Annotated in this window: 58 protein-coding genes and 1 pseudogene; 31 read left to right on the plus strand and 28 right to left on the minus strand. The window is 53.8% G+C overall.

Going from position 1 to position 56,701, the window contains the following annotated elements; genetic code table 11:
* Positions 1–371 precede the first annotated feature (371 nt).
* Positions 372–620, plus strand: coding sequence for a GlsB/YeaQ/YmgE family stress response membrane protein (locus WB371_RS21385; RefSeq protein WP_336222005.1), 249 nt, complete (start codon positions 372–374; stop codon positions 618–620).
* A gap of 140 nt (positions 621–760) precedes the next feature.
* On the opposite strand, the gene WB371_RS21390 is transcribed toward WB371_RS21385, so the two are convergent.
* Positions 761–859, minus strand: a complete 99-nt coding sequence (locus WB371_RS21390; RefSeq protein ID WP_024132625.1) for a YoaK family small membrane protein — start codon at positions 857–859, stop codon at positions 761–763.
* Positions 860–1,034: 175 nt separating this feature from the next.
* Here WB371_RS21390 and WB371_RS21395 point away from each other — a divergent pair, with 175 nt between their 5' ends.
* The gene (locus tag WB371_RS21395; protein WP_336222006.1) at positions 1,035–1,346 is read left to right on the plus strand and encodes a hypothetical protein; all 312 of its coding nucleotides are present in this window, start codon (positions 1,035–1,037) and stop codon (positions 1,344–1,346) included.
* Here the strand turns inward: WB371_RS21395 and WB371_RS21400 are convergent.
* Entirely contained in the window at positions 1,332–1,679 is a 348-nt protein-coding gene (locus tag WB371_RS21400) for a DUF488 domain-containing protein (RefSeq protein WP_336222007.1), read from the minus strand. The genes WB371_RS21395 and WB371_RS21400 overlap by 15 nt on opposite strands.
* A gap of 222 nt (positions 1,680–1,901) precedes the next feature.
* Here WB371_RS21400 and WB371_RS21405 point away from each other — a divergent pair, with 222 nt between their 5' ends.
* Positions 1,902–2,609 carry a CTP synthase gene (locus WB371_RS21405; RefSeq protein WP_336222008.1) on the plus strand — a complete coding sequence of 236 codons (708 nt, stop codon included), beginning with the start codon at positions 1,902–1,904 and terminating at the stop codon, positions 2,607–2,609.
* Between the two features lie 37 nt (positions 2,610–2,646).
* Here the strand turns inward: WB371_RS21405 and WB371_RS21410 are convergent, their stop codons facing one another.
* On the minus strand, positions 2,647–3,828 hold the full coding sequence (locus WB371_RS21410) for a CynX/NimT family MFS transporter (RefSeq protein WP_336222009.1): 1,182 nt from the start codon (positions 3,826–3,828) through the stop codon (positions 2,647–2,649).
* A 99-nt stretch (positions 3,829–3,927) separates the two neighbouring features.
* Here WB371_RS21410 and WB371_RS21415 point away from each other — a divergent pair.
* A pseudogene (locus tag WB371_RS21415) lies at positions 3,928–4,726 on the plus strand (AraC family transcriptional regulator).
* On the opposite strand, the gene WB371_RS21420 reads toward WB371_RS21415, so the two are convergent.
* Positions 4,703–5,149, minus strand: a complete 447-nt coding sequence (locus WB371_RS21420) for a DUF441 domain-containing protein (protein ID WP_043000929.1) — start codon at positions 5,147–5,149, stop codon at positions 4,703–4,705. The pseudogene WB371_RS21415 and the gene WB371_RS21420 overlap by 24 nt on opposite strands.
* Positions 5,150–5,355: 206 nt before the next feature.
* Between WB371_RS21420 and yoaI the strand changes: the two genes are divergently transcribed.
* A complete protein-coding gene (gene yoaI / locus WB371_RS21425; RefSeq protein WP_336222010.1) occupies positions 5,356–5,460 on the plus strand; it encodes a small membrane protein YoaI in 105 nt (34 codons plus the stop codon).
* Between the two features lie 4 nt (positions 5,461–5,464).
* Here the strand turns inward: yoaI and WB371_RS21430 are convergent, their stop codons facing one another.
* From WB371_RS21430 to yeaG, 4 genes are all read right to left on the minus strand, one after another.
* Positions 5,465–5,968 carry a YbaK/prolyl-tRNA synthetase associated domain-containing protein gene (locus WB371_RS21430; protein ID WP_336222011.1) on the minus strand — a complete coding sequence of 168 codons (504 nt, stop codon included), beginning with the start codon at positions 5,966–5,968 and terminating at the stop codon, positions 5,465–5,467.
* A 40-nt stretch (positions 5,969–6,008) separates the two neighbouring features.
* Positions 6,009–7,499: a diguanylate cyclase DgcJ gene (dgcJ, locus tag WB371_RS21435; RefSeq protein WP_336222012.1), complete on the minus strand. Its 1,491-nt coding sequence runs from the start codon at positions 7,497–7,499 to the stop codon at positions 6,009–6,011.
* A gap of 135 nt (positions 7,500–7,634) precedes the next feature.
* Entirely contained in the window at positions 7,635–8,918 is a 1,284-nt protein-coding gene (locus WB371_RS21440; RefSeq protein ID WP_336222013.1) for a YeaH/YhbH family protein, read from the minus strand.
* A gap of 205 nt (positions 8,919–9,123) precedes the next feature.
* A complete protein-coding gene (gene yeaG, locus WB371_RS21445; protein WP_336222014.1) occupies positions 9,124–11,058 on the minus strand; it encodes a protein kinase YeaG in 1,935 nt (644 codons plus the stop codon).
* Between the two features lie 444 nt (positions 11,059–11,502).
* On the opposite strand from yeaG, the gene WB371_RS21450 reads away from it, so the two are divergent.
* Both WB371_RS21450 and WB371_RS21455 read left to right on the plus strand, forming a co-directional pair.
* Complete coding sequence (locus WB371_RS21450) at positions 11,503–12,249, plus strand: MipA/OmpV family protein (RefSeq protein ID WP_336222015.1); 747 nt, start codon at positions 11,503–11,505, stop codon at positions 12,247–12,249.
* Between the two features lie 90 nt (positions 12,250–12,339).
* Entirely contained in the window at positions 12,340–13,194 is an 855-nt protein-coding gene (locus WB371_RS21455) for an aldo/keto reductase (RefSeq protein WP_336222051.1), read from the plus strand.
* A gap of 97 nt (positions 13,195–13,291) precedes the next feature.
* Here the strand turns inward: WB371_RS21455 and WB371_RS21460 are convergent, their stop codons facing one another.
* Both WB371_RS21460 and gapA read right to left on the minus strand, forming a co-directional pair.
* On the minus strand, positions 13,292–14,176 hold the full coding sequence (locus tag WB371_RS21460) for a D-hexose-6-phosphate mutarotase (protein WP_336222016.1): 885 nt from the start codon (positions 14,174–14,176) through the stop codon (positions 13,292–13,294).
* A 74-nt stretch (positions 14,177–14,250) separates the two neighbouring features.
* Positions 14,251–15,246 (minus strand): glyceraldehyde-3-phosphate dehydrogenase, encoded by a 996-nt coding sequence (gapA, locus tag WB371_RS21465; protein WP_049850341.1) that lies wholly within the window; start codon positions 15,244–15,246, stop codon positions 14,251–14,253.
* 342 nt (positions 15,247–15,588) lie between these two features.
* On the opposite strand from gapA, the gene msrB reads away from it, so the two are divergent.
* Positions 15,589–16,002: a peptide-methionine (R)-S-oxide reductase MsrB gene (msrB, locus tag WB371_RS21470; RefSeq protein WP_336222017.1), complete on the plus strand. Its 414-nt coding sequence runs from the start codon at positions 15,589–15,591 to the stop codon at positions 16,000–16,002.
* 41 nt (positions 16,003–16,043) lie between these two features.
* On the plus strand, positions 16,044–16,319 hold the full coding sequence (locus WB371_RS21475) for a YeaC family protein (RefSeq protein WP_336222018.1): 276 nt from the start codon (positions 16,044–16,046) through the stop codon (positions 16,317–16,319).
* Positions 16,320–16,371: 52 nt separating this feature from the next.
* On the opposite strand, the gene yajD is transcribed toward WB371_RS21475, so the two are convergent.
* From yajD to sppA, 4 genes are all read right to left on the minus strand, one after another.
* Positions 16,372–16,716 (minus strand): HNH nuclease YajD, encoded by a 345-nt coding sequence (gene yajD / locus WB371_RS21480; protein WP_336222019.1) that lies wholly within the window; start codon positions 16,714–16,716, stop codon positions 16,372–16,374.
* Positions 16,717–16,855: 139 nt separating this feature from the next.
* A complete protein-coding gene (pncA, locus tag WB371_RS21485; RefSeq protein WP_336222020.1) occupies positions 16,856–17,497 on the minus strand; it encodes a bifunctional nicotinamidase/pyrazinamidase in 642 nt (213 codons plus the stop codon).
* Between the two features lie 10 nt (positions 17,498–17,507).
* Positions 17,508–18,524, minus strand: a complete 1,017-nt coding sequence (gene ansA / locus WB371_RS21490; protein ID WP_336222052.1) for an asparaginase — start codon at positions 18,522–18,524, stop codon at positions 17,508–17,510.
* A 57-nt stretch (positions 18,525–18,581) separates the two neighbouring features.
* Positions 18,582–20,438 carry a signal peptide peptidase SppA gene (sppA, locus tag WB371_RS21495; RefSeq protein WP_336222021.1) on the minus strand — a complete coding sequence of 619 codons (1,857 nt, stop codon included), beginning with the start codon at positions 20,436–20,438 and terminating at the stop codon, positions 18,582–18,584.
* Positions 20,439–20,603: 165 nt separating this feature from the next.
* On the opposite strand from sppA, the gene WB371_RS21500 reads away from it, so the two are divergent.
* The 3 genes from WB371_RS21500 (at position 20,604) to topB (ending at position 24,260) form a co-directional block, all read left to right on the plus strand.
* Positions 20,604–21,155, plus strand: coding sequence for an NAD(P)H nitroreductase (locus WB371_RS21500; RefSeq protein WP_336222022.1), 552 nt, complete (start codon positions 20,604–20,606; stop codon positions 21,153–21,155).
* 116 nt (positions 21,156–21,271) lie between these two features.
* On the plus strand, positions 21,272–22,315 hold the full coding sequence (gene selD, locus WB371_RS21505) for a selenide, water dikinase SelD (RefSeq protein ID WP_336222023.1): 1,044 nt from the start codon (positions 21,272–21,274) through the stop codon (positions 22,313–22,315).
* A gap of 4 nt (positions 22,316–22,319) precedes the next feature.
* On the plus strand, positions 22,320–24,260 hold the full coding sequence (gene topB / locus WB371_RS21510; protein WP_336222053.1) for a DNA topoisomerase III: 1,941 nt from the start codon (positions 22,320–22,322) through the stop codon (positions 24,258–24,260).
* A 21-nt stretch (positions 24,261–24,281) separates the two neighbouring features.
* Here the strand turns inward: topB and gdhA are convergent, their stop codons facing one another.
* A complete protein-coding gene (gene gdhA, locus WB371_RS21515) occupies positions 24,282–25,625 on the minus strand; it encodes an NADP-specific glutamate dehydrogenase (RefSeq protein WP_336222024.1) in 1,344 nt (447 codons plus the stop codon).
* A 252-nt stretch (positions 25,626–25,877) separates the two neighbouring features.
* Here gdhA and WB371_RS21520 point away from each other — a divergent pair, with 252 nt between their 5' ends.
* Positions 25,878–26,138, plus strand: a complete 261-nt coding sequence (locus tag WB371_RS21520; protein WP_336222054.1) for a YnjH family protein — start codon at positions 25,878–25,880, stop codon at positions 26,136–26,138.
* Here the strand turns inward: WB371_RS21520 and WB371_RS21525 are convergent.
* The gene (locus WB371_RS21525; protein ID WP_336222055.1) at positions 26,098–26,511 is read right to left on the minus strand and encodes a pyrimidine (deoxy)nucleoside triphosphate diphosphatase; all 414 of its coding nucleotides are present in this window, start codon (positions 26,509–26,511) and stop codon (positions 26,098–26,100) included. The two genes, WB371_RS21520 and WB371_RS21525, sit on opposite strands and share 41 nt — an antisense overlap.
* A 78-nt stretch (positions 26,512–26,589) precedes the next feature.
* On the opposite strand from WB371_RS21525, the gene WB371_RS21530 reads away from it, so the two are divergent.
* Both WB371_RS21530 and WB371_RS21535 read left to right on the plus strand, forming a co-directional pair.
* A complete protein-coding gene (locus tag WB371_RS21530; RefSeq protein WP_336222025.1) occupies positions 26,590–27,159 on the plus strand; it encodes a carboxymuconolactone decarboxylase family protein in 570 nt (189 codons plus the stop codon).
* Entirely contained in the window at positions 27,152–27,778 is a 627-nt protein-coding gene (locus WB371_RS21535; RefSeq protein WP_336222026.1) for a CDP-alcohol phosphatidyltransferase family protein, read from the plus strand. The genes WB371_RS21530 and WB371_RS21535 overlap by 8 nt, the downstream gene beginning before the upstream one ends.
* A gap of 2 nt (positions 27,779–27,780) precedes the next feature.
* Here WB371_RS21535 and WB371_RS21540 read toward each other — a convergent pair whose 3' ends face one another.
* The 6 genes from WB371_RS21540 to xthA all read right to left on the minus strand — a co-directional run bounded on the left by WB371_RS21540 (position 27,781) and on the right by xthA (position 33,971).
* The gene (locus WB371_RS21540) at positions 27,781–29,088 is read right to left on the minus strand and encodes a sulfurtransferase (protein ID WP_336222027.1); all 1,308 of its coding nucleotides are present in this window, start codon (positions 29,086–29,088) and stop codon (positions 27,781–27,783) included.
* Between the two features lie 65 nt (positions 29,089–29,153).
* Positions 29,154–29,807 (minus strand): ATP-binding cassette domain-containing protein, encoded by a 654-nt coding sequence (locus WB371_RS21545; RefSeq protein WP_336222028.1) that lies wholly within the window; start codon positions 29,805–29,807, stop codon positions 29,154–29,156.
* Entirely contained in the window at positions 29,807–31,342 is a 1,536-nt protein-coding gene (locus WB371_RS21550; RefSeq protein ID WP_336222029.1) for a thiamine ABC transporter permease, read from the minus strand. Before WB371_RS21550 ends, WB371_RS21545 begins: the two co-directional genes overlap by 1 nt.
* Positions 31,315–32,478 carry an ABC transporter substrate-binding protein gene (locus WB371_RS21555; protein WP_336222030.1) on the minus strand — a complete coding sequence of 388 codons (1,164 nt, stop codon included), beginning with the start codon at positions 32,476–32,478 and terminating at the stop codon, positions 31,315–31,317. Before WB371_RS21555 ends, WB371_RS21550 begins: the two co-directional genes overlap by 28 nt.
* Positions 32,479–32,480: 2 nt before the next feature.
* A complete protein-coding gene (locus tag WB371_RS21560; RefSeq protein ID WP_420704072.1) occupies positions 32,481–33,155 on the minus strand; it encodes a TVP38/TMEM64 family protein in 675 nt (224 codons plus the stop codon).
* Positions 33,156–33,164: 9 nt separating this feature from the next.
* Entirely contained in the window at positions 33,165–33,971 is an 807-nt protein-coding gene (gene xthA / locus WB371_RS21565; protein ID WP_336222031.1) for an exodeoxyribonuclease III, read from the minus strand.
* Positions 33,972–34,416: 445 nt separating this feature from the next.
* On the opposite strand from xthA, the gene WB371_RS21570 reads away from it, so the two are divergent.
* From WB371_RS21570 to ves, 7 genes are all read left to right on the plus strand, one after another.
* A complete protein-coding gene (locus tag WB371_RS21570) occupies positions 34,417–35,637 on the plus strand; it encodes an aspartate aminotransferase family protein (RefSeq protein ID WP_336222032.1) in 1,221 nt (406 codons plus the stop codon).
* Positions 35,634–36,668 (plus strand): arginine N-succinyltransferase, encoded by a 1,035-nt coding sequence (gene astA / locus WB371_RS21575; protein ID WP_336222033.1) that lies wholly within the window; start codon positions 35,634–35,636, stop codon positions 36,666–36,668. Before WB371_RS21570 ends, astA begins: the two co-directional genes overlap by 4 nt.
* The gene (gene astD / locus WB371_RS21580) at positions 36,665–38,143 is read left to right on the plus strand and encodes a succinylglutamate-semialdehyde dehydrogenase (protein ID WP_336222034.1); all 1,479 of its coding nucleotides are present in this window, start codon (positions 36,665–36,667) and stop codon (positions 38,141–38,143) included. The genes astA and astD overlap by 4 nt, the downstream gene beginning before the upstream one ends.
* The gene (astB, locus tag WB371_RS21585; RefSeq protein ID WP_336222035.1) at positions 38,140–39,483 is read left to right on the plus strand and encodes an N-succinylarginine dihydrolase; all 1,344 of its coding nucleotides are present in this window, start codon (positions 38,140–38,142) and stop codon (positions 39,481–39,483) included. The genes astD and astB overlap by 4 nt, the downstream gene beginning before the upstream one ends.
* Entirely contained in the window at positions 39,476–40,444 is a 969-nt protein-coding gene (gene astE, locus WB371_RS21590) for a succinylglutamate desuccinylase (protein WP_336222036.1), read from the plus strand. The genes astB and astE overlap by 8 nt, the downstream gene beginning before the upstream one ends.
* Positions 40,445–40,790: 346 nt before the next feature.
* Positions 40,791–41,276, plus strand: coding sequence for an ATP-independent periplasmic protein-refolding chaperone Spy (gene spy / locus WB371_RS21595; RefSeq protein WP_336222037.1), 486 nt, complete (start codon positions 40,791–40,793; stop codon positions 41,274–41,276).
* A gap of 167 nt (positions 41,277–41,443) precedes the next feature.
* A complete protein-coding gene (gene ves / locus WB371_RS21600) occupies positions 41,444–42,019 on the plus strand; it encodes an environmental stress-induced protein Ves (protein WP_336222038.1) in 576 nt (191 codons plus the stop codon).
* Here the strand turns inward: ves and cho are convergent.
* Positions 41,979–42,866, minus strand: a complete 888-nt coding sequence (gene cho / locus WB371_RS21605; protein WP_336222039.1) for an excinuclease Cho — start codon at positions 42,864–42,866, stop codon at positions 41,979–41,981. The two genes, ves and cho, sit on opposite strands and share 41 nt — an antisense overlap.
* Positions 42,867–42,981: 115 nt before the next feature.
* Complete coding sequence (nadE, locus tag WB371_RS21610) at positions 42,982–43,809, minus strand: ammonia-dependent NAD(+) synthetase (protein ID WP_336222040.1); 828 nt, start codon at positions 43,807–43,809, stop codon at positions 42,982–42,984.
* Between the two features lie 217 nt (positions 43,810–44,026).
* Here nadE and osmE point away from each other — a divergent pair, with 217 nt between their 5' ends.
* From osmE to chbG, 7 genes are all read left to right on the plus strand, one after another.
* Positions 44,027–44,368 (plus strand): osmotically-inducible lipoprotein OsmE, encoded by a 342-nt coding sequence (gene osmE, locus WB371_RS21615; RefSeq protein ID WP_336222041.1) that lies wholly within the window; start codon positions 44,027–44,029, stop codon positions 44,366–44,368.
* A gap of 299 nt (positions 44,369–44,667) precedes the next feature.
* Complete coding sequence (gene chbB / locus WB371_RS21620; protein ID WP_000412160.1) at positions 44,668–44,988, plus strand: PTS N,N'-diacetylchitobiose transporter subunit IIB; 321 nt, start codon at positions 44,668–44,670, stop codon at positions 44,986–44,988.
* An 80-nt stretch (positions 44,989–45,068) separates the two neighbouring features.
* Positions 45,069–46,427 (plus strand): PTS N,N'-diacetylchitobiose transporter subunit IIC, encoded by a 1,359-nt coding sequence (gene chbC / locus WB371_RS21625; protein WP_336222042.1) that lies wholly within the window; start codon positions 45,069–45,071, stop codon positions 46,425–46,427.
* 52 nt (positions 46,428–46,479) lie between these two features.
* Positions 46,480–46,830 (plus strand): PTS N,N'-diacetylchitobiose transporter subunit IIA, encoded by a 351-nt coding sequence (gene chbA / locus WB371_RS21630; RefSeq protein ID WP_336222043.1) that lies wholly within the window; start codon positions 46,480–46,482, stop codon positions 46,828–46,830.
* A gap of 7 nt (positions 46,831–46,837) precedes the next feature.
* Positions 46,838–47,680: a transcriptional regulator ChbR gene (gene chbR, locus WB371_RS21635; RefSeq protein WP_420704073.1), complete on the plus strand. Its 843-nt coding sequence runs from the start codon at positions 46,838–46,840 to the stop codon at positions 47,678–47,680.
* A gap of 122 nt (positions 47,681–47,802) precedes the next feature.
* Positions 47,803–49,158, plus strand: coding sequence for a 6-phospho-beta-glucosidase (locus tag WB371_RS21640; protein WP_336222044.1), 1,356 nt, complete (start codon positions 47,803–47,805; stop codon positions 49,156–49,158).
* Between the two features lie 11 nt (positions 49,159–49,169).
* A complete protein-coding gene (gene chbG / locus WB371_RS21645; protein WP_336222045.1) occupies positions 49,170–49,928 on the plus strand; it encodes a chitin disaccharide deacetylase in 759 nt (252 codons plus the stop codon).
* A 50-nt stretch (positions 49,929–49,978) separates the two neighbouring features.
* On the opposite strand, the gene katE is transcribed toward chbG, so the two are convergent.
* Entirely contained in the window at positions 49,979–52,237 is a 2,259-nt protein-coding gene (gene katE / locus WB371_RS21650) for a catalase HPII (RefSeq protein ID WP_336222046.1), read from the minus strand.
* Between the two features lie 182 nt (positions 52,238–52,419).
* On the opposite strand from katE, the gene cedA reads away from it, so the two are divergent.
* Positions 52,420–52,692, plus strand: coding sequence for a cell division activator CedA (gene cedA, locus WB371_RS21655; protein WP_336222058.1), 273 nt, complete (start codon positions 52,420–52,422; stop codon positions 52,690–52,692).
* A 61-nt stretch (positions 52,693–52,753) separates the two neighbouring features.
* On the opposite strand, the gene tcyP is transcribed toward cedA, so the two are convergent.
* The 3 genes from tcyP to hxpB form a co-directional block, all read right to left on the minus strand.
* Entirely contained in the window at positions 52,754–54,145 is a 1,392-nt protein-coding gene (gene tcyP / locus WB371_RS21660; protein WP_336222047.1) for a cystine/sulfocysteine:cation symporter, read from the minus strand.
* 132 nt (positions 54,146–54,277) lie between these two features.
* Entirely contained in the window at positions 54,278–54,868 is a 591-nt protein-coding gene (locus WB371_RS21665; RefSeq protein WP_336222048.1) for a metal-dependent hydrolase, read from the minus strand.
* A 140-nt stretch (positions 54,869–55,008) separates the two neighbouring features.
* Positions 55,009–55,677, minus strand: a complete 669-nt coding sequence (gene hxpB / locus WB371_RS21670; RefSeq protein ID WP_336222049.1) for a hexitol phosphatase HxpB — start codon at positions 55,675–55,677, stop codon at positions 55,009–55,011.
* A 137-nt stretch (positions 55,678–55,814) separates the two neighbouring features.
* Here hxpB and WB371_RS21675 point away from each other — a divergent pair, with 137 nt between their 5' ends.
* Positions 55,815–56,351 (plus strand): YniB family protein, encoded by a 537-nt coding sequence (locus WB371_RS21675; RefSeq protein WP_336222050.1) that lies wholly within the window; start codon positions 55,815–55,817, stop codon positions 56,349–56,351.
* Positions 56,352–56,701 lie beyond the last annotated feature (350 nt).

Here is a 56,701-nt window from a genome sequence, read left to right on the forward strand (position 1 = left end):
GTCCTGCGACACTCCCCGCTAATATTAAGGCGAACGGTGCTGAGCACCGTTCTTAACCACCTCGCCAGAGCCTACCGAAGTATGGTGCTGGTTTATTAGCGCTGTTTTATGGGGATCCCTCAGCGCACAGAGGCGGGCAAGAAATACTGGAAGCAATGTGAGCAATGTCGTACCGAATACCTGAGCGATTTACTCAAACACCCGATGTTGAGAAAGATAATCCTTATCATCTAAACATGCAACCCTGGCTTTTGTGGGAAAAATCAGAAAATAATAAAGTGACTATCATCACAAAGTTCAATTTCCTGACGATGTGCTATCCTTTTTAACAGCGAATAAATCGTTAACGCAAATACATAAGCGAGGAAAAAATGGGCATTCTTTCATGGATTGTTTTTGGTCTTATTGCAGGTATTCTGGCGAAGTGGATTATGCCTGGTAAGGATGGTGGTGGATTCTTTATAACGATCATTCTTGGGATCGTCGGTGCCGTCGTGGGTGGTTGGATCAGTACTCTGTTTGGCTTCGGGAAAGTTGACGGCTTTAACTTCGGCAGCTTTGCAGTAGCCATTATTGGCGCTATTGTGGTTCTGTTTATCTACAGAAAAATCAAAAGCTAATTCGCTAAATTTTATCGACAAAAGGCTACCTGAGGGTGGCCTTTGTCATTCTGGCCCCGGCACTACCACCAGCCCAGTTCGGTCCCCACCACGACGATTATCGCCACGGCAATCATCACCAGCGTTGTTTTTTTCATGGTTTATGCTCCCGGCGCGGCATAGCCGCCGATAAAAAACCAGGCCAAAAAAATAACGGCCGTAATGAAAATAACGACGGGAAACATAATGCCCAGTCTCATGATGCGATCACCTGTCTGAATTATGTAAAGAGGTGCAAGAATAGCAGGGGTCAATGAGTGACAAAAGGAGTTTTGTCTTTGGGAACAGGCAATGGGAAGTGACAATCGGATAGTCGAACGGTATTATTTCTCGGAATTATCTTACTTAGAATGACGAGAGCACAACGAGAGAAGTATGTTCCAGTTAAAACCAGGCATGCTGGCGATGATCATTGGCGCCAAAACGTCCGCAGGACGTTGCAATATTGGCAAGTCGGTTGAATTATTCCAGCTCTGCCAGCCAGGTGACGTGTTTATTAACCCCGTTAATGGCTTTACGACCATGTTGCCAAAAGAGACGCCGTGCGCGCTCTGGCTGGTGACTGGCGAGGTGGTATCGGCGGATGGACAGCACGGTTTTGCCTGGGTGCGTGCAAAACATCTTATGCCGCTGCGACCAGATACCCAGCCTGAGAGTGCGAATGCCCGCGAATCACAGCTCGCGTAGCCAGTCAGCCAGCACAAGGGCGTGATTCTGTTCGTTGTTTTTCGCCGCATACAGTAACGTCAGCGTCTGCTGGCGAGCAATCTTCGCCAGCCGTTCGCCTTCCTGGCGTTGTGACGCCAGCTCTTTGCGGTATAGCCCGGTAAAATGGGTAAAATCAATCGATTCAGCGTGAAACGCTTTACGTAGCTCCGTAGAGGGCGTGAGATCTTTTGCCCACTCATCTAATGCTAAATCTGTTTTTTTGATCCCGCGTGGCCACAGGCGATCAACCAGCACACGGTAGCCATCGCTTTTTTCTGCAGGGTCGTATACGCGTTTACACTGAATCTTCATACTTGTCCCTCTTTTCAGTCCAGGCGCAAAACTCATCAAGCTGTCGGTCGGGAAATGCATAATTTTCACTGCCTTTATCTCTTCAGGCAGAAAACTGACTCCGGTCACTATATCACTTTGCCGGCGTCCATCCCTAAATTAAGGGATTGTGATAGCAGCAAAAGATCGGTAGGCTGAGGTTCCTTATGTTGTCCCCAATTGCTCTGACGTAAGGAATTCTCCATGGAAATATCCCCTGTAAAAGATACGCTGCGGATTGCGCTGGTGGGTGATTATAACGCTGGCGTCACGGCGCATCAGGCTATCCCTCTTGCTATTGACGATGCTGCGGCGGTTCTGGAACTGGTGGCGGATTATGACTGGCTCTCCAGTACTGAAATCACCAGTGCGGAAGATTTGGTGGGGTATGATGCCATCTGGGTGGTCCCGGCCAGTCCGTACAAAAGCACGGAGGGGGCGTTGATCGCCATCCGTTACGCCCGTGAAAACAGCATCCCTTTCCTTGGCACCTGTGGCGGTTTTCAACACGCCATTCTGGAATATGCCCGTAACGTACTGGGCTGGTCCGATGCTGCCCATGCGGAAACCGATACAACAGGACGGATGGTTATTGCGCCGCTCACCTGTTCGCTGGTCGAAAAAACCGACGAGATCGAATTGCGTCCCAACACGCTAATTGCCAAAGCCTATGGTCAGGCGGTGATTTCGGAAGGTTATCACTGTAACTACGGTATCGCAGAGTCGTTTGCGGTGGAGCTGGAAAGTGGCGATCTCCGGGTTACTGGATGGGATGATAATGGTGATATTCGCGCGGTTGAGCTGGTGACGCATCCGTTCTTTGTGGCGACCCTGTTCCAGCACGAGCGTGGCGCACTGGCGGGAAAACCGGTTCCTCTGGTTCAGGCCATGCTGCGCGCGGCGCGCGGATAAGTGAAAAGGGCAGACGTTCGTGTCTGCCCTGAATTGATCAGGCGCTAATCTCTTTATTGCGACCTGCATAGAGGCCAAACACCGCCATCAGTACCGCTAACACTGCCACCGCCAGAAGCGGGAACTGCCAGTTACCCTGGGCATCATGAATTTTCCCCATCAGCGGCGGTCCGCATGCCGCCAATAAATAGCCGACAGATTGCGCCATGCCGGAAAGCGCCGCAGCCTGATGCGCAGAGCTGGCGCGCAGGCCGATAAAGGTCAGCCCCAGAATCATCGTCGCGCCGGAACCAAATCCAAATAACAGCGTCCACAGTACCGCCTGATCCGGCAGAAACCAGAACCCACAAGCTCCGAGGGCACACATCAGAGATACCAGCGCCGCAATGCTGCGCTGATCGTGAAACCGATGCAGTACCAGCGGAATCAGCAGACCCGGTGACGCGGTAGCCAGTTGCAACAGACCGTGCAGTGAACCGGCCTGCGACTCGCTGTACCCATGGCTGATTAAAATGGCTGGCAGCCAGCCGATGATCACGTAATAGATAAGCGAGTTAATCCCGAGAAACAGCGTCACCTGCCAGGCGAGCGGTGAACGCCAGATGCCGCGGGTATGTAAGGCGCGCGACGTCGTCATGTTGGTGTGAGCGCAATGGCGCCATTGCGGAAGCCAGATCAAAAACGCCAGCAGGGGGAATACCATCAGCAGTAGCAGCGCACCGCGCCAGCCGAACCCGCTCAATGCCAGTGGCACCACCAGTGCTGAACCGAGCGCAGCGGCGGCTCCCATGGTCAGGGAATAGGCGCCGGTCAGTTTAGCGACATGGTGTGAAAAATCACGTTTGATCAATCCCGGTAACAGAACATTGCCGAGGGCGATGCCACAGCCGATAAGCGCCGTTCCGCAAAACAACAGCGAGGCTGAAGGCAGAGATCGTATTCCCGTTCCGGCGCAAATCAATAACAACGCGGCGAAAAGGCTGCGCTCCATACCGATACGGCGGGCAACGCCTGCGGCGAGCGGCGAAACAAGGGCAAAAGCCAGCAAGGGAAGCGTGGTTAACAGCCCTGTCTGGGCGGTGGTAAGACCATAATCCGCGCGAATCGTATCCAGTAAAGGCGCTACGCCGGTGAACGTAACGCGAAGCGTAGTGGCAATCATCAGGATACCCGCAATCATCAGGGCTCCGTGGTTAGTGCGTGGTGAAGAAGAGGTCATTGTTATCTCATATCAACAGGTGAGGGCGTACCTTACCGCGTTTATCTGCACAGCAAATCAAGCTACAATGACAATTTATCGCTAAATTCGGACAAACTGATGTACAGCCTGCGACTTGACGGTTACGAACCTGATCTTCACCACGATCCTGCCGTGGCCTTTCGTATCCGCGCCCGTCCTGATGAGCTGTTCAGCGCGCCGCATCAGCATCGAAAAGGACAACTGATTATGGCATTGCATGGCGCTATCACCTGTGACGTTGCGTGCGCCGTGTGGATGGTACCCCCGCAGTACGCGGTCTGGATCCCTGGCGGTATCGAACACAGCAATCACGTTACGGCGGGTGCGGAGCTCTGCTTTCTCTTCATCGAACCGGATGCGGTTACATTACCGGAACATTGCTGTACGCTTAAAATATCGCCGCTCTGCCGGGAGCTCATATTGTCTCTGGCAACACGCAGCGACAGTCAGCGGGCAGAACCCCAGACACAGCGTTTGATGCAGGTACTGTTCGATGAGCTTCCGCAACAGCCGCAGGAACAGATGCAACTGCCCGTTTCCGGACATCCGAAAATACGGAAGATGGTTGAGACGATGGCGCGTGAACCGGCCGGGTGGCAGACGCTGGGGCAGTGGGCCAGTGAGTTTGCCATGAGTGAGCGTAACCTTGCCCGGCTGGTAGTCAGGGAGACAGGGCTCAGTTTTCGCCGCTGGCGGCATCAGCTCCAGCTTATTCTCGCTTTACAGGCTCTGGTGGACGGGCGCAACGTTCAGCAGGTAGCGCAACTGTTGGGATATGACTCGACCACGGCGTTTATCACCATGTTCAAAAAAGGCCTGGGACAGACGCCAGGCCGTTATCTGGCGGGGTTGACTACTGCCGCCCCACAATAAGTGAGACGAGACCTGCTGCGATAAGCGGCCCGACCGGTACCCCGCGAAACAGGGCCACGCCCAGCACGGTCCCCACCAGCAAACCGGCGACCAGTTGCGGCTGGCTGCCCATCAGCGTAACACCGCGTCCGCCGAGCCAGGAGACCACCACTCCGACCACAATCGCCACCAGCGACTTCCAGTTAAGAAAAGAGTGGATCAGCGTGGAAGGTGGAAGCGTACCGCTGGCAATAGGCGCCATCACGCCGATCGTCAGGATAATAATCCCGATGGTCAGCCCTTGCTTTTCAATCCACGGAAAAAAGGTATTGAGTGGGGTAACACGGACAATGATCAGCACCAGTATTGAAACGGCGACAGTGGTGTTATGGCTGACAAAGCCCAGAGCTGCCAGTCCAAGCAGGATCAGCAGAGTGACATCAAACATCGTGGTTTCCTTGCCAAAAAAGTTAAGCCTGTTTACTTTACGCCCAAACGCTACGCTGAACAGACTTTTTTAACGATATCCCGTGATTTAAGGCAAATGCATGATGGCGAAAAAATGTCAGCTCCGCGTGTGTTGTCATCAAATTGCCATCATTGCGGGTTATCAATAACAGGTGAGCCGTTATCTTTTATGTAAGAGGCGCCGCCATGAACGATCACATGTTTATTGAAACACTGATCATTACCTCCTCATTTTTTGCCATTGCTGCCGTGCTTGTGATTTCTGTTTTAATACTTGAGCGGGGGAGCTGAACGCTTACGCCGGGCGATGGAATTCCACCTGCTGAGGCCGGGCAATGCGCAGATAATCATCAGTATTGAGAATAACGGATTTATCCAGTACACCGGCATTGAAGGCGATTTCGCTATATCGCGTGAACAACAGCGGATCGGCGACCAGCATCAGTTGTGGATGAAAACTAAACGGTGGAATGGCGCCAAACACACAGCCAGTAAGTTCATCGACCTCAGCCGGACTGGCGAGGGAGGCGCGCAAGCCGCCAATAGCGGTCGCCAGTTGACTGAGGTCGGCCTGTTGGTCGGCGGGTAAAACCGCCAGGACATGTTGGTTAACGCCATTACCTTTGACTTTGCAGACCAGCGCTTTCGCGCCTTGCCCCAATGCGGTACCCCGAATCTCAGACACCGCTTCACATTTACCGACCGCTTCATGGCTGACGACACGAAAACGCGCGCCTCCCTGAGACAGTAAATCAAGTAAACGCTGATGGGTCATGCTGCCTTTAACGACGTCGCTCATCTTTCACTCCTTTCGCGCGAAAAAATACGGTGAAAGACTATCACGAACGCTGGCGGTTTTGGTGTTTGTTGAGGTAGAGCTGTTCATCAGATGCGGTGTAAGCATTGTGCAGCGTATCGTCCGGCTGCATGCTGTAATGGCCTGAGGAAAATCGAATATTTTTCTCAGGCGCAATGGTTCTGAGATGGCTGGCAATGCGCTCCGGAAGACGAGTTGCCATATCTGGCTCGGCATCCACCATAATGACACAAAACTCATCGCCGCCCAGCCGGATAGCGTAATCGCTTTTACGGACTGACGCTTCAATCGCGTTTGCCAGTAGCGTGATCGCCATATCCCCTTCGTGATGTCCCAGGGTATCATTAATCACTTTCAGTTTATCGAGGTCGATAGCGATAAAGACCACGGACGTACCGGCGGCGACCAGCCGTTGCAACCGCTGCTCAAGAGTGGGGGTTAAAATTTTACGGTTATACAGACCGGTCATCGCATCACTGATATTTTCACGGCTAACGCTGTGGTAAAGACGAAAATGCAGGCGGACCATATTGAGAAGCAGGGCGGTTGCCAGCAGGTAAAACAGAAAAAGTTTCCATGACGATACGATGAAATACAAAATATCGAGCGACAGTTCGACGTGAAGGCCGCCAGGAAGATCGCTGACGTAGTTGACATAGGGGAAAAGATTATTCTCGCTTTGATGAATAATAATTGTCTTATCGGAATAAGTATCTTTGAGACTGATATCCAGATAACGCCAGACCTGGGGACGGTCGTTGGTATAAACAATATTTTGCAAATTTTGTTTATTAATATCGACCATCACCGTGCCTTTTAATTTTCCGTCCAGATAGACAGGCGTTAAAAAGCTCATCACGTTGCGTTCAGTTCGATCGTCCTGATAGATGCTCGAAAGAACAGTACGGCCGGTAAAGATTCCATCAATATCTGCCTGATCAATACCTAATACACCTTTTTTCAAAAAGCTCCAGTGATGCATCGCAAACTGACGGGTATTTATCAGGTCATAGAAGTAAACATAGTGATTCTGTAAATCGAGATAATAATGAAATTTTTCTTCTGACGTGGCGAGACCTGTACCGTAATCGACCTGTTTGCGGTTAACCATCACCGCCTGATCGAATGCCGGAAGTTTAAGGATATCGTCTGCAAGACGTTCACAGTTATCTGAAACTGTCTGCAATGTACCATGAAGATCAGGGTAATTATGGCGAGTCAGATTCAGGCCATACACATCGTTCGCGCTGCTGAATGTCTGACAGATGGCGCGCCGGTCTTCAACTGAAAGCGTTTTTCCTGATGTAGCAAATGCACGCATTAAATGTGCGGCAATGCTCTGGTTGCGATATTTATCGTACAGGAAGGAGGAGTCTGCTTTTTCTATGATATAGCGCATGTAAGCGTTCATTGCTTTGTGACTGGCAATAAGCTCATAGATCAGAAAGGATGAAGTCAAAACAACAACCGTTGCGGATATAAAGAGCCTGAGCGCTTTATGATGCAATTTCATGATAAACAACAACCCCCCAGGCCAGATAATCTATTTTACCATACGTCGTACGTTCAACCTACTGACTGCCGGGAGAATGGGCTGTAAAGATATGAAAAAAACCAGTCAGGCACGCTTTTCCTGACTGGTCGGAATTTAATTTGCGCTGGTCGTACCTTGTTTATGAAAAAGCTCACGAAATACAGGGTATATATCGTCCTGATCGCGAATATGTTGCATCGCGAAATTATCAAACGTTGACTGTAAATGTTCATATTCACGCCATAACGTTTGATGCGCGCGGCGGGTGATTTCGATATAGCTATAATAACGTACCACCGGCAGCAATTTTTTCGCCAGAATTTCATGACACAGCGGAGAGTCATCCGCCCAGTTATCCCCATCCGACGCCTGTGCGGCATAAATGTTCCATTGCGCAGGGTCGTAACGCTCTTTCACCACCTCATCCATCAGTTTCAGCGCGCTGGAGACTATGGTTCCCCCGGTTTCCTGAGAGTAGAAGAATTCATGTTCATCCACTTCTTTTGCCTGGGTATGGTGACGGATATAGACCACCTCCACGTTCTTATAGGTTCGGCTCAGGAACAGATAGAGCAGAATATAAAAACGTTTAGCCATGTCTTTTGTCGACTGATCCATGGAGCCGGAGACATCCATCAGACAAAACATGACTGCCTGGCTGGAGGGATCCGGACGTTTTTCGTAATTTTTATAGCGTAAATCAAAGGTATCAATAAACGGCACACGTTCGATTTTTGCCCGGAGTTCTGCAATCTCTTTACGTAACCGTTCCTCTTCCAGCAGTTGCGCCGGTTCGCTTTTACTGATGGTTTCCAGATCCTGCTCAAGCGCATGCAGTTCGCGGCGTTTACCCGCCGTCATCGCCGTGCGGCGCGCAAGCGAGTTTTGCAGCGAACGAACCACGCTGATATTGGCCGGAACGCCGTTGGAAGTATATCCCGCCCGGTGCGTTTTATACTCGGTAAGCTGGCGCTGCTGATTTTGCTTCAGATTAGGTAGCGCCAGGTCTTCAAACAGCAGATCGAGATATTCGTCCTTGGAGATCTGAAAGACGAATTCATCCTGGCCTTCACCGTCCTGACTGGCCTGGCCTTGCCCGCTTCCTGAACCGCCGCCGCCGCCCTGAGGCCGTTCGATACGGTCATTCTGCACGAAATGATCGTTGCCCGGATGAACGCGATGGCGCAAACCGCCGCGCCCCTGATGAAACATCGGTTCGCTAATATCTTCTGTCGGAATGGAGACAGACTCGCCGCTGTCGACGTCGGTCACCGAACGCTTATTAATGGCCTCGGAGATCGACTGTTTAATTTGTGCCTTATAACGGCGTAAAAAGCGCTGGCGGTTAACCGTGCTTTTATTTTTACCGTTAAGTCGTCGGTCAATGAACCAGGTCATATGCCCCCCGTACTGCATTTGCCAACTTTACGCTTCTTCCTTCAAGTTATCTCGGCGTTGGCTGCATTCGCTCACCCCAGTCACGTACTTATGTACGCTCCTGGGGATTCACTCATTTGCCGCCTTGATACACCTTGAATGATTTCGCGTACAAACGAACTATTGGCCCGGTAAACGGATAAAATCTTCCGGGTCATTTATGCTTTTAAGACGATTTACGTACGCGCAAATACCATTCGCACAGTAAACGCACTTGTTTACGGGTATAGCCTTTCTCCATCATCCGGTCGACAAAGTCGTCGTGTTTCTTCTGTTCATCGGTCGAGGTTTTGGCATTAAACGAAATGACCGGCAACAGCTCTTCGGTATTCGAGAACATTTTTTTCTCGATAACCGTGCGCAGTTTTTCATAGCTGGTCCAGTTCGGATTCCGTCCGCTGTTATTGGCTCTCGCACGCAGAACAAAGTTGACTATCTCATTACGGAAATCTTTCGGATTACTGATCCCCGCTGGTTTTTCAATTTTCTCCAGCTCGGCATTCAGCGATTCCCGATCGAACAACTGGCCGGTATCCGGATCGCGATACTCCTGATCCTGAATCCAGAAATCAGCATACGTGACATAGCGGTCAAAAATATTCTGTCCGTATTCCGAGTAGGATTCGAGATAAGCCGTCTGGATCTCTTTGCCAATAAATTCGGCATATTTCGGGATCAGATAGCCTTTCAGGAACTCAAGATAGCGTTCAGCCTGCTCTTGCGGGAACTGTTCACGCTCTATCTGCTGCTCCAGTACATAGAAAAGGTGTACCGGGTTTGCGGCAACCTCCACATGGTCAAAGTTAAAGACGCGTGAGAGGATTTTGAACGCAAAACGGGTCGACAGGCCGTTCATCCCTTCGTCAACGCCAGAGTAATCGCGGTACTCCTGATACGACTTCGCTTTTGGATCGGTATCTTTCAGGCTTTCACCGTCATAGACGCGCATTTTAGAGTAAATGCTCGAATTCTCCGGATCTTTCAGTCGGGAGAGAATCGAGAAGCGCGCCAGCGTTTCCAGCGTGCCGGGGGCGCAGGGCGCATGGGTCAGCTCACTGTGATTAAGCAACTTCTCGTAGATTTTTATCTCTTCGGAAATACGCAAGCAGTAAGGCACCTTGACGATGTAAACACGGTCAAGGAACGCTTCGTTATTCTTGTTGTTACGGAAGGTGACCCATTCCGATTCGTTTGAGTGGGCGAGGATAATGCCGTTAAACGGCAGGGCGGAGATCCCTTCGGTGCCGTTATAGTTTCCTTCCTGTGTGGCGGTCAGCAGAGGATGCAGCACCTTAATCGGGGCTTTAAACATCTCGACGAACTCCATAATCCCCTGGTTGGCGCGGCACAGCGCACCGGAATAACCATAGGCATCTGGATCGTTCTGCGCGTGGTGTTCGAGTTTACGAATATCCACTTTTCCGACCAGCGCGGAGATATCCTGGTTGTTCTCATCGCCGGGTTCTGTCTTGGCAATCGCTATCTGTTCAAGGATTGACGGCCAGACTTTCACCACACGGAATTTGGTGATATCCCCACCGAATTCATGCAGGCGTTTCGCAGCCCACGGCGACATAATGGTGCCAAGATAGCGGCGCGGGATCCCGTATTCTTTTTCCAGAATCTGGGCATCTTCCTGCGGATTAAACAGGCACAACGGATGATCGTTCACCGGGCTACGCTCACCGTTGGCGCTCAGCACGTAAATCGGGACGCGCTGCATTAACGATTTCAGTCGTTCAGCAAGCGACGACTTCCCGCCCCCAACAGGCCCCAACAGATACAAAATCTGTTTCTTCTCTTCCAGCCCCTGAGCCGCGTGTTTCAGATAAGAGACAATCTGTTCGATCGCGTCTTCCATGCCGTAAAACTCTTCAAACGCGGGGTAACGTGCGATGACCCGGTTGGAGAAGAGTCGAGAAAGTCGAGGTTCCTGGGCAGTATCGACCATGACGGGCTCACCAATAGCCATCAGTAGCCGTTCTGCCGCATTGGCATAAGCACTGCGATCTTGCCGACAAGTGGTAAGAAACTCCTGCAGTGTGAACTCTTCGTCCTTGGCAGCTTCATAACGCTGGCGATAGTGATCGAATATATTCATGGTATGCCGTCCTTTCGTTTTTTAGCACAGGTTAAGAGCCGTTCATATGAATAGTAGAGGCTCCCGGAAGAGGTAGACTGAACGACGTCACTTACTGTCTTGTAGCAAAAAAACAGCAACTCTCATGCCATCTTGCAAAGCGTGAGACCAACGTGCCCGGTGATACAACTTCTAAATTAAAGCGTAGATGGCATTTGCAAAACTTGCCTGTACTCGCCAACGAATTTCAATGGCATATCAATAACTCATCCACAAAAAATGCATAGCTAATGTAAATAATGCCGCAGAAGATCACGCCACTTTCATCTGACTGCAAGCAGAGTGTCATCACAGCCTGCGAAATTAGACGGTTACATTCTGTCGGTAATTTGTAAAATAGTTGGGTTGTTTCATATTGGCGGTTACACTTTTGCCGCTAGACATTTGAATAAGGAATTATGGATTGTGACCAAACTCAAACTTCTGGCACTTGGTGTGCTTATCGCATCGTCTGCAACTGTAGCACACGCTGAAAACGACCTGACGCTTGGCGCTGGTGTGGGTGTGGTTGAACACCCTTATAAAGATTACGATGTGGATGTTTATCCGGTTCCGGTTATCAATTATGAAGGGGATAACTTCTGGTTCCGTGGTCTGGGCGGTGGGTACTATCTGTGGAACGACACGGCAGACAAGCTGTCGATCACCGCTTACTGGTCCCCGATGTACTTTAAACCGGGCGACAGCGACGATCGCCAAATGCGTCGTCTTGATAAACGTAAGAGCACCATGATGGCCGGTTTATCCTACGTTCATAACACGGAATACGGTTTCCTGCGCACGACGCTTTCCGGGGATACACTGGATAACAGCAACGGCGTCGTCTGGGATTTGGCCTGGCTGTATCGCTATACCAACGGTGGCCTGACGCTGACGCCGGGTATCGGTGTCGAGTGGAACAGTGAAAACCAGAACGAATACTATTACGGCGTGTCGCGTAAAGAGTCTGCCCGCAGCGGTATGCGTGGCTATAACCCGAACGACAGCTGGAACCCGTATCTGGAGCTGAGCGCGAACTATAACTTCCTTGGTGACTGGAGCGTTTACGGAACGGCGCGCTACACCCGCCTGTCTGATGAAATTACCGACAGCCCGATGGTCGACAAATCCTGGACTGGCCTGATTTCTACCGGGATCACCTACAAGTTCTGATTGTGCATTATCACAGTGCAATTTGTGCATCAAAACAGGGCGCTTGCGCCCTGTTTTGCATTACGGTGGTGCACAACACAGGAGAACATGATGACCAATAAACAGATTGTCTTTGCCGGAGAGATTGTGCTTCCTGCGATCGGCCAGGGAACCTGGTCTATGGGTGAGGATCCCCACCAGCGCTGTGCAGAAGTGTCTGCGCTTCGGGCGGGCGTCGAGCAGGGACTGACGCTTATCGACACCGCAGAAATGTATGCGGATGGTGGGGCAGAAGAGGTGGTTGGCGAAGCGCTGACCGGGCTTCGTGAGAAGGTTTTTCTGGTGTCAAAAGTCTACCCGTGGAACGCGGGCGGGCAAAAAGCGATTGCGGCCTGTGAGGGCAGTCTGCAGCGTTTGCAGACGGATTATCTGGATCTCTACCTGTTGCACTGGTCGGGCAGTTTCTCATTTGAAGAGACGGTTGATGCGATGGAAAGGCTGATCGCTCAGGGCAAAATTCGCCGTTGGGGCGTTTCTAATCTCGACGTCGATCAGATGCAGGCGCTGTGGCGGGTGGTGGGCGGAAAGCAGTGCGCCACGAATCAGGTGTTGTATCATCTGGCTTCGCGCGGCATTGAGCACGATCTGCTGCCGTGGTGTCAGCAACACCAACTCCCCGTCATGGCCTACAGTCCACTGGCGCAAGCTGGCCGGTTGCGTAGCGGTCTGCTCAACCACCCCGTGGTCAATGAGATTGCCCTTGCACATAATGTGACGCCAGCACAAATTCTGTTGGCGTGGGTGATCGGTCATCAGGGCGTGATGGCGATTCCGAAAGCGGCAAGCGTAGAGCATGTGCAACAAAATGCGGCGGCACTGAACATTACGCTTTCCGCTCAGGAAATTGCCGCACTGGAAAAGGCGTATCCCGCGCCGAGGGGCAAAACGGCGCTGGATATGGTGTGAGGTGTCGTAGGCCGGATAAGATGCGTGAGCATCACCATCCGGCAAACAATGCCTGATGGCGGCTAACGCCTTATCAGGCCTACGAATAGCGTGATGCTTAACGTTTGCTAACGCGAATCGTCTGCGCCAGGCGAGAAGGTTTCTCTTCGGTGGTTTTTTGCTGTGCAGTGGCGTACGCCGTTTCCACGCAGACAAAGGTCTTATATCCATCGTCCGGCATGTCACCCATACTGACGGACAGCGCCGGGCCGGGGTTCCAGCCAACCACATTACAGTGGTGATGGTGAACAACGTCAATATTACGCTTCAGTGCGCCATCGTGAATCACGCTGCAGGCTTCCGGATTCAGATAGACACGGTCAGTGCGATCCGGGAATGTCTGCACGCCATCGCTCAGCACATCTTCTTTTGCGTCGTTCACTTTATCGATAAAACGATCGCCCAGACCGCTGACTTTCACTGCGGCAATATCGCCGACGTTAAAATAGGTGTGCAGCGCGGATGTGGTTTCAAATTCGCCGTGGGCTTCCAGCTCTATCTCGCAGGTTTTCCCCACTTTGAAACGCGCCAGCAGAGTGAACTCATGCGGCCAGTACTGGCGGGTTGCTTCACTGCTTTGCAGTTCAAAGGTCAATACCATGCCATTGTCATCTTCATTATGCGCCTTCAGCGCCCATGGCAGATTACGCGCGAAACCGTGCGCTGGCAGACCTTTTTGCGCCGCTGGGCCAAACCAGGGCCAGCAGATTGGCACGCCGCCGCGCAGGGCAACGCCTTTTTTAAACGGTGTAATGTGACTTAGCCACAGGACCTGTTCCTCTCCGGCAGGTTGCCAGGAGAGCAGGTGAGCGCCCTGTAAAGCGAAGGAGGCTTTAACCTGCGGGTGATCGACAACAATCACTTCCAGCTCATCAAGCTGGCGGCGGGAGAGGACAGGGGTAATGTGTTCGATTACCGGAAGTGCAAAAATTTTATTAATCATTACGCAATCCTTTATCGGCGGGCAAAAAAAAGAGCGACCGAAGTCGCTCTTACAGATTACAGTCTCATCTCAACTTATTTGGAGATGTGAGCAATCAGATCCAGAACCTTGTTGGAGTAACCGGTTTCGTTGTCGTACCAGGAGACCAGTTTCACGAAGTTGTCGTTCAGTGCGATACCGGCTTTAGCATCGAACACGGAAGTGCAGACTTCGCCGTTGAAATCGGTAGAAACAACGTCGTCTTCGGTGTAACCCAGAACGCCTTTCATCGGGCCTTCGGAAGCAGCTTTGATTGCTTTCTTAATGTCTTCGTAAGAAGCAGCTTTTTCCAGACGAACGGTCAGGTCAACAACGGATACGTTCGGGGTAGGAACGCGGAACGCCATACCAGTCAGTTTGCCATTCAGTTCTGGCAGTACTTTACCTACAGCTTTAGCAGCACCGGTAGAGGACGGGATGATGTTCTGAGCCGCGCCACGGCCGCCACGCCAGTCTTTGTGAGACGGGCCATCAACGGTTTTCTGGGTTGCGGTGGTTGCGTGAACAGTGGTCATCAGACCTTCGATGATGCCGAAGTTGTCGTTGATAACTTTTGCCAGCGGAGCCAGGCAGTTGGTGGTGCAGGATGCGTTGGAAACGATGTCCTGGCCAGCATATTTGTCAAAGTTAGCGCCTTTAACAAACATCGGGGTGTTGTCTTTGGAAGGACCAGTCAGTACGACTTTCTTCGCGCCAGCAGTGATGTGCTTACGAGCAGTCTCGTCGGTCAGGAAGATACCGGTCGCTTCAGCCACTACGTCAACACCAACTTCGTTCCATTTCAGGTTAGCCGGATCACGTTCAGCGGTAACACGGATTTTTTTACCGTTAACGATCAGATGACCGTCTTTCACTTCAACGGTACCGTCGAAACGACCGTGAGTGGAGTCATATTTCAGCATGTAAGCCATGTAATCAGCGTCTAACAGGTCGTTGATTGCAACGATCTCGATGTCAGAACGTTTCTGAGCAGCACGGAAAACAATGCGACCGATACGGCCAAAACCGTTGATACCTACTTTGATAGTCATATATTCCACCAGCTATTTGTTAGTGAATAAAAGGTTGCCTGTAAAATTACAAAAACCTTACGCAGCGTCAAGCGGAATCGTGTCAATCATTGCGACAAATCAATCCAGTGCACAAGCTTTGCGCGACTGACTCGCCTCACTCTTCCATTGGGCTTGAAACCACATGGGGGCGGCGCCCCGAATTTTAAAGGGCAACGGAGATAAAAATGTGATTTAAATCACGAATCACGCGCTGCCATTTCGCAAGGATCAAGTTTAGAACAAAAGTCTGCCCTGTGGTGTTAATGTTTTGTTAGAATTGGTCGCGTAATGTCAGCGTCATGAAAAGTGAGATGTGAGCAAATGGCGAACAAACCTTCTGCTGAAGATCTGAAAAAAAACCTGTCTGAAATGCAGTTCTACGTGACGCAAAATCACGGCACAGAACCGCCATTTACCGGGCAGTTACTGCATAACAAGCGTGACGGTGTCTACCACTGTCTGATCTGCGACGCACCGCTGTTTACCTCGCAATCGAAGTACGATTCAGGCTGCGGTTGGCCCAGCTTTTACGAGCCTGTGAGTGAAGAGTCCATCCGTTACCTCAAAGACTTTTCCCACGGTATGCAACGTATCGAAATTCGCTGTGGAAACTGCGATGCGCACCTGGGACACGTCTTTCCCGATGGCCCGCAACCCACCGGCGAACGTTACTGTGTCAATTCAGCTTCTCTGAGCTTCACTGATGATGAAAACGGTGAACAAACGAAGGGTTGAAAAAACGATTCAGCAAATTATTCAACAGGAGCGGATTGATCATGAATCTTGATGAGATGATTAACAACATGACGCCGGAGGTTTACCAGCGCTTATCAACCGCTGTTGAACTGGGGAAATGGCCGGATGGCGTGGCGCTGACGCCGGAGCAAAAAGAGAACAGTCTGCAACTGGTGATGCTCTGGCAGGCGCGGAACAATACGGACGCTCAGCATATGACTATCGACACAAACGGTCAGATGGTGATGAAGAGTAAGCAGCAGCTCAAGGTGGATTTTGGCATTACGCCAGAACCGATTGCGACATTTAAATCCTGACTGATGCGTTGACGCCCGGCAGTTTGCGCTTTTGCCGGGCGAACCTTTCACATCACTTTTTATTCATCATCGCTTTAAGATCGGCAAAAGGGTTGTACGTGGCTTCGCCGACGCTCTTTTGCGCATCTTCGCCTGCCACAACCGTGGAGCCGTACTGATCGGCTTCGGTGTACTTGGAATGCTCATGATCGTGACAGTACAGGCACAACATTTCCCAGTTGCTGCCGTCTTCCGGATTATTGGAATGGTCGTGATCGATATGGTGTACGGTCAGCTCACGAAGATTTGAATAGACGAATTCGCGGGAGCAGCGACCACACACCCACGGGAAGAGCTTAAGCGCCTTTTCCCGATAGCCCACTTCCAGGCGGGCGTAATTTTTAGGGATAAAAGCCATACCCTGTGCCTCCAGTTGAAAATGAAACGCGGCGTCAAACGCTGACGCAGCAGGTTGCATCCATCATACCCGATCCCGTTTTATGTCACCTATCAGATCCTGATATTGACAATACAATACGCTGTGTGCGGCGGGGGAGTTAGCGTTGCGTCTCTTCCCAGTCGCCCAGGGTATACAGCGTAGCGCCTGCGGCGGCCATCTCCATAAACGCGTGGCTGCTGTCCTGTGGCTGAATATTTACGCCGCGACAGCCATCGGTAATCACGTTCACCAAAAAGCCCAGTTGCAGCGCATCCATCACGGTGGACTTCACGCAATAGTCGGTCGCCAGTCCCATGACGATCAGCTCATTGACCTTATGCCCGTGAAGCCACGCTTCGAGTCCGGTTTTCTGTCGGCGTCCGTTATCAAAAAAGGCGCTGTAGCTGTCGACCTGTGGGTTCTCGCCTTTGTGAAAAACGGCGTCAATCGCCTTGCGGTTAAGCAGTGGATGAAACGCCGCGCCATCGCTCTCCTGTACACAGTGATCGGGCCAGAAGGTTTGCGGCAACCCGTCCAGTGTTCCCTGGCTGTAGGGCTGTGCGTTGTGCTGGCTGGCGAAACTGCCGTGGTTCGCCGGATGCCAGTCCTGGCTGGCAACGACCGCTATTCCACGCGTCTGGCACCACACAATCAGTTGATTCGCAATATTGATGGTGCTGTCTCCCTCAGGGACGGCCAGCGCGCCACCGGCGCAGAAATCATTTTGCAAATCGACCAGTAACAGTGCGCGATTTGTCATGGGATTCTCCTTAGTCATCCGGGGTGAGTTCGCCGCGCAGATTTTGTGTCATTGCCTGGCGAATCGTATCCGTATCCAGCCCTTTGCTGAGCAGGTAATGCAGCTTGGTCAGCGTGGCTTCGACGGTCATATCCGCGCCGCCAATCACACCCGCGTGCGCCAGCGCATTGCCGGTGGCATAACCGCCCATGTTCACTTTCCCCGACATGCATTGAGTCAGGTTAACGACCACAATACCGCGTTCGCTGGCCTCGCTCAGCTCCTGCAAAAACGCTTTATCCTGTGGCGCATTACCGACGCCGTAAGAGCGTAAAATCAGCGCTTTAACCGGCTGAAGCAGGAAGTTACGTACCACACCGGCAGAGATACCGGGATAAAGGGTGACCACGCCAATGGGCTGCGGCGTGATCGGATGAACAATCAGTTCCCCCTCGCCATGCGGTGCCGGTGGTGTCCCCAGACGGCGGATGTGGATACCCGCTTCCAGCAAAGGCTGAAGATTCGGGGAGGCAAAAGCGTCAAAGCCATCGGCGTGCGCTTTTGTGGTGCGGTTGCCACGAAACAGTCGGTTGTTGAAGAACAGGGTGACTTCGTTAATGGGGTAGTTTGCCGCCACGTACAGGGCGTTGAGGAGATTGATTTGCCCGTCTGAACGCAGCTCTGCCAGAGGGATTTGTGACCCTGTCACAATGACCGGTTTACCCAGATTCTCCAGCATAAAAGAGAGCGCCGATGCGGTAAATGCCATCGTGTCAGTGCCGTGAAGGATGACAAAGCCATCGTACTCGTCGTAATGCGCTTTGATGTCATCAGCAATATGTTGCCAGTCTTCGGGCGTCATATCAGAGGAGTCCATCAAAGGGGCATATTCATGAATGGTGAAGTCGGGCATTTCCGGGCGATGGAATTCGGGCATCAGCGCCAGTTGACGTTGAAGATGGCCGGAAACGGGAATGTAACCCTGTTCGGAGCGCTGCATACCAATGGTCCCGCCGGTATAGGCAACGTAAATCGATTTCTTCTGTATGGCTATCATTTTGTCGCTCAGGGAAAAATCCCTCTTCAAATGAAGAGGGAGTGAGGATTATTTCACGTTAGCGCAGGTGAGGCAGAATGCGTAACGGTTTTGCGGATCGTTGAAGGCGGCGAGTTTATCACCTTCCGCTTTGACCACGTCTGCTGCAACTGCCAGCGGCGCAGGGAGCATCGCCTGAATGGTCTGCGGCAGCATCGCCCGAACAGAGCCTGACAAGTTGTCCATCAGCGTATCGAAGAAAGTTGGCTCATCCTGATAATAGTCGATATGCCACTGCTTGAGTTTTGCCAGTTCAGCGGCTTTAGCGACCGCATCGTCGAAGTCGCCCAGGCTATCCACCAGACCGTTCGCTTTGGCGTCCTGACCGGTCCAGACGTGGCCCTGCGCGATTTTGTCAATCTGTTCAGGCGTGGAATGACGGGCCTGCGCCACCAGAGTGATAAAGCGCTTGTAGCCATTCTCGATGCTCAGTTGCATCATTTGCTGTGCTTCTGGCGGTAAGGCTTTGGTCATGGAGACATCGGCCAGCGGGGAGGTCGAGACGCCATCAGTATGTACGCCGATGGAATCCAGGCTGTTTTCGACCGTGTTGATTACCCCGAAGATACCAATGGAGCCTGTCAGCGTGCTGGGGTTCGCTACGATGTAGCTGGCTGGCGTGGAGATCCAGTACCCACCTGACGCGGCCATTCCTCCCATCGAGACAACCACGGGTTTACCTGCGGCGCGGGCGGCGGCCAGTTCAGAACGAATCACTTCCGAGGCGGTCACGCTACCGCCCGGGCTATTTACGCGCAGGACAATGGCTTTCACCTTCGGATCCAGACGCGCATCGCGAATTTGCGAGGCCGTGGTGTCGCCGCCGACGTTCCCCGGCGTCTCTTCGCCGTCCATAATGGCGCCATTGGCAAACACCACGCCGATGGAGCCGCCGCTATCCGCAGGAGGATTCAGCGTATAGTCGTAATAGCTAATGGCGCGATAGTTATTCTCCGCTTTGCTCCAGCCAAACTGTTTGGTCAGCGCTTTTTCCACTTCTGCGCTGGAGAGCAGGGCATCCACCAGCTTGTTGTCGAGAGCATATTTAGCCGTGTCACCATCGACTTTCGTCAGCGCATCCAGAACGCCCTGCGCGCCAGGGAAGACCTGCTGGGCCGGAATCTGGCGATTTGCCGCAATGGTATTCAGATAGTTTTGCCACAGTTCGCCAATCCAGCGACTGTCCGCTTCACGCGCAGCGGGCGACATATCATCACGAATAAACGGTTCAACGGCGGATTTATAGGTGCCGACGCGGAACACATGCGTAGAGACTTTCAGCTTATCCAGCAGAGACTTGTAATAAAGGCCGTTGGTGGCAAAACCGTGGATATCAACGGAACCTTGTGGCGAAAGCCAGATTTTATTGGCAAAGCTTGCGAGGTAGTACTGGCCCTGGCTGAAGTTATCACCGATGGCATAAACCGGTTTCCCGCTGTCGCGGAATTCGCGCAGCGCCTTACCGATGTACTGCATTGACGGCTGATCGCCCCCGGCGAAGTTTTTCAGATCCATCACAATGCCGGTAATGTTGCGATCGTCTTTTGCCTGGCGAATGGTATTGACGATATCAAACAGGGAGTTTTCCTGTAAGCGGTCAGAGCTGGGGCCAAACAGTTGACGTCCAATGACGCCGAGACGGTTGGTGCTGGAGGGTTTATCGACGATCACCCCGGAAATATCCAGCAATAAAGCGCCGCGCGCCACTTTATCGCTGGTGTTGCTGCTACTGACCTGCATCCAGACGCCTACGCCCACCAGGATCAGGAAAATAAAGAACAGGTTAAGCACCATCTCGCGGACAAAATTAAGCAGTCGCCACGTCCATTTAAAAAATCCGGCAATGAATCGCCACAGGGTTCGCATGTATTCTCCCTACCGTTACAAATACTACACCGGGTTACGGTGTATGAGATGAGGCTATCCTAATGACCCTGCCGTCTCTTGTCAGCAGGAATCACCGTCTGCGCTGTAACAAAATCTGCTCTCGTGTTAATTTTGTGAATATTCATCATGCCTGGAGTTAACCAAATGGATGCACTTGAATTACTTGTTAACCGTCGTAGTGCCTCTCGCCTGGCCGAGCCTGCACCAGCGGGTGAGCAACTGCAAAATATCCTGCGCGCGGGTATGCGTGCCCCGGACCATAATACTCTGCAACCCTGGCACTTCTTCGTCATTGAGGGGAACGGTCGCGATCGCTTTAGCGCCGTGTTAGAGAAGGGGGCGATTGCCGCACAGAGCGATGAAAAAGGGATCGAAAAAGCGCGTACTGCGCCGTTTCGCGCGCCGCTTATCATTACTGTGGTCGCGAAATGCGAGGAAAATCATAAGGTCCCGGTCTGGGAACAAGAGATGTCGGCGGGCTGTGCGGTGATGGCGATGCAAATGGCGGCGGTCGCGCAGGGCTTCGGGGGGATCTGGCGTACGGGCGCATTAACCGAAAGCCCGGTGGTTCGCGAGGCGTTCAACTGTCGTTCACAGGATAAGATCGTTGGTTTCCTCTATCTCGGTACGCCACAACTGAAAGCCTCCACGACCATCAACGTGCCGGATACCGCGCCGTTTGTGACGAAATTTTAGATAATTCTTTAAAACTGTCTGGATTCTGAGCAAAGACGCTGGAATTCAGACACTCTCTCTTATCACGTCATGGAATGAGCGCTACCATAGCCCGATTGCAATGACAGGAGATGTCCATGAGCGAGCACGCTATTCGTTTAACGCAGTACAGCCACGGAGCAGGTTGCGGTTGTAAAATTTCCCCCAAAGTGCTGGAGACCATCCTGCACAGCGAGCAGGCGAAGTTTGTCGACCCGAACCTGCTTGTGGGCAATGAAACCCGTGATGACGCGGCAGTGTACGATCTGGGAAATGGCACCAGCGTCATCAGCACCACCGACTTCTTTATGCCGATTGTCGATAATCCGTTTGATTTTGGCCGTATCGCCGCGACCAACGCCATCAGTGATATTTTCGCGATGGGCGGTAAACCGATTATGGCGATTGCCATTCTCGGCTGGCCCATCAGCAAACTGTCACCTGAAATCGCCCGCGAAGTGACCGAAGGTGGGCGTTTTGCCTGCCGTCAGGCGGGGATTGCGCTGGCGGGAGGTCATTCGATTGATGCCCCTGAGCCGATTTTCGGACTGGCCGTGACCGGCATCGTTCCTACCGAGCGCGTGAAGAAAAACAGCACCGCTCAGGCCGGCTGCAAACTGTTTCTGACTAAACCGCTCGGTATCGGCGTTCTGACGACGGCTGAGAAAAAATCACTGTTAAAACCTGAACATCAGGGGCTGGCAACGGAAGTGATGTGCCGAATGAATATCGCAGGCGCGTCCTTTGCCAATATCGATGGCGTGAAAGCCATGACCGATGTGACGGGATTCGGTCTGCTGGGCCACCTCAGCGAGATGTGCCAGGGCGCAGGCGTGCAGGCGCAGATCCGCTATCAGGACATCCCAAAACTACCGGGCGTGGAAGAGTATATTCAGCTTGGCGCTGTACCGGGTGGAACGGAGCGTAATTTTGCCAGCTACGGACACCTGATGGGCGAAATGCCGCAGGCGGTACGTGATTTACTGTGCGATCCGCAAACCTCGGGGGGGCTGCTGTTGGCCGTCACGCCTGACGCTGAAGAAGAAGTGAAAGCCACCGCCGCCGGGTTTGGTATCGAACTGACCGCGATTGGCGAGCTGGTTGACGCTCGTGGTGGTCGCGCCATGGTTGAGATCCGTTAAGACAATGCGGTTGTTTATTGCCGAAAAACCGAGCCTGGCCCGCGCTATTGCCGACGTGCTGCCCAAGCCGCATCGCAAAGGCGACGGATTTATCGAATGTGGGAACGGTCAGGTGGTGACCTGGTGTATCGGTCACCTGCTGGAACAGGCGCAGCCTGACGTCTATGACAGTCGGTATGCGCGCTGGAACCTGGCCGATCTGCCGATTGTGCCGGAAAAGTGGCAATTGCAGCCGCGTCCTTCCGTGACCAAACAGCTCAATGTCATCAAGCGCTTTTTGCATGAGGCCAGTGAAGTCATTCACGCAGGGGACCCCGATCGCGAAGGACAACTGCTGGTGGATGAAGTGCTGGACTATCTGCAACTGGCGCCGGAAAAGCGCCAGCAGGTGCAGCGCTGTTTGATCAACGATCTTAACCCGCAGGCCGTTGAGCGCGCGATTGACCGTTTGCGCGCTAACAGCGAATTCGTCCCGCTGTGCGTCTCGGCGCTGGCCCGCGCCCGCGCGGACTGGCTATACGGCATTAACATGACACGCGCCTATACCATTCTGGGCCGTAACGCCGGGTATCAGGGCGTGCTCTCTGTTGGTCGCGTCCAGACGCCGGTGCTGGGGCTGGTGGTGCGTCGTGACGAAGAGATCGAAAACTTCGTTGCCAAAGATTTTTTTGAAGTCAAAGCTCATATCGTGACGCCTGCGGACGAACGCTTCACCGCCATCTGGCAGCCGAGCGAAGCCTGTGAACCGTATCAGGACGAAGAGGGGCGTTTACTGCACCGTCCGCTGGCAGAGCATGTGGTCAACCGCATTCACGGGCAACCGGCGATTGTCACCAGCTATAACGATAAACGGGAATCAGAATCCGCACCGCTGCCGTTTTCTTTGTCGGCGTTACAGATTGAAGCGGCAAAACGCTTTGGCCTGAGCGCGCAGAACGTGCTCGATATCTGCCAGAAATTGTATGAAACCCATAAACTCATCACTTATCCGCGTTCCGACTGTCGCTATCTGCCGGAAGAGCACTTTGCCGGGCGTCATGCGGTAATGAATGCCATCAGCGTGCACGCGCCGGATCTGCTGCCACAGCCTGCGGTCAATCCCGACACGCGCAACCGCTGCTGGGATGATAAAAAGGTCGATGCGCACCATGCCATCATTCCGACGGCCCGGAGCAACGGTATCAGCCTGACGGAAAATGAAGCGAAGGTGTACAACCTGATTGCGCGTCAATACCTGATGCAGTTTTGCCCTGACGCGGTATTTCGTAAATGCGTCATCGAACTGGATATCGCCAAGGGTAAATTTATCGCCAAAGCCCGGTTCCTTGCCGAAGCAGGCTGGCGAACGCTGCTCGGCAGTAAAGAGCGGGATGAAGAGAACGACGGTACGCCGCTGCCTGTTGTCGCAAAAGATGACGAACTGCTGTGCGAAAAGGGCGAAGTGGTTGAACGCCAGACCCAGCCGCCGCGCCATTTTACGGATGCGACGCTGTTGTCTGCGATGACCGGTATTGCGCGTTTTGTGCAGGATAAAGATCTGAAAAAGATCCTCCGGGCAACCGATGGTTTAGGCACCGAGGCGACGCGTGCCGGCATCATCGAACTGCTGTTCAAGCGCGGTTTTTTGACCAAGAAAGGGCGCTATATCCATTCCACCGACGCCGGAAAAGCGCTGTTCCATTCGCTGCCGGAAATGGCAACCCGACCGGATATGACCGCGCACTGGGAGTCGATTCTGACGCAAATCAGCGAGAAGCAGTGCCGCTACCAGGACTTTATGCAACCGCTGGTGGGAACGCTCTATCAACTGATCGATCAGGCCCGCAGTACGCCAGTACGCCGTTTTCGTGGCATTGTGGCGCCCGGCGAGGGCGATAAGAAAAAGAGTGCTCCCCGCAAACGCGCGGCGAAAAAAAGCCCGCCATCAGCAGAGGCGGGCCTGTAATTTGCTTTTGCGGGCGGGGAATTAAATCACGCCCTGACCAAACATCGCGTCGGCGACTTTTACAAAGCCCGCGATGTTTGCACCGCGCACGTAGTTGGTCTGTTTGCTTTCGCCGCCGTACTCCACGCAGGCGTGGTGAATGTCCAGCATGATGTGGTGCAGACGGGCATCCACTTTTTCCGCTTTCCAGCTCAGGCGTGCAGCGTTCTGCGCCATTTCCAGACCGGAAGTGGCAACGCCGCCGGCATTCGCCGCTTTACCCGGGGCAAACAGCACACCCGCTTCCTGGAACAGATCCGTGGCTTCAATGGTGGTCGGCATGTTTGCGCCTTCCGCCACCGCTTTTACGCCATTGGCGATAAGCTGGCGGGCGGCATCGACATCGAGTTCGTTTTGTGTGGCGCACGGCAGTGCGATATCCACCGGCACTGACCACGGCTGTTTGCCTTCGAGATACGTCAGACCAAACTCACGGGCGTAATCTGCCACGCGACCGTCGCGGCTGGCTTTGATTTCACACAGGCGCGCCAGTTTTTCACGGTTAAAACCACTTTCGTCCACTACCGTACCGCTGGAGTCAGAAGCGGTGACCACGCGGGCGCCAAATTCCATCGCTTTTTCAATGGCGAACTGCGCCACGTTGCCGGAGCCGGAAATCGCCACGCGCATCCCTTCAAAGCCGAGACCATGACGTTTAAGCATCGCTTCGGTAAAATACACCAGACCGTAACCGGTGGCTTCCGGGCGGATCAGACTGCCGCCAAAGGAGAGCCCTTTACCGGTAAACACGCAACCGCTGTTGTTGGAGAGCTTACGCATCATCCCGGCCATAAAGCCTACTTCCCGGCCACCCACGCCGATATCGCCCGCAGGTACATCCGTATCCGGCCCCAGATGACGATAAAGCTCAGTCATCAGCGCCTGGCAGAAACGCATCACTTCGCCTTCGCTTTTACCTTTCGGATCGAAATCACTTCCGCCTTTACCACCGCCCATCGGCAGGGTAGTTAGCGCATTTTTGAAGGTTTGTTCGAAGCCGAGGAATTTCAGAATAGACAGGTTAACGGAGGGGTGGAAACGCATTCCGCCTTTATACGGACCAATCGCCGAGTTGAACTGCACGCGCCATGCGCGGTTGACCTGCACCTGATTACGATCGTCCAGCCACACGACGCGGAACTGAATCACGCGCTCTGGCTCAACCAGACGTTCCAGTAATGACATTTCACGATAGCGCGGATTTTGTTCAAGGAACGGCCACAGGGTGGTCATGACTTCACGGACGGCTTGCGCGAACTCGGTTTGATTCGGGTCGCGCTTTTGCACATGGTTGAGGAAGGCTTCCAGAGAGCTTGTCTGATCCATAGATATAAAAACCTCTTATATTTAAATGTGGTTGTAATTGTGTTTTTTGTGAATATGTGTTTGCAGTTTTTGACTATACCATCAGGAATGTGACGGGAAGCAAGAAAAAAATCACGCGGCTAAGCAAATTAATAACCCGGCGGCGGTCATAACGAAAAGCGATGACAAAAGAGATTAAAGTTTCCCTCTCAGGTGACCGTTATACTGAGAACAGACTCAGAATCGTAAGGAAATTCTATGCGTTATATCGCGATGGCGGCAGCGCTGATGACACTCTCTTTTTCCACCCTGGCGAATCAAAACTATCGTCCTGAGATGCAGGTGAACGTGCCGCCGGAGGTGTTCAGTTCCGGAGGCCAGCGCGCGCAGCCCTGCAATCAGTGCTGCATTTATCAGGACCAGAATTATTCTGAAGGGGCGGTGATTAAAGCGGATGGCGTTTTATTACAGTGTCAGCGCGATGAGAAGGCCATCAGCACGAATCCGCTGGTCTGGCGACGCGTAAAAGCATAAAGGCGTCCAGCAAAGGAATATCGGCGGGGGCGAGCGGGTAGTCCCGCGCTGATTTCGGCTCACACCACACCAGGCGCTGGTGCTCGTGTGCCATCATCTCTCCGTCAAAGGCCGGAACATGCCAGGCATGCAGATGAATCAGCCGTCCGGAAACCTCGCGCTGATGGCTGGCAATATAACGCCCGGCCGTCGCCTCAATGCCCAGTTCTTCCCGCAATTCACGAATCAGCGCCTGGGGTTGTGTTTCGCCGGGTTCCACCTTTCCGCCGGCAAATTCCCACAGGCCAGGCTGGTCTGCCTGCGGTGGGCGCTGGGCAAGTAATATTTTGCCGTCACGTTCAATGATCGCGGCAACAACGTCGAGGGTTTTCATCATATTCATCAATGTTCAACAACGGAAAGTGACATACTATCGTTATCTTTGAATGACCTGAAGTCCCTGGAGTTTCCCTTGAACAATCCGCAATCGTGGGTCACCCCGCTGACCCGCCTGCCTTCCAGCCTTAAACCTCTTGTGATGACGCAGAAAAAACACTACGGCGCGGTGTTACACCCGACGCGCTGGTGGGGGCGGATGCCGTTTTTGTTCTGGCTGGTGGCGCTTTTCGTGGGCTTTCTTGAACGCAAACGCGCACGCCTGACGCCGGTGATGCGCGCTCTGCTGATGACGCGCGTTTCGCAGGTTTGTCATTGTGCTTTCTGTGTGGACGCCAACAGTCTGCGTCTGGCGCAGCGCTGCGGGGCGCTGGAAAAAGTGCTGGCGGTGGCGGACTGGCAGACATCGTCGCTATTCTCGGAGGAAGAGCGCGTGGCATTGGCCTATGCGGATGCGGTAACCGCCACGCCACCGCAGGTGGATGACGCGTTGAAAGCGCAGATGAAGCACTATTTCAGCGATGAGTCGATCAGCGAAATGACCGCGTTGCTGGCTTTTCAGAATCTCTCGGCACGATTTAATGCCGCGCTGGATATCCCCTCGCAGGGATTGTGTGACAGCCTCAAAGGAGCGCCGCGTGCTTGACCGTCATCTGCATCCGCGTATTAAACCGCTTTTGCATCGCTGCGCGGATCTGCTCGACAGACCGGGTATTTCGCCGGATGGCCTGACGCTGTTGGGGTTTGCCATCGGCGTGCTGGCGCTGCCATTTCTGGCGCTGGGCTGGTATCTGGCGGCGCTGGCAGTCATTGTACTTAACCGGATACTGGATGGGCTCGACGGCGCGCTGGCGCGACGCAGAGGGCTCAGTGATGCGGGCGGTTTTCTCGATATTTCGCTCGACTTTTTATTTTATGCGCTGGTGCCATTCGGTTTTATTCTCTCCAGCCCTGAACATAACGCGCTGGCGGGGAGCTGGCTGCTGTTCGCGTTTATCGGCACTGGCAGCAGTTTCCTGGCGTTTGCTGCGCTGGCGGCAAAGCACAACATCGATAATCCCGGCTATGCGCATAAGTCGTTCTATTATCTGGGCGGACTGACTGAGGGAACGGAAACAATCTTACTCTTTGTGCTCAGTTGTCTTTTCCCTGCGTACTTTGTCGTGCTGGCGTGGGTGTTTGGCGCACTGTGCTGGATGACGACGCTGACGCGCATCTGGAGCGGGTATCTGACGCTGAAAGGACTTCAGCGTCAGAACGGGTGAAATTATTTGCTGCTGTCAGGCCCGCGTTCCCCGGTTGCTACCGGGTTTTTCGCATCGCTGCTCCATTCATACCAGCCGCCATCATAGACGGAGACGTTTTTCCAGCCCATCGCCCTGGCATACATAAACGTCTCTGAGGCGCGCCAGCCGGTGCCGCAATAGAAGGCGACCTGCTGATCCGGCAGAATATTCCATTGCTTCCACATTCCGGCGATATCATCCGCGCTGCGCATGGTGCCGTCGGGATTATGGAAATCTTCCATATGGGTTGAGTCGCTACCCGCATGACCCCAGCGCGCGCCGGCAATTTCACCTTTTGGCTTGATGTAGCTGTATCCGCTGGTGGTGCCGATAAACTCCGGCCACGAGCGAATGCTGACCAGAGACGCATCCTGGCGATGCAACAGACCGCGCGCCTGCTCCATATTGAGCATCAGTTGTGGCTGTGCCGGAATAGTAACGCCAAAATCCGGTTCAGGTTTCACCGTCGCGGGTGTACCGCGCTCCACGGGCAGCCCGGCATCAGACCAGGTCTGCCAGCCGCCATCCAGCAGGCGCACATCCTTCACACCGGCATAGAGCATGATTTGCGCGACGCGCGCCGCGGCGTAAACATCGCGGCCATAAAGGATCACCGTCGTATCGTGGCGAATACCGTGTTTCGCCAGCATCGCTTTCAGCGCGTCATCAGAGACTTTGTTCCACAGCGGTTCGCTTTCCACTTCGTTAGTGTCAATGTAGCCAGCCCCTGGAATATGGCTGAGCAGATAAAACTTAGGCGCTCCCCAGGCGGCTTCAATGACTTTCCAGTCACCCGCCGGTTTTGCGGTGACCTCTTTACCTTGTTGCAGATCGTGCAGCCACTGCGGATAAACCAACTGTTCGAAATGCGGCAGGCGTTGCAGACGGGCCGGATCCTGTAACGCATCGCGCAGCGTCGTAATCTGCTCAAGCCCCGCTTTTTGCAGACGGCTTTTCACCGCCTGGATATCGCGGTCGTTGCCGTAGAGGGCAACAGGGGCGTTCGCGTTCAGGTGATGTTGTTGGATCCAGGCATTGAGCTGCGCATCGCTCATCGTATCGAGCCAGCGGGCGGAGAGATTCAGAGCGGAAGGTTCATGTCCGGAAGGGCCATTTAACGACTGCGGCCAGCCATTATAGAACGCGCTGGGACGGGTATCGATGGCCGTTCCCTGTTTTTGCGCCAGTTCAGTGTAGTTAAGCGTCTGCGCCATATCAGCGGCCCAGGAAGAAGCGCAAGCGAGCCCTAAAGCCAGAGCCAGCGCGGTCATTTGAGAAACACGTTTCATCGAATTGCCCGACGTTGAGATAAGAGGGCGTCATTTTGTGCCTCCGGTCCCTGAAATTCCTTGCGTTAACGCAGGATGTTCGCGTTTTCACCGCCGGAGCCTAACTGCAACACCTGACCACCTGGCGGAATATCCTGCGCGTCATGGGTGACCTGAACGACAGGAATATCCAGCCGACGCGCTTCGTTAAACACCCACTGGCGAAAGTCTGCGCGTCTGTCAGCGTCCAGGCGGCTGAACGGTTCATCCAGCAGCAATGCTTCCGGTTGCGCCAGCAACGCGCGAAGCAGCGCCACCCGCGCACGCTGCCCGCCGGAGAGCGTCGCCGGATCGCGCGAGGCAAAACCCGCCATTCCCGCGCGTTCCAGTGCGTGCTGAACGGCATCCTGCCGCGCGGAACCTTTCAGATGCGCGGGGAGCGCCAGCATCAGGTTTTGCCCGACGCTAAAGTGATCAAACAACAGGGCATCCTGAAATAAAATCCCCAGGTGTCGAGCTGCTGTCGGGAGCCCGTCTAGGCGCTTTTCATTGAGCCACAATTCGCCGCGAGCCTGTAAAGGCGAGGTCAACGCGCCCACCATCCAGGCCAGCAGGGAAGATTTGCCGCAGCCGGAAGGTCCCATTAATGTGACAATGTCACCTTTTGCTACCTCAAAGGTGAGTGGGCCTGACAGCGGCGTATGATGTAAAGACAGAGAAAGGTGACGAACTCTGAGCATTAACGTAATCCTTGTCGGACGCGACCGACCCATGATGACAGCCCGGCGCATAACATAAACACCACCAGCGGCAGGATTAATTGCCACAGGGCCTGTGCTGCCAGCATGCCGGTGCTGCCGCCGCTACTGAGTGCGACCGCTTCCGTCGTCAGCGTCGGGAAACGGCCTGCGCCCAACCACAGCGTCGGCATATACTGCGCGATGCTGACGGAAAAGCCTACCGCCAGAGCCACCAGCGCGGGGCGCAACATCTGGGGGCATTTAACATAGCAAAAGATTTTCAGCGGTGACCAGCCCAGCGTCTGCGCAATCAGTATCTGGCGGGGATCAATCCGCAGCCACGCCGGTTTCAGAACGAACAACATCCAGGGCGCCACCCACAGCAGATGTCCCCAGATAAGCGTGGCAAACTGCCCATCCTGATCAAGGCGCAACGCCAGCGTATATTGCCCGATAACCAGCGGCAGCGCGGGAAGCAGAATCGGCAGCCAGACCCAGCGATGTCCGCGCTGGGGACCCCATTCCAGCCATAACAGCAGCATAAACAGGCTGAGGAGGCTGGCAATAAGCCCGGTCACTACGCTGTTGCTTAACGCTTCAATATTGAGTGCAGCATGGCGGGCGAGCAGCGCCAGCAAAACCGTACACAGTATCCCGGTCAAGGGTAAAAAGAGAGAAAACGTGTTGCCTGTGACCGGGGGAAGGTGGCGCAGACGTATGCCGCGAGTATCAGGCAGGGTCCGTCGCCAGCCACGCCAGAAGAGATAACCGAGGAGCGCGAAAAGCGCCAGCAATCCCAGCAACAGCAGACTGGCGAGCGCACCTTTACTCTGCTGGTCGCTGTCACCCTGGCTGAGCCATTGCCAGGCGAGGACAGCCAGCGTCGGCGGATTGCCGGGGCCAAGAATGATGGCGACGTCAACCACCGACACCGTCCACGCGACAACCGCCAGCATCACGGCGCCAAGCCCTGGTCCGATAGCGGGCAATATCACCCAGCAAAGCGCCTGTCGGCGGCTGTAACCCAATGAATCCAGCACCACTACCTGCTGAGCGAGCCGTTTTTCACTCAACAGAATCGACATGATCCACAGCACGAAAGCGCTCTCTTTCACGGCCAGCACTGTGCCTAAGCCAATGCCAAAGCGATCAAACGGCGGCGAAAAAGAGGGCAGTGCGCGCCAGAAGACACCGCCCTCGGCAAAAAGCAGCAGCGCGGCGCTGGCAAACGCGACATGGGGAATGGCCAGAAGCCACGGCAGACGGGAACTCAGCCGTTGCCAGCGGCTACCCGGCCAGAGCGCCACCACGATGGACAGCGCGATAAACAGCGCGCCAGCGGTGGCGATGCCAACGGAAACAACCGTCGCCAGAAGCGCCTGCGGCAACTGCGGGTCAGCAAAAAGCGCCTGCCATCGGGTAAGCGACAGCGAGGGGGCAATCAGTTCAGCACTGGCAGGCAGTAATGGCGCGTAGACAATTGCCATGCACAGCCACGCCAGAAAAATTAATGTGAACCGTAGCGGCGTAGCCATTCGTCTTCCAGCGCGTTAACCCAGGCGGCGTGCGGTTCCGGCAGGACATCGGGTAATCCCGTTGGCATCCGCGATTCCAGTGCCGCTTTCTGCGCGGCCGGTAGTTTATTCGCATCCAGCACCGACGGATCGCCCCAGTATTTCGGGTCGGCTTTACGCAGTTGTGCCTCTGGAGAGAGCAAGAAATTGGCTACCACCTTCGCGCCCGCGCTGGCGCGAGCGTTCGCCGGAATAGCGACGAAGTGGACGTTGCCAATCATCCCGTCGGTAAATCCAAAGCTGTAGCTGTTTTTCGGCAACTCGCCGCTGGCGATTTTTTGTTGGGCGTGAGCGGGGTTGAAGGTCAGCGAGAGGCGTAATGTTCCGCTTTGCAACAGAGTATCCATCCGCGCTGGCGACGGTGGGAAATCTTTCCCTTTACGCCACAGCAACGGGTGTAAATCATCAAGGTAGCGCCACAGCGGTGCAGTGACATCAGCAAACGTTGCAGCGTCCGGTGCGACGGTAAGGGCTTTCGGATCCTGAGTGAGTGAAATTAACAACTGCTCAAGAAACGCGGTGCCGGTAAAGTCGGGCGGGCGTGGGTAACTCACAGTACCGGGATGCGCGCGCGCAAATGCCATCAGCGCCTGTGGACTTTGGGGCGGCTGCGGCGTGACGTTGCGATCGGCGATAAACGTCAGCTGCGCGCCGCCCCACGGCGATTCGGCTCCGTCAGTCGGAATTGAGAAGTCCTCGCGCACCGGTTTTTGCGTATCCACATAGCGCCAGTTGGGTAGCGTTTCTGCCCAGTGGGTGCGCAGTAATTCCGCTTCTTTTAAGGTGCGGAAGTTTTCGCCGTTGACCCACAGCAAATCGACGGAACCGCCGGTTTTACGCCCGGCTGCGGCTTCTGTCTGAATACGTTTAACGGCGTCAGCGGCATCGGCAAGACGCACGATCTTAAGATTGATGGCGTAGTGGGTTTTCATCTCGCCGCTCACCCAGTCAAGATACTGGTTAACCGCCGGATCTCCGCCCCAGGCGTTAAACCAGACGGTCTGACCTTTTGCGTCATCTTTAACCTGTTGCCAGTTTTCCTTGGCGTGCAATGGACCTGTCAACAGCAGGCCTGCCAGTAGTATTCCCCAACGCATAATTACTCCTGAAAAAAACGGGTTACCAGCCAACGCGAGGCCAGTGGTAACAGCCCTAAGAGGGCAAAAGCGGCCAGCATAGCGGGAGAAAGAATGTCGCGCACAGATGTCAACTGGCTCAACTGCTGACCGGCATTCAGATACACCACCGTGGCGGGTAGCATTCCCACCTGGCTGACCCACCAGTAGCGGCGTACGCTAACGCTGGTCAACCCCGCCAGCAAATTCACCACAACGAACGGGAACAACGGCATCAGGCGTAGCGCAAAGAGATAAAAGACGCCGTCCCGCGCCATACCCTGGTTCACCGTTGCCATCTGGCGAGCAAAGCGGTCTGATACCCAGTCACGCAGCAGGTAACGGCTGGTAAGCATGGCGAGCGTCGCGCCGAGCGTCGAGGCAAAAGAGACCAGCAGTGTGCCTTGCCACAGACCAAACAGCGCGCCGCCGAGCAGGGTCAGTAGCGCCGCGCCAGGAACAGAGAGTGACGCCACTGCGGTGTAGATTAAAAAATAGAGGCCAGCGCTAAGCAACGGGAACTGTCGATGCCAGTCCGCCAGCAGTAGATGATAACGTTTAAGCGTGTCCAGGGTGAGCAGGCCGGGGGGCAGTGTCCATAGCACCCCGGCGACGCAGATTATCAGCAGCCCTGAGAACAGCAGTTTTCTGGTGTTCACTGAGGATGATCAGACCGAGAATTTCGCCCATACCGGCGCGTGATCGGACGGTTTTTCCATACTGCGAATGTCATAATCAATACCGGTTTCAACGCAGCGTTCCGCCAGCGGGTTGCTGGCGAGCAGCAGATCAATACGCAGGCCACGGTTATCGTCAAACCCTTTGGAACGGTAATCAAACCAGGAGAATCGATCGACCGTTTCCGGGTGCGCATGGCGGAAAGTATCAACCAGCCCCCAGTTCAGTAGCCGGTCCATCCATTCACGCTCTTCCGGCAGGAAGGAGCATTTGCCGGTTCGTAACCAGCGCTTGCGGTTCTCTTCACCGATGCCGATATCCCGATCGGAGGGGCTGATATTCATATCGCCCATGATCAGTACCGGATTATCGCGTTTCAGCTCACTGTCCAGATACTGCTGTAAGTTCTGATAAAACAGTTCCTTCGCGGGGAATTTGATCGGGTGGTCGCGGCTTTCGCCCTGTGGGAAATAACCATTGATCACCGTCAGATTACCCAGCGGAGACGGGATCTCCGCCATGATGATGCGCCGTTGCGCCTCTTCGCCATCGTTCGGAAAGCCTCGACGCACCGCGATGGGCGTCTCTTTGGTCAGCAGCGCCACCCCATAATGACCTTTCTGGCCGTGGTAGAACACGTTATAGCCGAGCTTCGCGACATCTTCGAGCGGGAACATGTCATCGTGAACTTTTGTCTCCTGCAGGCCAATGACATCCGGTTGGTGTTTCTCGACGATGGCTTCCAGTTGATGAGGTCTGGCGCGCAGGCCGTTGATATTAAAAGAGACAAATTTCATAGTCGCTGCCACTTAGCTGGGTGAATAGTGCATGGATGGTAGCAGAATTTCACCGGGCTGACTGCCCATTCTGCTGAGATTGCGGCAATGAATGTGAATGGTATTAACAATGGCGCAACGATTGCCCTGTTTCAGGGCAGATTGCGTCAGAATGGGGCACGCATTTCAGGTAAATTTTGTATACGATCACATTTCCAGAATTATATTTGGCCTGTGCATAACATTTCGATTTTTCCTCTATTTAATCCCCTTTCATGCAAACATATTCACTTTATATGCACTAATAGTGAATACCGGCAGGTTGTAACACATTGATTTTGCGTTATCGCGACTCGTTTATGCATTTTTTCCTCTGGCTGGCACGAACTCTGCAATCTACATTTACAGCGCAAACACTACTATTTATTAACATATAAATAACTTTATATTTACCGTTGAGGTCGCTATGTCTCAGTCAATTACGCGTGAAAATTTTGATGAATGGATGATGCCCGTTTATGCGCCTGCGCCGTTTATTCCGGTGCGTGGTGAAGGTTCACGCTTGTGGGATCAGCAGGGTAAAGAGTATATCGACTTCGCCGGAGGGATTGCGGTCAATGCGCTGGGGCATGCGCATCCGGAACTGCGTGACGTGCTGAATGTGCAAGCGAGTAAATTCTGGCATACCGGCAACGGCTACACCAATGAACCCGCGCTGATACTGGCGAAGAAGTTGATCGACGCCACTTTCGCCGATCGCGTTTTCTTCTGTAATTCGGGAGCGGAAGCCAACGAAGCGGCGCTGAAGCTGGCGCGAAAATATGCGCACGACCACCACGGCAGCAATAAGAGTGGCATCGTGGCATTTAAAAATGCTTTCCACGGTCGCACGTTGTTTACCGTCAGTGCCGGCGGCCAGCCTGCCTATTCCCAGGATTTCGCCCCGTTACCGCCGGCGATCCGCCACGGCGTCTATAACGATATCAATTCCGCCAGCACGCTGATTGACGATACGACCTGCGCCGTCATCGTAGAGCCAATGCAAGGGGAAGGCGGCGTTGTACCCGCGACGAAAGCCTTCCTGCAAGGGTTGCGCGAGTTGTGCGATCGCCACAATGCGCTGCTGATTTTTGATGAAGTGCAGACCGGCGTAGGCCGCACCGGGGAACTGTATGCCTATATGCACTACGGCGTGACGCCGGATCTGTTGACCACGGCAAAAGCGCTGGGCGGTGGGTTTCCCATCGGCGCGTTGCTGGCGAGCGAAAAATGCGCCAGCGTGATGACCGTCGGCACGCACGGCACCACGTACGGGGGAAACCCGCTGGCGACTGCCGTTGCCGGAAAAGTCCTCGATATCGTCAATACGCCCGCGATGCTTAACGGTGTGAAACAGCGCCACGAGTGGTTTGTGGAGCGTCTGAACGCCATTAATCATCACACCGGACTGTTTAGCGAAATTCGCGGGCTCGGGCTGCTGATTGGCTGTGTTCTCAATGATGCGTTCGCCGGGAAAGCCAAACTGATTTCACAGGAAGCGGCAAAAGCGGGCGTGATGGTACTGATTGCCGGGGCGAACGTGGTGCGCTTTGCCCCGGCGCTGAACGTCACCGGGGAAGAGGTGGCGACTGGTCTTGACCGTTTTGCGGCTGCCTGCGAACAGATTAAAGCGGGAGGTTCATCATGATGGTGATCCGTCCCATTGAGCGCGGCGATGTCAGCGCGCTGATGCAACTGGCGAGTAAAACCGGCGGTGGACTGACCTCGCTGCCCGCCAATGAAGCAACGCTTGCGGCGCGCATCGATCGTTCACTGAAAACCTGGCAGGGCGAATTGCCCAAAAGTGAGCAAGGCTATGTCTTTGTGCTGGAAGAGGTGGAAACCGGCACTGTGGCGGGGATCTGCGCGATTGAAGTCGCGGTGGGACTAAACGATCCCTGGTACAACTATCGGGTGGGAACGCTGGTTCATGCTTCCAAAGAGCTGAACGTGTACAACGCGCTACCGACGCTGTTTCTCAGTAACGATCACACCGGCAGCAGCGAGCTGTGCACGCTGTTTCTCGACCCGGACTGGCGCAAAGAGGGCAACGGCTACCTGCTGTCCAAATCGCGTTTTATGTTTATGGCGGCGTTTCGCGACAGGTTTAATGAAAAAGTGGTAGCGGAAATGCGTGGCGTCATCGACGAGCACGGTTATTCCCCGTTCTGGCAAAGTCTGGGAAAACGCTTTTTCTCCATGGAATTTAGCCGCGCTGATTTTCTCTGCGGCACCGGGCAGAAGGCGTTTATCGCCGAACTGATGCCCAAACATCCAATCTATACCCACTTTTTATCCGATGAAGCGCAGGCGGTTATTGGCGAAGTGCATCCGCAGACTGCGCCCGCGCGTGCGGTACTGGAGAAAGAAGGGTTTCGTTATCGCAACTATATCGACATTTTTGACGGCGGCCCGACCCTCGAATGTGACATTGACCGGGTGCGGGCGATCCGCAAAAGCCGTCTGGTGGACGTTGCCGAAGGGCAGCCCGCCACAGGAGATTTTCCCGCCTGCCTGGTCGCCAATGAAAATTACCAGAACTTCCGCGTCATGCTGGTACGCGCTGACCCGGATACCCAGCGACTGGTGCTGACCGCCGCACAACTGGATGCGCTGAAATGTCGTGTGGGTGACCGCGTTCGCTTTGTTCGGCTTTGCGCTGAGGAGAAAACAGTATGACTTTATGGATTAACGGCGACTGGGTGACCGGTCAGGGCGAACGCCGGGTTAAAACCGATCCGGTGAAAGGGGACGTGCTGTGGGAAGGTCGCGATGCAGACGCCGCTCAGGTCATGCAGGCGGCGCGTGTCGCCCGCGCCGCGTTTCCCGCCTGGGCGAGACGTCCATTCGGTGAACGTCAGGCCATCATTGAAAAATTTGCCAGCCTGCTGGAGAGTAATAAAGCAGAACTGACCACCATTATCGCCCGCGAAACCGGCAAGCCGCGTTGGGAAGCGGCAACAGAAGTGACGGCGATGATCAACAAAATCGGCATTTCGGTCAACGCGTATCATGCCCGCACCGGCGAGCAGCAAAGTGAACTGCCTGACGGCGCGGCGACGCTTCGCCACCGTCCACACGGCGTACTGGCGGTATTTGGCCCGTATAACTTTCCGGGGCATCTGCCGAATGGTCATATCGTTCCGGCATTGCTGGCGGGTAATACCTTGCTCTTCAAACCCAGCGAACTGACGCCGTGGACGGGAGAAGCCGTTATGCGTCTCTGGGAACAGGCAGGGTTGCCTCATGGCGTCCTGAACCTTCTGCAGGGCGGGCGTGAAACGGGACAGGCGCTGAGCGCGCTGGAACTGCTGGATGGGCTGCTGTTTACCGGTAGCGCCAGTACCGGTTATCAACTCCATCGCCAGCTTGCCGGACAACCGGAAAAGATCCTTGCTCTCGAAATGGGCGGCAACAATCCGCTGATTATTGAAGATCCGGTTGATATCGATGCGGCGGTACATCTCACCATTCAGTCGGCGTTTGTCACTGCCGGGCAGCGCTGTACCTGTGCGCGCCGCCTGCTGGTCAAAAGAGGCGCGCAGGGTGATGCCTTCCTCACGCGTCTGGTGGAGGTCAGCCAGCGATTACACCCGGGACGCTGGGATGATGAACCCCAGCCGTTTATGGGCGGGTTGATCTCTGAACAGGCGGCACGTCATGTCTATAGCGCCTGGCAGCAACTTGAATCGCTCGGCGGGCAAACGCTGCTGGCGCCGCGTCTGATACAGGCCGGAACCTCACTGTTATCTCCCGGTATTGTTGAGCTGACGGGCGTGAAGAATCTCCCCGATGAAGAGGTGTTCGGCCCACTACTGGGCGTCTGGCGTTACGACCATTTTGATGACGCTATCGCGATGGCCAATAACACCCGCTTTGGTCTGTCGTGTGGACTGGTCTCAGCGGATCGCGCCCAGTTTGACCAGTTGCTGCTGGAAGCGCGCGCCGGCATTGTGAACTGGAATAAACCTTTGACCGGAGCTGCCAGCACTGCGCCGTTCGGCGGTGTGGGGGCCTCCGGAAACCATCGCGCCAGCGCGTGGTATGCCGCCGACTACTGCGCCTGGCCGATGGCGAGTCTCGAATCTCCGGCGCTGACGCTACCGGGAACGCTCAGTCCTGGCCTTGATTTTTCGCGTGGGGGGGCAGTATGAAAGCACGTGAAGTCAATTTTGATGGGCTGGTAGGACTGACGCACCATTACGCCGGGTTGTCGTTTGGTAATGAGGCGTCGACCCGACATCGCTATCAGGTGTCTAATCCGCGTCTGGCGGCGAAGCAGGGGCTGCTGAAAATGAAAGCGCTGGCGGATGCGGGATACCCGCAGGCGGTGATCCCACCGCATGAGCGGCCGTTTATTCCGGCGTTGCGCCAGTTGGGATTTAGCGGCAGCGATGAACAGGTGATCGAGAAAGTGGCGCGTCAGGCGCCACACTGGCTCTCCAGCGTCAGTTCCGCATCACCGATGTGGGTGGCGAATGCGGCGACGGTGGCACCGTCAGCGGATACGCTGGATGGCAGGGTGCATCTGACGGTGGCGAATCTGAACAATAAATTCCACCGCTCACTCGAAGCGCCCACCACGCAGGCGTTGCTGCAGGCCATTTTTCGCGACGAGCGCCATTTTGCGGTTCACGCTGCGCTGCCGCAGGTGGCGATGTTTGGCGATGAAGGGGCGGCGAACCATAATCGTCTTGGCAGAGAATACGGCGAGCCGGGTGTTCAGCTTTTCATCTACGGGCGTGAGGAGGGGAGTGATACGCGCCCGTCCCGCTATCCGGCGCGGCAAACCCGTGAGGCCAGCGAAGCGGTCGCCCGCCTGAATCAGGTCAATCCACAGCAGTGCATTTTTGCCCAGCAGCATCCGGACGTTATTGACCTCGGCGTGTTTCACAATGATGTTATTGCCGTCTCGAACCGCGAAGTGCTGTTTTGTCACGAGCAGTCCTTTGCGAAGCAGGATGAGGTTCTGGCCCGGCTGCGTTCACAGGTGCCAGGCTTTACACCCATTGTTGTACCTTCCGCTGACGTGTCAGTCCCCGATGCGGTGGCGACCTATCTGTTTAACAGTCAGTTGCTGAGCCGCGATGACGGCTCAATGATGCTGGTCCTGCCCCAGGAGTGTCGTGAACATGCGGGCGTGTGGCGTTATCTGACCCATCTGCTGGAAGGTGATAACCCTGTCCGTGATATGCGCGTGTTTGATCTGCGCGAGAGTATGTCAAACGGCGGAGGACCAGCCTGTCTGCGCCTTCGCGTGGTGTTGACTGAGGATGAACGTCAGGCGGTCAATCCGGCGGTCATGATGAATGATACCCTGTTCACCGCCCTTAACGACTGGGTCGATCGCTACTATCGTGACCGTTTAACCGCAGCGGATCTGGCCGACCCGCAACTGCTGCGTGAAGGACGCGAAGCGCTGGATACGCTGACGCAATTATTGCATCTGGGGTCGGTCTATCCGTTTCAGCAATCCGGAGGCTGTCATGGATAATTTCCTCGCCGCCACGCTTGCGGGGACGACGCCGGGCCTTCGCGAAGGCGACGGTAACGGTTTTCACTGGCGCTGGACGGGAGACGGTATTCTTGAGCTTACACCGGCTGTTGCGCCAGTGGGGGCGCTGGTGATCTCCGCCGGGATCCACGGTAACGAAACGGCTCCGGTGGAGATGCTCAATGCGCTGCTGCGGGCGTTATCGCAAGGGGACATTGCGTTACGCTGGCGACTGCTGGTGATCCTCGGCAATCCGCAGGCGCTGGCGGAAGGGAAGCGCTATTGCCACAGCGATATGAACCGGATGTTCGGCGGGCGCTGGCAGTCGTTTGCCGAAAGCGGTGAGACCCGGCGCGCGCGGCAACTTGAACACAGCCTTGATGATTTTTACTCCAGGGGGAAAGAGACGGTTCGCTGGCATCTGGATCTTCACACCGCGATTCGGGGTTCTTATCACCTGCGGTTTGGTGTATTACCGCAGCGCCCGCTTCCCTGGGACGAGGACTTTCTGGGCTGGCTCGGTGCCGCAGGGCTTGAAGCGCTGGTGTTTCACCAGAGCCCCGGCGGTACGTTCACCCATTTCAGCGCTGAACATTTTGCTGCGTTTTCCTGCACGCTGGAACTGGGTAAAGCCTTGCCGTTTGGACAAAACGATCTTCGTCAGTTTGCGCCGACCTCTGCAGCGCTGACCTGCCTGCTTGCCGGGCAGATCGATCAGGCGTCCGGCACAGCACCACAGCGTTACCGGGTGGCGTCACAGATAACGCGGCATACTGACGCGTTTGTCCTGCACATGGACAGCGAGACGCTGAACTTTACGCCGTTTCGGGAAGGGACGCTGCTGGCGCAAGACGGGGACGAACGTTTTGTCGTCACTCATGATGTTGAATATGTGCTTTTTCCCAATCCTCGCGTCGCGCCAGGATTACGCGCGGGCCTGATGCTGGAAAAAATGAATTAACCTGTTTCCCGCAGGCGAGAGTCTGTGGGGATTATTTTTTTCGTGCCAGAGAAAGTGAATACGGATTATTCCTGGAGAACTGCTTTATTTATCATCACTGCTCAGGTATAGTTCTTCATATTCCCTGCAAAATCATGCTGTTGTCATATTTCTTTTCAACTCTTCACGCTAATTTCTTTTTTTCTCCACAATTGGCGAAAAAATGTTTTTTACACTTTCATTGTTTTACCGATGCTCTGACTAATTGACGATTAAGCCGGTAAAGTTGATCTCGTCAACACGGCGCTGTTCTTCTTGGTAAGTGACAAGAAAGCCGTAAAAATAACTGAAAGGAAGGATAAAGATTATGCGTAAATTAACTGCACTGATTGTTGCTTCTGGGCTGGCGCTGGGCGCTGCAAACCTGGCTCATGCGGCGGATACCACCACGCCCGCGCCGACCGATGCCAAACCGATGATGCAGCATAAAGGCCAGTTTGGGCCGCATCATGACATGATGTTTAAAGATCTGAATCTGACCGATGCGCAGAAACAGCAGATCCGCGACATCATGAAAGACAAGCGCGACCAGATGAAGCGCCCGTCCGCTGATGAGCGCCGCGCTATGCACGACATCATCGCCAGCGACAACTTTGATAAAGCCAAAGCAGAAGCGCAGATTGCGAAGATGGAAGAGCAGCGCAAAGCCAGTATGCTGACGCATATGGAAACGCAGAATAAGATCTACAACATTCTGACCCCGGAACAGAAAAAACAATTTAATGCCAATTTTGAGAAGCGTCTGACAGATCGTCCGGCGCGTGACGGTAAAATGCCTGTACCTGCTGAGTAATCGCTTAGCAGACTAATTCGAAGACCGCCGGTCTTGTCCATCCTCTCCACTGAGGCGATGGACAGGATCGGCGGTTTTTTCTTTTGCGCACCCTAAGGAAAAATCACGCGGCTGCCGATAATGACTCTGTGCTTTATTCTTCTGCATGATGTCCTTCAGGAGTGATGATGGAATACTTTGATATCCGCAAGATGCCGGTCAATCTCTGGCGTAACGGGGCCGGTGAAACGCGGGAAATTTGCTGTTTTCCTCCTGCAACCCGTGACTTTCACTGGCGCGCCAGCATTGCGTCTATCGCCGGTAACGGCGAGTTTTCACTTTTTCCGGGCATCGAACGGGTGATTACGTTGCTTGAGGGCAGTGAAGTGACGCTGGAAAGTCAGGGAGCGTTTACCCACACCCTTAAACAGCATCAGCCGTTTACCTTTGCCGGCGAGCGGGTGGTGAAGGCGAAGTTGACGGAAGGGCAGATGTCGATGGATTTCAATATTATGACTCGCCGCGAGTCCTGCCAGGCAAATGTGCGGGTCGCCGATCGCACCTTCACCACGTTTGGCTCGCGCGGCGGTGTGGTCTTTGTGATTAGCGGCGCCTGGCAACTGGGCGATAAACTGTTAACTGCCGATCAGGGCGCCTGCTGGCATGACGGAATACACACGCTTCGTCTGTTAAAAACGGAAGGAAAGCTCCTGTTTAGCGAAATTACCTGGCGTAAAGGTCATTCTCCGGAGTCAGTTCAATGATCTCACAGTTTCCTGAAATGAGCGGCTTACAGAGAATTTTGTAGCCGTCATGATCAAACCCTGCGGGTGTTTGACCCAGTGACGCTGCCGCCTCCAGCGAATCCACCGCCCCCAGCCACAGCCAGTTATTAATGATGTGGTATTGGGTCATTTCCGGGCGGCTCTCTTTTAGCGCAATGGCATTTTTCCACGGCCAGCAGATGACGCGCAGTTTCTCCAGCGAGGCCAGTAAACGCGCATCGTGCTCCTGAGGACTCTCCTTACCACAGCAGACGCCAGCACAGCGTTTCAGCGCTGAACGAAAACAGGCGCGTCCCCGGCTCAGGGGTTCCAGGCCCAGCCGCCCGTAACACAGCTTCTGTTCATCGGCGATGGACTGTAATGCCGCCAGCGCAGCGCGGCGGTTGGCGAAAAGACCGAACAGACCTGGTGCATGAGAGAAATCAACGTCGCGGGAATAGACCACATCCACTTTCCCCGCAGTGAGCTTAAGCGCGCACAACTGCCGGTTACGCCGCAGACGCTTATTAAAAAGCGGTTGTTGTTCTTTAATCAGCCGCGCCTCCAGTAACAGCGCGCCAATTTCACCGGCGGTACCGATCCAGGAAATACGCCGGGATTGACGCAGCATCGTGGCTTCATCTGGCGTACGTAAGTGCGACAGTACCCGGCTGCGGATATTCACGCTTTTACCGATGTAGAGTGGCAGGGTTTCGCTCTCGCTGTGAAACAGATAAACGCCGGGCACGGAAGGAAGTGATTCCAGAAAAGGCCGCAAATGTTCGGGATACTCGTAAACGGCGGCGGCTTCAAACTCAAGACGAGGGGCGGATTGACGACGGACCACTGCTGACTCCGGTTACTGGTTGTTTATCCAGTATAGCAGCGCAGGGGAGATTAAAAAAGAGGCGGCGTCATGGGGGGAGGCAGGCCGGAGGCAGCGCCATCCGGCCTGTGAAGAATTACTGCTTCCAGAAATCGTCAAACACAGTAATCGGGGGACGGCGCTTGTGTTCCGTCTTCAGATACCAGCCTTCAATGATTTTCGCGACAGCGGTATCGACCGGTTTTCCTTCCAGATAATCATCAATATTCTCGTAGGTGACGCCCAGCGCGGCTTCATCGGGCAGGGAAGGGCGATCGTCTTCAAGATCGGCGGTGGGCGCTTTCTTGTAGAGATGTTCAGGGCAGCCTAACGTTGCCAGTAGCTGTTTGCCCTGACGCTTATTGAGACGAAACAGCGGGTTGATATCCGTACCGCCATCGCCGTACTTGGTGAAGAAACCGGTAATGGCTTCCGCGGCATGATCGGTACCGACCACCACGCCGCTGGTCATTCCGGCGATGCTGTACTGCGCCTTCATACGTTCGCGGGCTTTTTCATTGCCGCGAACAAAATCACTCAGTTCAATACCCGTTTCACGCAGTGCCTGTTCGCTTGCCAGTACCGCCCCTTTGATATTGACCGTCAGTACGCGGTCCGGCTGGATAAAGTCGATAGCGTCCTGGCAATCCTGTTCATCGGCCTGAACGCCGTAGGGCAGGCGTACGGCGATAAATTGCAGCGCGTCGTTGCCCGTTTCAGCGCGCAACTCGCTGATGGCGGTCTGACACAATTTCCCTGCCAGCGTTGAGTCCTGACCGCCGCTGATGCCCAGCACCAGGCTTTTCAGAAAGGGATAGCGTTGCAGATACGCTTTCAGGAAATCCACGCTACGGCGAATTTCCTCTTCCGGATGAATGTGCGGTTTTGCGCCAAGTGCCCTGATGATCTCTTGTTGCAGAGTCATTTCCCCTCCCCAATATAAAAAGAAAAAAGCAGATGGTGTTAAAGCTAACCCTTTGCTGTGCAAACGACAAGAGAACACCGGCTGAGTGGCGCTTAAAACGACATCCTGCCGACAGTTCGGAATTTGCTAAAATATTTCGCGTGCTAAGTGTCAGCTTGAAAAATGTCATAATGTATTCCAGGCTTATATAACACGCTGATAAACAAGAGGACGGAAAATGAACAAGAATGTAGCAGGAATTTTAAGTGCAGCGGCTGTATTGACTATGCTGGCAGGGTGTACGGCGTACGATCGTACCAAAGACCAATTTGTTCAGCCTGTGGTGAAAGACGTTAAAAAAGGCATGAGCCGTGCCCAGGTTGCGCAGATTGCGGGTAAACCGTCTTCTGAAGTGAGCATGATTCATGCGCGCGGAACCTGCCAGACTTACATCCTGGGTCAACGTGATGGTAAAGCTGAAACCTATTTCGTGGCGCTTGATGATACCGGTCATGTTATCAACTCAGGCTATCAGACCTGTGCGGAGTACGACACCGACCCGCAGGCCGCGAAGCAGTAATAACTGTCTATTGCCTGAGCAACTCAGAGAACCGGCCGTTGTGCCGGTTTTTTTGTGTCCAGGATAATCTTATTTATTGGTGCGAATTATTTACCCGAAGTGTGAGGGGAGTCATAACACCAGGTCAATGAGAAACAATTTAGTTGGTCAAGGAAATACCATCCACGGTTGTGATCCCGTATACTCATTTCAGACACAGAAATAAGTCTTTCGGTTACGCAAGTTGTCCAGCGCATGGATGCAGGTTTGAGCTTGCGGCGTGTCTGGTTAACAGATAATCGCACATGAGGAAGGTCTGAATGGAAAAGAAACACATTTATCTCTTTTGTTCTGCGGGTATGTCTACCTCTTTGTTAGTGTCAAAGATGCGTGCGCAGGCGGAAAAATATGAAGTACCGGTTATTATTGAAGCATTCCCGGAGACGCTGGCTGGAGAAAAAGGACTCAATGCCGACGTGGTGTTACTGGGGCCACAAATTGCATATATGTTGCCCGAAATTCAGCGTTTGTTACCCAACAAACCTGTAGAAGTGATTGACTCGCTGCTGTATGGCAAAGTCGATGGTTTAGGCGTGCTTAAGGCTGCGGTTGCAGCAATTAAAAAAGCCGCTGCAAATTAATATTTTAAATTTTCCCGTCAAAGAGTTATTTCATTTACAGATACCGCAATATTAATTGCGGTTTTTAAGGGTATTTTTCTATGAGTAACGTCATTGCTTCACTTGAAAAGGTACTCCTTCCTTTTGCTGTTAAAATAGGAAAGCAGCCACACGTTAATGCAATCAAAAATGGTTTTATCCGTTTAATGCCATTAACCCTCGCGGGGGCCATGTTTGTATTAATTAATAACGTTTTCCTGAGCTTTGGGGAGGGGTCATTTTTTTACTCTCTGGGTATTCGGCTTGATGCTTCAACCATTGAAAACCTCAATAGTCTGAAAGGTATCGGCGGAAACGTCTATAACGGCACGCTGGGCATTATGTCATTAATGGCGCCGTTCTTTATCGGCATGGCGCTGGCGGAAGAGCGTAAAGTCGACGCCCTGGCGGCAGGGTTGTTATCCGTTGCCGCGTTTATGACGGTGACGCCTTATAGCGTAGGCGAAGCCTATGCGGTTGGGGCAAACTGGCTGGGTGGCGCGAATATCATTTCCGGTATCATTATCGGTCTGGTCGTCGCGGAAATGTTTACCTTCATTGTCCACCGCAACTGGGTGATTAAATTACCCGATAGCGTGCCTGCCTCCGTATCCCGTTCCTTCTCCGCGCTGATTCCTGGCTTTATTATCCTCTCCATTATGGGGATTATCGCCTGGGCGCTGACGACCTGGGGAACTAACTTCCACCAGATCATCATGGATACCATCTCTACACCGCTGGCATCGCTGGGCAGTGTCGTGGGTTGGGCTTATGTACTGTTCGTACCGCTGCTGTGGTTCTTTGGTATCCACGGCTCCCTGGCGCTGACCGCGCTCGACAGCGGGATCATGACTCCCTGGGCGCTGGAAAACATCGCTATTTATCAACAGTACGGGTCGGTTGATGCCGCACTGGCCGCCGGTAAGACGTTCCACGTCTGGGCGAAACCGATGCTTGATTCTTACATCTTCCTCGGTGGTAGCGGTGCAACGCTGGGCCTGATCATCGCCATCTTCATCGCTTCTCGCCGCGCGGATTATCGTCAGGTTGCGAAGCTGGCTTTACCGTCCGGACTCTTCCAGATTAACGAACCGATCCTGTTCGGTCTGCCGATTATCATGAACCCGGTGATGTTCATTCCGTTCATTCTGGTACAGCCGATTCTGGCGGCGATCACGCTGGCGGCATACTATATGGGTATCATCCCGCCGATCACCAACATCGCGCCGTGGACCATGCCAACCGGGTTAGGGGCGTTCTTTAACACTAACGGTAGCGTTGCTGCGCTGCTGGTCGCACTCTTCAACTTAGGTATCGCGACGCTGATTTACCTGCCGTTCGTGGTGGTGGCGAACAAAGCGCAGAATGTCATCGACAAAGAAGAGAGCGAAGAAGAGATCGCTAACGCACTGAAATTCTAAGTTTAAACCGGCATGTGGCAACGCATGCCGGGCTGTCAAAGAGGAATGATTTATGATGGATCTCGATAATATTACTGATGCGCAGAGCGAAGCCGAAGCGCTCGAAGAAGTGGTGATGGGACTTATCATCAACTCCGGACAGGCGCGCAGCCTGGCGTACGCGGCCCTGAAACAAGCGAAGCAGGGCGATTTCGACGCGGCGAAAGTGATGATGGAGCAGTCACGCATGGCGCTGAACGAAGCGCATCTGGTCCAGACGAAACTGATTGAAGGCGATCAGGGCGAAGGTAAAATGAAACTGAGTCTGGTTCTGGTTCACGCACAGGATCATCTGATGACATCAATGCTGGCACGCGAGATGGTGACAGAGTTGATTGAGCTCCACGAAAAGCTGAAACAGTAAGGAGTCAATGATGCAACTACAGGCTACCGCACCGGAAATCACCGTTGCCCGTGAACAGCAGTTGTTCAACGGTAAAAATTTCCACGTCTTTATCTATAACAAGACCGAGAGCGCCTGTGGACTGCATCAGCATGATTACTATGAGTTTACGCTGGTGCTCACCGGTCGCTATTACCAGGAGATTAACGGTAAGCGCGTGTTACTGGAACGTGGGGACTTTGTGTTTGTCCCGCTGGGTTCGCACCATCAAAGTTTCTACGAATTCGGCGCAACGCGTATTCTCAACGTCGGTATCAGCAAACGTTTTTTTGAACAGCACTACAGTCCGCTCATGCCGTTCTGTTTTGTGGCATCGCAGGTCTATCGCACTAACAGCGCATTTTTAACCTATGTCGAAACGGTCATCGCGTCGCTCAACTTTCGTGATACCGGACTGGAAGAATTTGTTGAAGTGGTCACCTTCTACATTATCAACCGTCTGCGTCATTATCGTGAAGAGCAGGTCCTTGATGATATTCCGCAGTGGCTGAAAGCGACCGTGGAGACCATGCATAATAAAGCACAGTTTGGTGAAAATGCTCTGGAAAATATGGTTGCCTTGTCCGCAAAATCGCAGGAATACCTGACGCGAGCGACTCAGCGTTATTACCGAAAAACACCGATGCAATTAATTAATGAGATTCGCATCAACTTTGCCAAAAAGCAACTGGAGATGACGAACTACTCAGTGACGGATATTGCATATGAAGCGGGGTACAGTAGCCCAAGTCTGTTTATTAAGACGTTTAAAAAAATGACGTCATTTACCCCAAATAGTTATCGAAAAAAACTCACGCAATATAATCAGTAAATTATTTAACTCAACAACCAGGATTTAAAGCTTGCCCATCATTTACGCGGGACTCTCGCGTCATACCTGACAAATGGGCAGAGCATAATTCACGCCAGTGCTAAGCACTGAAGGGAGAAATTATGAGCCAGAAATTAAAAGTCGTCACCATTGGCGGCGGAAGCAGCTACACCCCGGAATTACTGGAAGGGTTTATTAAGCGTTATCATGAGCTTCCGGTGACGGAATTGTGGCTGGTTGACGTTGAAGGCGGCGCGGAGAAACTGGATATTATTCATAACCTCTGCCAGCGCATGATCGACAAAGCGGGCGTACCGATGAAGGTGTTTAAAACCCTCGATCGCCGCGAAGCGCTGAAAGGGGCTGACTTTGTCACCACCCAGCTCCGCGTAGGGCAACTGAAAGCACGTGAACTCGACGAGCGCATTCCACTGAGCCACGGTTATCTGGGCCAGGAAACCAACGGCGCGGGCGGGCTGTTTAAAGGGCTGCGTACGATCCCGGTGATTTTTGACATCATTAAAGATGTGGAAGAACTCTGCCCGAATGCCTGGGTGATTAACTTTACCAACCCGGCAGGAATGGTGACGGAAGCGGTTTATCGTCACACCAACTTCAAACGCTTTATCGGGGTGTGCAACATTCCGGTAGGGATGAAGATGTTTATCCACGATGTGCTGGCGCTGAAAGAGAGCGACGAGCTGTCGATCGATCTGTTCGGCCTCAACCACATGGTGTTTATTAAAGATGTGATCGTCAATGGCCAGTCACGTTTTGCTGAGCTGCTGGACGGTGTGGCTTCGGGTAAACTGAAAGCCTCTTCGGTGAAAAATATCTTTGATCTGCCGTTCAGTGAAGGGTTAATCCGCTCGCTGAATCTGCTGCCTTGCTCGTATCTGTTGTACTACTTCAAACAAAAAGAGATGCTGGCAATTGAGATGGGCGAATACTACAAGGGCGGCGCACGTGCGCAGGTGGTTCAGCAGGTCGAGAAACAACTGTTTGACCTCTATAAGAACCCGGAGCTGAACGTTAAGCCTAAAGAGCTGGAACAGCGCGGCGGGGCGTACTATTCCGACGCAGCCTGTGAAGTCATTAATGCTATCTACAATGACAAGCAGACGGAGCATTACGTCAACATCCCGCATCACGGTCATGTGGACAACATCCCGGCGGACTGGGCAGTTGAAATGACCTGCACATTAGGCCGCGACGGGGCGAAACCGCATCCGCGCATCACCCATTTTGATGAGAATGTGTTGGGCCTTATCTATACCATTAAAGGTTTCGAAGTGGCAGCCAGTAAAGCGGCGCTGAGCGGTGAGTTTAACGATGTGCTGCTGGCGCTGAACCTCAGCCCGTTGGTGCATTCTGACCGCGATGCGGAAACCCTGGCGCGCGAACTGATCCTTGCGCATGAAAAGTGGTTGCCAAACTTTGCTGAGTGCATTGCGAAGCTGAAAGGCACACAACGCTAAAGAGGTGGGCTATGGAACGCTTATTGATTGTAAACGCGGACGATTTTGGTCTGAGCAAAGGGCAAAACTACGGCATTGTGGAGGCGTGTCGCAACGGCGTGGTAACCTCCACCACCGCGCTGGTGAACGGCGAAGCCATTGAGCACGCGGTGCAATTGAGCCGCGAGTTGCCGACGCTTGCCGTCGGAATGCACTTTGTTCTGACGATGGGCAAACCGTTAACCGTGATGCCGGGTCTGACCCGCGAAGGGCGTCTGGGTAAATGGATCTGGCAAATGGCAGAAGAAGGTACGCTGCCGCTGGATGAAATCAGCCGTGAACTTGCGTCGCAGTATCAGCGTTTCATCGACCTGTTTGGGCGGGAGCCTACGCACCTTGACAGCCATCATCACGTGCATATGTTCCCGCAAATTTTCCCGCTCGTTGCGCATTTTGCGGCTGAACGCGGAATTGCGCTGCGCATCGATCGCCAGCCCATGCTTGAGGCCGCCGCTCTCCCGGCGACGCTGCGTAGTTCGCAGGGATTCAGTAGTGAGTTCTATGGGGAGGAAATATCGGAAGCGCTGTTTCTGAAGGTTCTCGATGCCTCTGCGAAGCGCGGAGAATCCTCACTGGAAGTGATGTGTCACCCGGCGTTTGTCGACAATGTTATCCGGCAGAGCGCCTATTGTTACCCCCGTTTGACTGAGCTGGACGTGCTGACGTCTGCATCGCTTAAGTACGCGATTGCGGAGCGCGACTACCGTTTAGGCAGTTTTCTTGATGTCTGACTCCTGAGTTTGCGGCGCACGATGCGCCGCATTTTTTCACCCGATGCACCTCAGGCAGGAACCCCCGGAACTTTCGCCGTTCGTGACCAGACGCGATGCGCCGCCATAAGCGTAAACAGTTCATCCATAAAGTGATTATTCGCCTTATCGGTTTCAACCACGCCTTCTTCACCCTGTTTGTCTACATTCAGCACCGTTTTAAAACGCCGTGCGTCGCCGGTCAGCGCGATGGGCTTCAGATGCTTATAGGCTTCCAGCAGGTAGTAGCGCGCGTCGCCGCTGTCTTCGATATCTGCGATATCCCCGCCCGGAACGATAACCGCATCCACTGTGAGCGATGGCGCGCCAGCAAAGGTCGCGGCGATGGTCAGCGTTGAGCCGTCATCGGCAATGACTTCACCCATTCGTGAGTAGAGCAATTTGGCATGGACGCCTTTTGTCTTCAACGCCTGAAGGATCGCCAGAAGATCTGACGATTTCACTTTTCCGTTCAGCAATATCCCGACGACACGGCCTTTAATATCACCGTCCGGAACGGCATACAGGCTCAGTGAAGGATCTTTTTTCAGCCCGTTCACATCAGGCGGCGGGGCGATTTGCGTCTGCTCATCGGTTAACGCAATGCCCAGATTTTTGCCGACCGCCTGTGCGAGGCTGATATCGATATGCGCCAGTTGGTCAACCACCCGTTCGCGAATATAAGGGCGCGCCACTTTACTTAACTCAAAGCTGAAAGCCTCGACAATATGTTGTTGTTCAACGGGGGTCTGGCTTACCCAGAAAAGCCGCGGATGGGCATAGTACTCGCCAAACGACGGGCTGCGTTCGCGGATTTTTCCGCCGTCCACCCGTTCCTGATACGACTCAAATCCCCCGCGTTTTGGCCCCGGCGGCGTTTCGCGCGGCCAGTTGTCGTTGATGGAGTTTGGCTCGTAGTTGGCCGGGTTAGTATCGATGCCCATTCGATGCATCCCGTCGCGCTGGAAGTTGTGATAGGGGCAGGTCGGGCGGTTAATCGGGATTTCATGAAAATTAGGCCCGCCGAGGCGGCTGATTTGCGTATCGGTATAGGAGAACAAACGTCCCTGCAATAAGGGATCGTTGGTAAAATCAATGCCCGGAACGATATGGCCGGGATGAAAGGCGACCTGCTCGTTTTCGGCGAAGAAATTATCGGGGTTTCGGTTCAGCACCATCTTACCGACGCGCTGTACCGGAACCAGTTCTTCCGGAATCAACTTGGTGGGGTCGAGCAGGTCGAAATCGAATTTAAATTCGTCCTCTTCCGGGATCAACTGGAGCCCCAGTTCATATTCCGGGTAATCACCTGCTTCAATCGCTTCCCACAGCTCCCGGCGATGGAAATCCGGATCACGGCCAGTCAGTTTTTGCGACTCATCCCACACCAGAGAGGCTTTACCCGCCAGTGGCTTCCAGTGAAAGCGGACAAAGGTGGCTTTTCCGTCTGCGTTGATCAGACGGAACGTGTGAATGCCAAAGCCTTCCATTGTGCGATAGCTGCGCGGGATACCGCGGTCGGACATCGCCCACATCACGTTGTGCAGGGTTTCTGGCTGCAATGAAACATAATCCCAGAAGGTATCGTGCGCACTTTGGCCCTGCGGAATTGCCCAGTGCGGCTCGGGTTTCACCGCATGTACGAAATCAGGAAACTTATGCGCGTCCTGAATAAAAAAGACAGGCGTGTTATTGCCGACCAGGTCAAAAATGCCTTCTTCAGTGTAAAACTTGGTGGCGAATCCGCGAATATCGCGCACCGTATCCGCCGAGCCCGCGCCGCCCTGAACCGTAGAAAAACGGACGAAAACAGGCGTTATCTTATCCGGGTCAGAAAGGAAATCGGCTTTCGTGATATCGCCTAAATTCTTGTAGGGCTGGAAGTGGCCGTGTGCGGCTGAACCCCGGGCATGAACGATTCTCTCCGGGATACGCTCATGGTCAAAATGGGTGATTTTCTCACGTAAGATGAAATCTTCCAGCAGCGTAGGACCGCGACTTCCGGCCCGCAGTGAGTTCTGGTCGTCGGCGATGCGTACGCCCTGGTTGGTGGTCAGTGCGAAATTCTCACTGCCTTTGCGCACATTTTCCAGATCGTTCAGCTTGTCATTACGGGTATCCGGCGCTTTCAGGCTTCCCGGCGCCGTCGGTTGAGCACCGGGAGGCGTGGGTTCAGGGGCAGGGCGATGCGAACCGTCTTCAGGAGCCAGAGAGTCCAGACCCGGTTTTGATTCACGAGGATCGTGTACCGGTGATTGATGCAGATGGGGATTCTTCTCATTATGCGACATTGAACTCGTCTCCATTTTTCATTACTGAAAGGGTCGTTGTTTTTAGTCAAAAACCCCCTAACTATAGACTACCAGGGGGGCATACCGGGTAATGCCCGGAATGCGCGGCGCAGAATACGTGGAAAGAGCACGCGCAGGGCGGGACGAACGGGGACAAAATCGGCTAAGATAGTTGTTTTCTGATTTTTAAATTTGTTTTAGTGAAGCCATTAATGATGAAACCTCTTCGCCAACAAAATCGCCCGGTTATTAGCTATGTTCCGCGTGTTGAACCTGCGCCACCTGAACATGCGATAAAAATGGACGGGTTTCGTGACGTGTGGATCTTGCGCGGAAAGTATGTCGCATTCGTCTTAATGGGTGAGTTGTTTCAGCGCTCGCCGGCGTTTACCGTGCCGGAAGCCGCTCAGCGCTGGGCAAACCAGGTTCGTCAGGAAAACGAAATTTCAGAGTAATCCCGCCATAAAAAAATCGCCCCGAAAGGCGATTTTCTACGTCTGCAGGTGAATGGTGCGATCAGCGATGCGCCAGTTCGGCGTCGTCTTCACTGTCGAGAATGGTTTTATCGGTCTGTTTCAGCCACTGGCTGGTCAGCGTACCGGCGGTCATTGAACCGCTGACGTTCAACGCGGTACGCCCCATATCGATCAGCGGCTCAACGGAGATGAGCAGGGCCACCAGCGTGACAGGCAGACCCATTGCGGGCAGTACGATCAGTGCGGCGAAAGTGGCACCGCCGCCGACGCCCGCCACTCCGGCGGAACTTACGGTTACGATACCGACCAGCGTGGCAATCCAGAGCGGATCCAGCGGGTTAATGCCTACCGTTGGCGCAACCATAACGGCCAGCATGGCAGGGTATAAACCGGCACAGCCGTTCTGACCAATTGTCGCGCCAAAAGAGGCGGCGAAGCTGGCGATGGATTCCGGTACGCCCAAACGACGGGTTTGCGCTTCCACGTTCAGAGGAATAGAGGCCGCACTGGAGCGACTGGTGAACGCGAAGGTCAGCACCGGCCAGACTTTGCGGAAATACTTCAGCGGGCTCACGCCGTTTACGCCGAGCAGGATGCCGTGGACGACAAACATAATGCCCAGCCCCAGATATGAGGCTACCACGAAGCTGCCCAGCTTAATGATGTCTTGCAGGTTGGAACCCGCCACCACTTTGGTCATCAGCGCCAGTACGCCGTAAGGCGTCAGTTGCATGACCAGACGAACCAGTTTCATCACCCAGCTTTGCAGCGTGTCGATCGCGGTCAACACGCGCTCGCCTTTTGGCGCATCATCTTTCAGCAGTTTCAACGCCGCCACACCCAGGAATGCGGCGAAAATCACTACGCTGATGATAGAGGTTGGGTTCGCGCCGGTGAGATCGGCAAACGGGTTTTTCGGCACAAACGAGAGCACCAGTTGCGGTACGCTGAGATCGGCCACTTTGCCCACATAGTTGGTTTCAATGGCGTTCAGACGCGCGGTCTCTGCGCCGCCCTGTACCAGACCTTCTGCAGTCAGACCAAACAGATTGGTCACCAGCACGCCGACCAGTGCGGCAATCAGTGTGGTGAACAGTAACGTACCGATGGTCAGAAAGCTGATTTTCCCCAACTGCGAGGCGTTATGCAGACGGGCAACCGCGCTCAAAATCGAGGCGAACACCAGCGGCATTACGATCATTTGCAGTAGCTGGACATAGCCGTTACCGACGATGTTAAACCACTGGACGGAATCTTTCAGAACCTGGCTGTCGGAACCGTAAACAGTGTGCAGCGCGAGGCCAAAAACCACACCCATGACCAGACCGACCAGCACTTTCTTTGCCAGACTCCACTGTTTATGGCGGGTTTGCGCCAGTGCAAACAGCAGAATAACGAACACCACAATGTTCGCGATTAATGGAAAATTCATCCCCGTTCTCCTGATTTTATTATTTGTCTCGCTATGGCATAGCGATCCTGTTGGCGCAAGGTTAGCAGAACTGTGACGAGGCTCTTATATTCAAATGGAATTGTTTATACCTAAAACGCCAATTTCGCTGAATTACTCATCGATTTGATGCTTTATAAAGCGATTAAACTGCAATTGCAGCGTAGTAATCATATCCGATGACCAGCGAACGGCACTGTTCTGGGGCAGGGTCTGTGGCATCCATACCGCCCAGGCAAACAGCGCCATACAGAGAAAACGCTCCAGTTGATTACCCTTTTGCACAACCAGAACAGGCAAACGAAAACGCCAGCGACAGGGCCAGAGCAAAGGTACGCCCGCAGGTGTCAGCATATCTGCGGCAATGTGGCTCAGATAGCCAATCACCATGCCCTGTAGTGCATCAGCAGGGATAATCCAGCTATCCGGCACTTTCAGATAGAAAGTGGTCAGCAGGGCGAAAACCGCCAGCAGGCTGTGGGTAAAACCTCGGTGACCAAACGCGCGGGCAATGGGTTTTGAAATCCATTTTAGCCGCTGGCCCAGGAAGGACTTTGGGTGATCGATATCCGGCAGAAGGCAGGTCAGAATGGCAGACGGAACGATATGCCACCAGTCACCCTGTGCGAGCACGGGGGTGAGTTCAGCATTTTTCGCAAACACCGCGCAGGCAATGGAAAAGAGGAGGTGACCTTCCGCCGTCATGATAAAACCTGATAAACTGTGAATTCGTACAGTATAGGATTTTTATACAGTAGGCGGAAGTGGTGACGTTGTAACTCTTTGTCAATTATGCGCGTTTATCGCGCGAACGCGCTGCTCTCGCCAGCAGACGCCACTCAGCGTTAGCCACGCAGGTCAGCTACGGTCAGCTCGGTTAGCGAATTGAGTTTGACGTCTGCGAGCACATAACGCGGGTCCTGTCGCACCTCTTTATCCGGTACCACGATAGAACGCATCCGCGCGGCTTTTGATGCCACCATGCCATTTACGGAGTCTTCCAGCGCCACGCAACTTAGCGGGTCGACGCCCAGTTTGGCCGCACAGTCAATATAAACCTGAGGGTGGGGTTTGCTGTAGGGTAGTTTTTCCGCAGAGGCGATTGCATCAAAGCTGTCGCGTAGCTCAAACATGGTCAGCACCTTTTCCAGCATATGCAGAGGGGATGCTGACGCCAGGCCGACTTTCAACCCTTGCGCTTTACACAGCGCGACGGCTTCTTTCACGCCGGGCAACAGTGGGCGCGTCTCTTCAACCAGCGCAATCGCGCGGTCAATAATGCGGTTGGTCACATCCTGACGGCTCGGCCCAACCCACGGTTGCTGCGCAAACCAGAGATCGACCACCATGTCGATGCGCAGGCCCAGCGTATCGGGGAGTTCATGACGACGAGTGATATCGACGCCAACGCTGGCGAGTACGTCCAGCTCGGCCCGATCCCACAGCGGTTCTGAATCAATCAGCAATCCATCCATATCGAATATTGCCGCAAGAATTTGACGCGGGGTTGACATTACAACCTCTCCTGTTGAGCATTAAATGTAAGGTATTTGGTATCGAAGACTATCATAGCGTTTTTAAAGATCGGGCGAAAACGGTTATCAGCAGGTAGACTTAAGCCAAAATGACGCGTCTTTATCAAGGGGAACTCATGACGTATCAACAAGCTGGACGCATAGCGGTGTTAAAAAGGATTATGGGATGGGTGATATTTATTCCGGCGCTTCTTTCCACACTCATTTCGGCCCTGAAATTTATGTACGCGCACAGCGAAAAGCAGGAGGGAATTAACGCGGTTATGCTCGATTTTACCCATGTCATGATTGACATGATGCGGGTGAATACGCCGTTTCTGAACCTGTTCTGGTACAACTCGCCAACGCCGGATTTCCACACCAGCCTGAACATTATGTTCTGGCTGATTTTTGCCCTGATTTTCGTCGGCCTGGCGCTGCAGGATTCTGGCGCGCGCATGAGTCGTCAGGCGCGTTTTTTACGTGAAGGGGTAGAAGATCAGCTTATTCTGGAGAAAGCCAAAGGCAGTGACGGATTATCGCGCGAACAAATTGAATCGCGAATTGTGGTGCCGCATCACACGATTTTCCTGCAATTTTTTCCACTCTACATCCTGCCGGTGATTATCCTTATTCTCGGCTATGTGTTCTTTTCTCTGCTCGGATTCGTCTGAGCAGAAAGGCCGCCAACCGGCTAACACCGATCGGTTAAGCAAAAGGATCAGTTGAACGATCCTGCAGGTGGGTAACAATCGCCTCATCAATTTTCTGATGGGGCTTTTTTATGTTTTCAACCTGACTTAACGATGCACTGCACTCGCAAACACAAATTCCCGGTGGAACGGATTTTGCAGGCGCGACACAGCGATACAACGACAGAGAAACAGCTGCAGGCCTTTTTACCGCAAACTCGATGGCAGCACTGAATATCAATATCATAATCTCGCAGATTAAACACAATGACCTCATGAATATTAAATAAACATCTATCTGCCCTTAAAATATATATCCGGGCATTCTGTTA

Origin of the sequence: Citrobacter amalonaticus (genome assembly GCF_037053465.1) — a bacterium.
Taxonomy (GTDB): domain Bacteria; phylum Pseudomonadota; class Gammaproteobacteria; order Enterobacterales; family Enterobacteriaceae; genus Citrobacter_A; species Citrobacter_A amalonaticus_H.

Bases quoted from the DNA above. Each gene is read 5' to 3' on its own strand.
- WB371_RS21385 (WP_336222005.1), top strand. From the start codon at position 372: ATGGGCATTCTTTCATGGATTGTTTTTGGTCTTATTGCAGGTATTCTG.
- WB371_RS21390 (WP_024132625.1), bottom strand. From the start codon at position 859: ATGAGACTGGGCATTATGTTTCCCGTCGTTATTTTCATTACGGCCGTT.
- WB371_RS21395 (WP_336222006.1), top strand. From the start codon at position 1,035: ATGTTCCAGTTAAAACCAGGCATGCTGGCGATGATCATTGGCGCCAAA.
- WB371_RS21400 (WP_336222007.1), bottom strand. From the start codon at position 1,679: ATGAAGATTCAGTGTAAACGCGTATACGACCCTGCAGAAAAAAGCGAT.
- WB371_RS21405 (WP_336222008.1), top strand. From the start codon at position 1,902: ATGGAAATATCCCCTGTAAAAGATACGCTGCGGATTGCGCTGGTGGGT.
- WB371_RS21410 (WP_336222009.1), bottom strand. From the start codon at position 3,828: ATGACCTCTTCTTCACCACGCACTAACCACGGAGCCCTGATGATTGCG.
- WB371_RS21420 (WP_043000929.1), bottom strand. From the start codon at position 5,149: ATGTTTGATGTCACTCTGCTGATCCTGCTTGGACTGGCAGCTCTGGGC.
- yoaI (WP_336222010.1), top strand. From the start codon at position 5,356: ATGAACGATCACATGTTTATTGAAACACTGATCATTACCTCCTCATTT.
- WB371_RS21430 (WP_336222011.1), bottom strand. From the start codon at position 5,968: ATGAGCGACGTCGTTAAAGGCAGCATGACCCATCAGCGTTTACTTGAT.
- dgcJ (WP_336222012.1), bottom strand. From the start codon at position 7,499: ATGAAATTGCATCATAAAGCGCTCAGGCTCTTTATATCCGCAACGGTT.
- WB371_RS21440 (WP_336222013.1), bottom strand. From the start codon at position 8,918: ATGACCTGGTTCATTGACCGACGACTTAACGGTAAAAATAAAAGCACG.
- yeaG (WP_336222014.1), bottom strand. From the start codon at position 11,058: ATGAATATATTCGATCACTATCGCCAGCGTTATGAAGCTGCCAAGGAC.
- WB371_RS21455 (WP_336222051.1), top strand. From the start codon at position 12,340: ATGACCAATAAACAGATTGTCTTTGCCGGAGAGATTGTGCTTCCTGCG.
- WB371_RS21460 (WP_336222016.1), bottom strand. From the start codon at position 14,176: ATGATTAATAAAATTTTTGCACTTCCGGTAATCGAACACATTACCCCT.
- gapA (WP_049850341.1), bottom strand. From the start codon at position 15,246: ATGACTATCAAAGTAGGTATCAACGGTTTTGGCCGTATCGGTCGCATT.
- msrB (WP_336222017.1), top strand. From the start codon at position 15,589: ATGGCGAACAAACCTTCTGCTGAAGATCTGAAAAAAAACCTGTCTGAA.
- WB371_RS21475 (WP_336222018.1), top strand. From the start codon at position 16,044: ATGAATCTTGATGAGATGATTAACAACATGACGCCGGAGGTTTACCAG.
- yajD (WP_336222019.1), bottom strand. From the start codon at position 16,716: ATGGCTTTTATCCCTAAAAATTACGCCCGCCTGGAAGTGGGCTATCGG.
- pncA (WP_336222020.1), bottom strand. From the start codon at position 17,497: ATGACAAATCGCGCACTGTTACTGGTCGATTTGCAAAATGATTTCTGC.
- sppA (WP_336222021.1), bottom strand. From the start codon at position 20,438: ATGCGAACCCTGTGGCGATTCATTGCCGGATTTTTTAAATGGACGTGG.
- WB371_RS21500 (WP_336222022.1), top strand. From the start codon at position 20,604: ATGGATGCACTTGAATTACTTGTTAACCGTCGTAGTGCCTCTCGCCTG.
- selD (WP_336222023.1), top strand. From the start codon at position 21,272: ATGAGCGAGCACGCTATTCGTTTAACGCAGTACAGCCACGGAGCAGGT.
- topB (WP_336222053.1), top strand. From the start codon at position 22,320: ATGCGGTTGTTTATTGCCGAAAAACCGAGCCTGGCCCGCGCTATTGCC.
- gdhA (WP_336222024.1), bottom strand. From the start codon at position 25,625: ATGGATCAGACAAGCTCTCTGGAAGCCTTCCTCAACCATGTGCAAAAG.
- WB371_RS21520 (WP_336222054.1), top strand. From the start codon at position 25,878: ATGGCGGCAGCGCTGATGACACTCTCTTTTTCCACCCTGGCGAATCAA.
- WB371_RS21525 (WP_336222055.1), bottom strand. From the start codon at position 26,511: ATGAAAACCCTCGACGTTGTTGCCGCGATCATTGAACGTGACGGCAAA.
- WB371_RS21540 (WP_336222027.1), bottom strand. From the start codon at position 29,088: ATGAAACGTGTTTCTCAAATGACCGCGCTGGCTCTGGCTTTAGGGCTC.
- WB371_RS21545 (WP_336222028.1), bottom strand. From the start codon at position 29,807: ATGCTCAGAGTTCGTCACCTTTCTCTGTCTTTACATCATACGCCGCTG.
- WB371_RS21550 (WP_336222029.1), bottom strand. From the start codon at position 31,342: ATGGCTACGCCGCTACGGTTCACATTAATTTTTCTGGCGTGGCTGTGC.
- WB371_RS21555 (WP_336222030.1), bottom strand. From the start codon at position 32,478: ATGCGTTGGGGAATACTACTGGCAGGCCTGCTGTTGACAGGTCCATTG.
- xthA (WP_336222031.1), bottom strand. From the start codon at position 33,971: ATGAAATTTGTCTCTTTTAATATCAACGGCCTGCGCGCCAGACCTCAT.
- WB371_RS21570 (WP_336222032.1), top strand. From the start codon at position 34,417: ATGTCTCAGTCAATTACGCGTGAAAATTTTGATGAATGGATGATGCCC.
- astA (WP_336222033.1), top strand. From the start codon at position 35,634: ATGATGGTGATCCGTCCCATTGAGCGCGGCGATGTCAGCGCGCTGATG.
- astD (WP_336222034.1), top strand. From the start codon at position 36,665: ATGACTTTATGGATTAACGGCGACTGGGTGACCGGTCAGGGCGAACGC.
- astB (WP_336222035.1), top strand. From the start codon at position 38,140: ATGAAAGCACGTGAAGTCAATTTTGATGGGCTGGTAGGACTGACGCAC.
- astE (WP_336222036.1), top strand. From the start codon at position 39,476: ATGGATAATTTCCTCGCCGCCACGCTTGCGGGGACGACGCCGGGCCTT.
- spy (WP_336222037.1), top strand. From the start codon at position 40,791: ATGCGTAAATTAACTGCACTGATTGTTGCTTCTGGGCTGGCGCTGGGC.
- ves (WP_336222038.1), top strand. From the start codon at position 41,444: ATGGAATACTTTGATATCCGCAAGATGCCGGTCAATCTCTGGCGTAAC.
- nadE (WP_336222040.1), bottom strand. From the start codon at position 43,809: ATGACTCTGCAACAAGAGATCATCAGGGCACTTGGCGCAAAACCGCAC.
- osmE (WP_336222041.1), top strand. From the start codon at position 44,027: ATGAACAAGAATGTAGCAGGAATTTTAAGTGCAGCGGCTGTATTGACT.
- chbB (WP_000412160.1), top strand. From the start codon at position 44,668: ATGGAAAAGAAACACATTTATCTCTTTTGTTCTGCGGGTATGTCTACC.
- chbC (WP_336222042.1), top strand. From the start codon at position 45,069: ATGAGTAACGTCATTGCTTCACTTGAAAAGGTACTCCTTCCTTTTGCT.
- chbA (WP_336222043.1), top strand. From the start codon at position 46,480: ATGATGGATCTCGATAATATTACTGATGCGCAGAGCGAAGCCGAAGCG.
- chbR (WP_420704073.1), top strand. From the start codon at position 46,838: ATGATGCAACTACAGGCTACCGCACCGGAAATCACCGTTGCCCGTGAA.
- WB371_RS21640 (WP_336222044.1), top strand. From the start codon at position 47,803: ATGAGCCAGAAATTAAAAGTCGTCACCATTGGCGGCGGAAGCAGCTAC.
- chbG (WP_336222045.1), top strand. From the start codon at position 49,170: ATGGAACGCTTATTGATTGTAAACGCGGACGATTTTGGTCTGAGCAAA.
- katE (WP_336222046.1), bottom strand. From the start codon at position 52,237: ATGTCGCATAATGAGAAGAATCCCCATCTGCATCAATCACCGGTACAC.
- tcyP (WP_336222047.1), bottom strand. From the start codon at position 54,145: ATGAATTTTCCATTAATCGCGAACATTGTGGTGTTCGTTATTCTGCTG.
- WB371_RS21665 (WP_336222048.1), bottom strand. From the start codon at position 54,868: ATGACGGCGGAAGGTCACCTCCTCTTTTCCATTGCCTGCGCGGTGTTT.
- hxpB (WP_336222049.1), bottom strand. From the start codon at position 55,677: ATGTCAACCCCGCGTCAAATTCTTGCGGCAATATTCGATATGGATGGA.
- WB371_RS21675 (WP_336222050.1), top strand. From the start codon at position 55,815: ATGACGTATCAACAAGCTGGACGCATAGCGGTGTTAAAAAGGATTATG.